The organism is Novosphingobium hassiacum (assembly GCF_014196055.1).
Taxonomy (GTDB): domain Bacteria; phylum Pseudomonadota; class Alphaproteobacteria; order Sphingomonadales; family Sphingomonadaceae; genus Novosphingobium; species Novosphingobium hassiacum.
In genome coordinates this window covers 389,571-436,470 of sequence record NZ_JACICY010000001.1, presented here as the reverse complement: position 1 = coordinate 436,470, position 46,900 = coordinate 389,571, and the positions used below count along the sequence as shown (strand labels likewise).

Annotated in this window: 53 protein-coding genes (1 of these 53 running past the window's edge); 31 read left to right on the top strand and 22 right to left on the bottom strand. The window is 64.9% G+C overall.

The genetic code is table 11. From position 1 onward, the window contains the following. Positions 1 to 144 precede the first annotated feature (144 nt). Positions 145 to 1,182: an arginine N-succinyltransferase gene (locus tag GGQ88_RS02320; protein WP_183611398.1), complete on the bottom strand. Its 1,038-nt coding sequence runs from the start codon at positions 1,180 to 1,182 to the stop codon at positions 145 to 147. Continuing rightward, a complete protein-coding gene (locus tag GGQ88_RS02315) occupies positions 1,182 to 2,387 on the bottom strand; it encodes a hydrolase (protein ID WP_183611397.1) in 1,206 nt (401 codons plus the stop codon). The genes GGQ88_RS02320 and GGQ88_RS02315 overlap by 1 nt, the downstream gene beginning before the upstream one ends. A gap of 190 nt (positions 2,388 to 2,577) precedes the next feature. On the opposite strand from GGQ88_RS02315, the gene GGQ88_RS02310 reads away from it, so the two are divergent. After that, on the top strand, positions 2,578 to 4,707 hold the full coding sequence (locus GGQ88_RS02310) for a malate synthase G (RefSeq protein WP_183611396.1): 2,130 nt from the start codon (positions 2,578 to 2,580) through the stop codon (positions 4,705 to 4,707). Positions 4,708 to 4,855: 148 nt separating this feature from the next. Here GGQ88_RS02310 and rsmA read toward each other — a convergent pair whose 3' ends face one another. The 4 genes from rsmA to GGQ88_RS02290 form a co-directional block, all read right to left on the bottom strand. Then, the gene (rsmA, locus tag GGQ88_RS02305; protein ID WP_183611395.1) at positions 4,856 to 5,677 is read right to left on the bottom strand and encodes a 16S rRNA (adenine(1518)-N(6)/adenine(1519)-N(6))-dimethyltransferase RsmA; all 822 of its coding nucleotides are present in this window, start codon (positions 5,675 to 5,677) and stop codon (positions 4,856 to 4,858) included. Continuing rightward, positions 5,674 to 6,681, bottom strand: a complete 1,008-nt coding sequence (pdxA, locus tag GGQ88_RS02300) for a 4-hydroxythreonine-4-phosphate dehydrogenase PdxA (protein ID WP_183611394.1) — start codon at positions 6,679 to 6,681, stop codon at positions 5,674 to 5,676. Before pdxA ends, rsmA begins: the two co-directional genes overlap by 4 nt. A gap of 179 nt (positions 6,682 to 6,860) precedes the next feature. After that, positions 6,861 to 8,216, bottom strand: coding sequence for a peptidylprolyl isomerase (locus GGQ88_RS02295; protein ID WP_425490406.1), 1,356 nt, complete (start codon positions 8,214 to 8,216; stop codon positions 6,861 to 6,863). Positions 8,217 to 8,339: 123 nt separating this feature from the next. Next, positions 8,340 to 10,628, bottom strand: coding sequence for an LPS-assembly protein LptD (locus GGQ88_RS02290; protein ID WP_183611392.1), 2,289 nt, complete (start codon positions 10,626 to 10,628; stop codon positions 8,340 to 8,342). 101 nt (positions 10,629 to 10,729) lie between these two features. Here GGQ88_RS02290 and GGQ88_RS02285 point away from each other — a divergent pair, with 101 nt between their 5' ends. The 3 genes from GGQ88_RS02285 (at position 10,730) to GGQ88_RS02275 (ending at position 12,907) form a co-directional block, all read left to right on the top strand. Then, positions 10,730 to 12,187, top strand: a complete 1,458-nt coding sequence (locus tag GGQ88_RS02285; RefSeq protein WP_183611391.1) for a leucyl aminopeptidase — start codon at positions 10,730 to 10,732, stop codon at positions 12,185 to 12,187. A gap of 136 nt (positions 12,188 to 12,323) precedes the next feature. Next, complete coding sequence (locus GGQ88_RS02280; RefSeq protein ID WP_183611390.1) at positions 12,324 to 12,476, top strand: DUF2256 domain-containing protein; 153 nt, start codon at positions 12,324 to 12,326, stop codon at positions 12,474 to 12,476. Next, positions 12,476 to 12,907, top strand: coding sequence for a DNA polymerase III subunit chi (locus GGQ88_RS02275; RefSeq protein ID WP_183611389.1), 432 nt, complete (start codon positions 12,476 to 12,478; stop codon positions 12,905 to 12,907). The genes GGQ88_RS02280 and GGQ88_RS02275 overlap by 1 nt, the downstream gene beginning before the upstream one ends. A gap of 105 nt (positions 12,908 to 13,012) precedes the next feature. Here the strand turns inward: GGQ88_RS02275 and GGQ88_RS02270 are convergent, their stop codons facing one another. Beyond that, positions 13,013 to 13,312, bottom strand: coding sequence for a GIY-YIG nuclease family protein (locus GGQ88_RS02270; protein ID WP_183611388.1), 300 nt, complete (start codon positions 13,310 to 13,312; stop codon positions 13,013 to 13,015). A 245-nt stretch (positions 13,313 to 13,557) separates the two neighbouring features. On the opposite strand from GGQ88_RS02270, the gene ndk reads away from it, so the two are divergent. The 3 genes from ndk to GGQ88_RS02255 all read left to right on the top strand — a co-directional run bounded on the left by ndk (position 13,558) and on the right by GGQ88_RS02255 (position 16,886). Then, positions 13,558 to 13,980 carry a nucleoside-diphosphate kinase gene (gene ndk / locus GGQ88_RS02265; RefSeq protein WP_183611387.1) on the top strand — a complete coding sequence of 141 codons (423 nt, stop codon included), beginning with the start codon at positions 13,558 to 13,560 and terminating at the stop codon, positions 13,978 to 13,980. 224 nt (positions 13,981 to 14,204) lie between these two features. Next, entirely contained in the window at positions 14,205 to 16,541 is a 2,337-nt protein-coding gene (locus GGQ88_RS02260) for a TonB-dependent receptor (RefSeq protein WP_183611386.1), read from the top strand. A gap of 99 nt (positions 16,542 to 16,640) precedes the next feature. Then, the gene (locus GGQ88_RS02255) at positions 16,641 to 16,886 is read left to right on the top strand and encodes a hypothetical protein (RefSeq protein ID WP_183611385.1); all 246 of its coding nucleotides are present in this window, start codon (positions 16,641 to 16,643) and stop codon (positions 16,884 to 16,886) included. Between the two features lie 10 nt (positions 16,887 to 16,896). Here the strand turns inward: GGQ88_RS02255 and purN are convergent, their stop codons facing one another. Continuing rightward, positions 16,897 to 17,838: a phosphoribosylglycinamide formyltransferase gene (purN, locus tag GGQ88_RS02250; protein WP_183611384.1), complete on the bottom strand. Its 942-nt coding sequence runs from the start codon at positions 17,836 to 17,838 to the stop codon at positions 16,897 to 16,899. After that, the gene (gene purM / locus GGQ88_RS02245; protein ID WP_183611383.1) at positions 17,831 to 18,937 is read right to left on the bottom strand and encodes a phosphoribosylformylglycinamidine cyclo-ligase; all 1,107 of its coding nucleotides are present in this window, start codon (positions 18,935 to 18,937) and stop codon (positions 17,831 to 17,833) included. The genes purN and purM overlap by 8 nt, the downstream gene beginning before the upstream one ends. A 113-nt stretch (positions 18,938 to 19,050) precedes the next feature. Here purM and GGQ88_RS02240 point away from each other — a divergent pair, with 113 nt between their 5' ends. The 4 genes from GGQ88_RS02240 to GGQ88_RS02225 are packed head-to-tail and all read left to right on the top strand — an operon-like array spanning position 19,051 to position 22,069. Next, entirely contained in the window at positions 19,051 to 20,325 is a 1,275-nt protein-coding gene (locus GGQ88_RS02240) for a heavy-metal-associated domain-containing protein (protein WP_183611382.1), read from the top strand. 33 nt (positions 20,326 to 20,358) lie between these two features. Beyond that, positions 20,359 to 20,970 carry an HdaA/DnaA family protein gene (locus GGQ88_RS02235; protein WP_183611381.1) on the top strand — a complete coding sequence of 204 codons (612 nt, stop codon included), beginning with the start codon at positions 20,359 to 20,361 and terminating at the stop codon, positions 20,968 to 20,970. A gap of 26 nt (positions 20,971 to 20,996) precedes the next feature. Beyond that, positions 20,997 to 21,701: a serine O-acetyltransferase EpsC gene (epsC, locus tag GGQ88_RS02230; RefSeq protein ID WP_183611380.1), complete on the top strand. Its 705-nt coding sequence runs from the start codon at positions 20,997 to 20,999 to the stop codon at positions 21,699 to 21,701. Beyond that, the gene (locus GGQ88_RS02225; protein WP_246385475.1) at positions 21,698 to 22,069 is read left to right on the top strand and encodes a DUF2794 domain-containing protein; all 372 of its coding nucleotides are present in this window, start codon (positions 21,698 to 21,700) and stop codon (positions 22,067 to 22,069) included. Before epsC ends, GGQ88_RS02225 begins: the two co-directional genes overlap by 4 nt. Positions 22,070 to 22,116: 47 nt before the next feature. Here GGQ88_RS02225 and GGQ88_RS02220 read toward each other — a convergent pair whose 3' ends face one another. The 9 genes from GGQ88_RS02220 to pyrE are packed head-to-tail and all read right to left on the bottom strand — an operon-like array spanning position 22,117 to position 28,379. Then, positions 22,117 to 22,509 (bottom strand): PaaI family thioesterase, encoded by a 393-nt coding sequence (locus GGQ88_RS02220; RefSeq protein WP_183611379.1) that lies wholly within the window; start codon positions 22,507 to 22,509, stop codon positions 22,117 to 22,119. Further along, on the bottom strand, positions 22,506 to 23,009 hold the full coding sequence (locus GGQ88_RS02215; RefSeq protein WP_183611378.1) for a PaaI family thioesterase: 504 nt from the start codon (positions 23,007 to 23,009) through the stop codon (positions 22,506 to 22,508). The genes GGQ88_RS02220 and GGQ88_RS02215 overlap by 4 nt, the downstream gene beginning before the upstream one ends. Before the next feature lie 51 nt (positions 23,010 to 23,060). Beyond that, a complete protein-coding gene (ruvX, locus tag GGQ88_RS02210) occupies positions 23,061 to 23,504 on the bottom strand; it encodes a Holliday junction resolvase RuvX (RefSeq protein WP_183611925.1) in 444 nt (147 codons plus the stop codon). Between the two features lie 20 nt (positions 23,505 to 23,524). Beyond that, positions 23,525 to 24,643 (bottom strand): DUF3089 domain-containing protein, encoded by a 1,119-nt coding sequence (locus GGQ88_RS02205; RefSeq protein ID WP_183611377.1) that lies wholly within the window; start codon positions 24,641 to 24,643, stop codon positions 23,525 to 23,527. A gap of 20 nt (positions 24,644 to 24,663) precedes the next feature. Beyond that, positions 24,664 to 25,734: an AI-2E family transporter gene (locus GGQ88_RS02200; RefSeq protein ID WP_183611376.1), complete on the bottom strand. Its 1,071-nt coding sequence runs from the start codon at positions 25,732 to 25,734 to the stop codon at positions 24,664 to 24,666. 5 nt (positions 25,735 to 25,739) lie between these two features. Then, the gene (lepB, locus tag GGQ88_RS02195) at positions 25,740 to 26,642 is read right to left on the bottom strand and encodes a signal peptidase I (protein WP_246385400.1); all 903 of its coding nucleotides are present in this window, start codon (positions 26,640 to 26,642) and stop codon (positions 25,740 to 25,742) included. Beyond that, on the bottom strand, positions 26,639 to 27,058 hold the full coding sequence (acpS, locus tag GGQ88_RS02190) for a holo-ACP synthase (RefSeq protein ID WP_183611375.1): 420 nt from the start codon (positions 27,056 to 27,058) through the stop codon (positions 26,639 to 26,641). Before acpS ends, lepB begins: the two co-directional genes overlap by 4 nt. Next, entirely contained in the window at positions 27,055 to 27,795 is a 741-nt protein-coding gene (locus GGQ88_RS02185) for a pyridoxine 5'-phosphate synthase (protein ID WP_183611374.1), read from the bottom strand. Before GGQ88_RS02185 ends, acpS begins: the two co-directional genes overlap by 4 nt. Further along, on the bottom strand, positions 27,795 to 28,379 hold the full coding sequence (gene pyrE / locus GGQ88_RS02180; RefSeq protein ID WP_183611373.1) for an orotate phosphoribosyltransferase: 585 nt from the start codon (positions 28,377 to 28,379) through the stop codon (positions 27,795 to 27,797). Before pyrE ends, GGQ88_RS02185 begins: the two co-directional genes overlap by 1 nt. Positions 28,380 to 28,644: 265 nt before the next feature. Between pyrE and coxB the strand changes: the two genes are divergently transcribed. The 15 genes from coxB to GGQ88_RS02105 all read left to right on the top strand — a co-directional run bounded on the left by coxB (position 28,645) and on the right by GGQ88_RS02105 (position 40,817). Then, complete coding sequence (gene coxB / locus GGQ88_RS02175) at positions 28,645 to 29,697, top strand: cytochrome c oxidase subunit II (protein WP_183611372.1); 1,053 nt, start codon at positions 28,645 to 28,647, stop codon at positions 29,695 to 29,697. A gap of 31 nt (positions 29,698 to 29,728) precedes the next feature. Next, positions 29,729 to 31,417 (top strand): cytochrome c oxidase subunit I, encoded by a 1,689-nt coding sequence (gene ctaD, locus GGQ88_RS02170; protein ID WP_183611371.1) that lies wholly within the window; start codon positions 29,729 to 29,731, stop codon positions 31,415 to 31,417. 405 nt (positions 31,418 to 31,822) lie between these two features. Next, positions 31,823 to 32,737 carry a heme o synthase gene (locus GGQ88_RS02165; RefSeq protein WP_183611370.1) on the top strand — a complete coding sequence of 305 codons (915 nt, stop codon included), beginning with the start codon at positions 31,823 to 31,825 and terminating at the stop codon, positions 32,735 to 32,737. Beyond that, positions 32,737 to 32,892, top strand: coding sequence for a hypothetical protein (locus tag GGQ88_RS02160; protein ID WP_183611369.1), 156 nt, complete (start codon positions 32,737 to 32,739; stop codon positions 32,890 to 32,892). The genes GGQ88_RS02165 and GGQ88_RS02160 overlap by 1 nt, the downstream gene beginning before the upstream one ends. A gap of 1 nt (position 32,893) precedes the next feature. After that, a complete protein-coding gene (locus GGQ88_RS02155) occupies positions 32,894 to 33,523 on the top strand; it encodes a cytochrome c oxidase assembly protein (protein ID WP_183611368.1) in 630 nt (209 codons plus the stop codon). A gap of 80 nt (positions 33,524 to 33,603) precedes the next feature. Beyond that, the gene (locus GGQ88_RS02150) at positions 33,604 to 34,425 is read left to right on the top strand and encodes a cytochrome c oxidase subunit 3 (RefSeq protein WP_183611367.1); all 822 of its coding nucleotides are present in this window, start codon (positions 33,604 to 33,606) and stop codon (positions 34,423 to 34,425) included. After that, complete coding sequence (locus GGQ88_RS02145; RefSeq protein ID WP_183611366.1) at positions 34,425 to 34,796, top strand: DUF983 domain-containing protein; 372 nt, start codon at positions 34,425 to 34,427, stop codon at positions 34,794 to 34,796. Before GGQ88_RS02150 ends, GGQ88_RS02145 begins: the two co-directional genes overlap by 1 nt. After that, a complete protein-coding gene (locus GGQ88_RS02140) occupies positions 34,796 to 35,359 on the top strand; it encodes an SURF1 family cytochrome oxidase biogenesis protein (RefSeq protein ID WP_183611365.1) in 564 nt (187 codons plus the stop codon). Before GGQ88_RS02145 ends, GGQ88_RS02140 begins: the two co-directional genes overlap by 1 nt. 155 nt (positions 35,360 to 35,514) lie before the next feature. Further along, positions 35,515 to 36,921 carry a threonine synthase gene (gene thrC / locus GGQ88_RS02135; RefSeq protein WP_183611364.1) on the top strand — a complete coding sequence of 469 codons (1,407 nt, stop codon included), beginning with the start codon at positions 35,515 to 35,517 and terminating at the stop codon, positions 36,919 to 36,921. Next, positions 36,914 to 37,873: a class I SAM-dependent rRNA methyltransferase gene (locus tag GGQ88_RS02130; protein WP_183611363.1), complete on the top strand. Its 960-nt coding sequence runs from the start codon at positions 36,914 to 36,916 to the stop codon at positions 37,871 to 37,873. Before thrC ends, GGQ88_RS02130 begins: the two co-directional genes overlap by 8 nt. Before the next feature lie 56 nt (positions 37,874 to 37,929). Next, a complete protein-coding gene (locus tag GGQ88_RS02125; protein ID WP_183611362.1) occupies positions 37,930 to 38,304 on the top strand; it encodes a dihydroneopterin aldolase in 375 nt (124 codons plus the stop codon). Then, complete coding sequence (locus GGQ88_RS02120) at positions 38,304 to 39,068, top strand: SDR family oxidoreductase (protein ID WP_183611361.1); 765 nt, start codon at positions 38,304 to 38,306, stop codon at positions 39,066 to 39,068. Before GGQ88_RS02125 ends, GGQ88_RS02120 begins: the two co-directional genes overlap by 1 nt. Next, entirely contained in the window at positions 39,065 to 40,084 is a 1,020-nt protein-coding gene (gene moaA, locus GGQ88_RS02115) for a GTP 3',8-cyclase MoaA (protein ID WP_183611360.1), read from the top strand. The genes GGQ88_RS02120 and moaA overlap by 4 nt, the downstream gene beginning before the upstream one ends. 1 nt (position 40,085) lies before the next feature. Further along, positions 40,086 to 40,322, top strand: coding sequence for a MoaD/ThiS family protein (locus tag GGQ88_RS02110; protein WP_183611359.1), 237 nt, complete (start codon positions 40,086 to 40,088; stop codon positions 40,320 to 40,322). A 54-nt stretch (positions 40,323 to 40,376) separates the two neighbouring features. Continuing rightward, a complete protein-coding gene (locus GGQ88_RS02105; RefSeq protein ID WP_183611358.1) occupies positions 40,377 to 40,817 on the top strand; it encodes a molybdenum cofactor biosynthesis protein MoaE in 441 nt (146 codons plus the stop codon). An 84-nt stretch (positions 40,818 to 40,901) separates the two neighbouring features. On the opposite strand, the gene GGQ88_RS02100 is transcribed toward GGQ88_RS02105, so the two are convergent. After that, positions 40,902 to 41,510 (bottom strand): hypothetical protein, encoded by a 609-nt coding sequence (locus tag GGQ88_RS02100; protein WP_183611357.1) that lies wholly within the window; start codon positions 41,508 to 41,510, stop codon positions 40,902 to 40,904. A gap of 163 nt (positions 41,511 to 41,673) precedes the next feature. On the opposite strand from GGQ88_RS02100, the gene rplU reads away from it, so the two are divergent. The 3 genes from rplU (at position 41,674) to GGQ88_RS02085 (ending at position 43,003) form a co-directional block, all read left to right on the top strand. Further along, complete coding sequence (rplU, locus tag GGQ88_RS02095; RefSeq protein ID WP_183611356.1) at positions 41,674 to 41,970, top strand: 50S ribosomal protein L21; 297 nt, start codon at positions 41,674 to 41,676, stop codon at positions 41,968 to 41,970. A 24-nt stretch (positions 41,971 to 41,994) separates the two neighbouring features. Next, positions 41,995 to 42,264: a 50S ribosomal protein L27 gene (gene rpmA / locus GGQ88_RS02090; RefSeq protein ID WP_183611355.1), complete on the top strand. Its 270-nt coding sequence runs from the start codon at positions 41,995 to 41,997 to the stop codon at positions 42,262 to 42,264. Between the two features lie 172 nt (positions 42,265 to 42,436). Next, positions 42,437 to 43,003, top strand: coding sequence for a GNAT family N-acetyltransferase (locus GGQ88_RS02085; RefSeq protein WP_183611354.1), 567 nt, complete (start codon positions 42,437 to 42,439; stop codon positions 43,001 to 43,003). A gap of 113 nt (positions 43,004 to 43,116) precedes the next feature. Here GGQ88_RS02085 and GGQ88_RS02080 read toward each other — a convergent pair whose 3' ends face one another. Continuing rightward, positions 43,117 to 44,001, bottom strand: a complete 885-nt coding sequence (locus GGQ88_RS02080; RefSeq protein WP_183611923.1) for a metal-dependent hydrolase — start codon at positions 43,999 to 44,001, stop codon at positions 43,117 to 43,119. 37 nt (positions 44,002 to 44,038) lie between these two features. Between GGQ88_RS02080 and GGQ88_RS02075 the strand changes: the two genes are divergently transcribed. After that, positions 44,039 to 44,626, top strand: coding sequence for a TetR/AcrR family transcriptional regulator (locus tag GGQ88_RS02075; protein WP_183611922.1), 588 nt, complete (start codon positions 44,039 to 44,041; stop codon positions 44,624 to 44,626). Here GGQ88_RS02075 and ygfZ read toward each other — a convergent pair. Next, a complete protein-coding gene (ygfZ, locus tag GGQ88_RS02070; protein WP_183611353.1) occupies positions 44,610 to 45,335 on the bottom strand; it encodes a CAF17-like 4Fe-4S cluster assembly/insertion protein YgfZ in 726 nt (241 codons plus the stop codon). The genes GGQ88_RS02075 and ygfZ overlap by 17 nt on opposite strands. Before the next feature lie 39 nt (positions 45,336 to 45,374). Between ygfZ and pyrC the strand changes: the two genes are divergently transcribed. Continuing rightward, the gene (gene pyrC, locus GGQ88_RS02065) at positions 45,375 to 46,418 is read left to right on the top strand and encodes a dihydroorotase (RefSeq protein ID WP_183611352.1); all 1,044 of its coding nucleotides are present in this window, start codon (positions 45,375 to 45,377) and stop codon (positions 46,416 to 46,418) included. On the opposite strand, the gene rarD is transcribed toward pyrC, so the two are convergent. Further along, positions 46,389 to 46,900, bottom strand: the 3' portion of a protein-coding gene (gene rarD / locus GGQ88_RS02060; protein ID WP_183611351.1) for an EamA family transporter RarD. 406 nt of this gene lie beyond the right edge of the window; only the last 512 of its 918 coding nucleotides appear in the window; its start codon lies off the right edge, out of view; the stop codon is at positions 46,389 to 46,391. The genes pyrC and rarD overlap by 30 nt on opposite strands.

Below are 46,900 nucleotides of genomic sequence, written 5' to 3'. Positions count from 1 at the left end.
GGGCGGGGCGTGGTGGTTTTTGGGTGCTGTTGGGCCTGGGGGGGCCCCCCCCCCCCCCCCCCGCCCGGCGCGCCCGGGGGGGGCGCCCCCCCCCCCCCCCCCCGGCCCCCCCCCCCCCCCCCCACGAACGGGGAAGGGAAGAAGCTACCTACTCACATGCCACACGGTGTCGCCAACGCTGACACCCAGCGCCGCCGCCGCGACCGGATCGAGCACCAGCCCGTCCTGCCCTTGGGCGACCTCGGCAAAGGTGCAGCGGTAGTCGGCCAGCCGCCCAGTCGCGACCAGCGCCTTGGCAACGCCGCCGTTGCCTTCGGGCGCGCGGATATGCGCTACAAGCGCCTCGCGCGCTTCGGCTATCGATCTGACACGATCGGTGCGCGCGGTCATCGTCGGGCCGCCGTCGAAGATATCAATGTAGCCCTCGTAGGCGAACCCTTCTTCCTCGAGCATGCGCATCGCCGCGCGGCCCGAAGGGTGCGGCAAACCGATGGCCGAGCGCGCGCTTTCGGGCAGCATCGCGATATAGACCGGGTGCTTGGGCATCAGGTCGGCGATGAACTGGTTGCCGTTGATTGCGTTGAAGTAGTCCGCCTCCTGGAAGCTCATGCCGAAGAACCGCCCGGCGACCCCGTCCCAGAACGGCGATCCGCCGCGTTCGTCGATCACCCCGCGCAATTCGGCCAGGATCTTGTCTCCGAAGCGCTGGCGGTGCATCGCGACGAACAGGTAGCGGCTGCGCGCGAGCAGCATGCCCAAGCCCCCTGCGCGCTCGGACGGATGCAGGAACAGCCCGCCGACTTCGCTCGACCCTTCGAGGTCGGTCACCAGCCCGAGCATTTCGGCGCGGAAGGTGCGGTTGAGTTCCTTCGAATGCTGGGTCAGCGTCGCCATGCGGTAGGAATAGAACGGCCACTGCCGCCCGACATTGGTGAAGATCTGCGAGGTGCCGCGCACTTCGCCGGTGGCCGAGTTTTCCAGCACGAGCACGAACAGCTCGTCCTTGAGGTCCTTGGCATCGCCGTCCGCCTCGTTGCCGAACGCTTGCGCTGCGCGGTCCAGCTTGGCGGTCAGCGATTTGCGGTCGGGCGGCAGGTTGGTGAAGCCGCCGCCGGTCAGCTTGGCCATTTCATACAGCGGTTGCAGGTCGGTCGCGCGCGCGGCGCGGATGCGGAACGTCATCAATTTCCCCCGGAAAGTCGGTGCAGGACCAGCGCGGACAGCGCCGCGCGCTCGGCCAGCGATGGCACGATCAGGTACTCCTGATCCGAATGGATCGCCCCACCGCGTACGCCCATCGTGTCGACGACGGGCACGCCGCAGGCCGCGATGTTGTTGCCGTCGCAGACCCCGCCCGATGCCTGCCAGCGGATCGGCTTTCCCAGCGCCGCGCCGCAATCGCGCACCAGCCCGAACAGCGCGGTGGCCTCGGGCGTCAAGGGCTTGGGCGGGCGCGACACGCCGCCGTGAAGGTGGATGGAAACGTCGTGTTCGGCCGCCGTTGCCGCGACGAGCGCGCTCAAGTCGAGGGCGAATTGATCGGCCAGTTCGGGCGTGCGCGGCCTCACATTGAAGCGCAGGATCGCGTGATCGGGCACCACGTTGTTCGCACTGCCGCCGTCGATCCGCGCGGGATTGATCGACAGGCCATCGCGCACCATCCCCCTCAATCCCACCGCCACGGCTGCCGCCGCGACGATCGCGTTGCGCCCGTCCTGCGGGTTCCGCCCAGCGTGAGCGGAGCGTCCCGTGATGATCGCACTGTAGTTGCCACTGCCCGGACGTTCGCCCGCCAGCGTGCCATCGGCCAAAGCGGACGGCTCGTAAGTCAGCGCGGCCGCCTTGCCGCGTGCCAGGTCAGCGATCAGCGGCGCGGACGACAGGCTGCCGGTCTCCTCGTCCGAATTGATCATCACGTCGTAGCCGACCGCCGACGCGACAGGGCTCGCCTCGAATGCTTTCAACGCCGCAAGGATCACCGCGATGCCGCCCTTCATGTCGGCAACGCCCGGCCCGTTCAGCGTCTCGGCATCGAGCCATGTCAGCGACTGGAACGCGTGGTCCGGCGGAAACACCGTGTCCATGTGCCCCGTCAGCAGGTAGCGGCGCGGTGCCTGCGGGCGGACCGACAGCACAAGATGCTCTCCGTTCTGCGTGTGCGTTTCCCGACCATCGGCAGCAATTGCGCTGACCGCATCTGCAGCGACTGTGTGTATCTCACCCGGCAGCGCGGCGAAGGCATCGGCGAGCAAATCCCACTGCTGCGCAAGGCCCGCGAGATTGCCCGTGCCGGTGTTTATCGCGCACCATCGCTCGACGTGCCCCAGCATGGCAGGCGCGTCGATCCGATCGATCAGAGCGCGTTCGGTGATGGAAATCTGTTGCATCTGTAACTGTCGTAGCGGTTCCCGGAGCCTGGGTGAACCCCTGTGTGAGTGACGGCGAACTTCCCCATTATTGCAAACCCCTGCGCGTTGATGCATAGGCTGGGCCGTTCCTCCCCAGGTCCAACGGATTCGGCTCACGCGGGCGTTGCTTGGCGTGGGCGATGCCATCTGAGTGAATGGATTGGGTGAAATGAACGGACGTATTGAACGCAGCGGGCTTCAGGTTGATCTGGGCCTTTCAACCTTCATCGACAGCGAAGTTCTGGCCCCGCTGGGCCTTGAAGCGGATGCATTCTGGCAAGGCTTTGCCGCTCTCGTCGCGCGCTTTTCGCCGGTAAATCGCGCGCTGCTGGCCAAGCGCGACGACTTGCAGGTGCAGATCGATGCGTGGCATCGCGACCGCCGGGGCAAGCCGCTGGATGCCGCCGAATACCGCGCGTTCCTGACGCAGATTGGCTATCTCGTGCCCGAACCGACGCCCTTCGCGATCGGCACGCAGAACGTCGATCCCGAGATCGCGACGATGGCAGGGCCGCAACTGGTCGTGCCCGCACTCAACGACCGCTTCGTCCTCAACGCGGCCAATGCGCGCTGGGGCAGCCTATACGATGCATGGTATGGCACCGATGCGCTCGACGCAGCCCCAGCACGGCCCGGTGGCTACGACACCGAACGCGGCGCGGCGGTGATGCGGGCAGGGCGCGCGTTCCTTGACGCTACCTTCCCGCTCAAGGACATGAGCTGGTCCGACTGGGACGGCGACAGCGCGCTGCCCTTGCACGACGTTACGCAATACGTAGGCAACAAAACCGGCGGCATCCTGCTCAAGAACAACGGCCTCCATGTCGAACTCGTGCTCGACCGCGCGCACCCGGTCGGCAAGGACGATAAGGCGGGAATCGCCGACATCGTCATGGAAGCGGCGCTGACGGCGATCGTCGACCTGGAGGATTCGATCGCGGCGGTCGATGCCGAAGACAAGCTGGCGGCCTATCGCAACTGGCTCGGCCTGATGCGCGGCGATCTGGAGGCGAGCTTCCAGAAGGGCGGGCGCACCATGACGCGCGCGCTCGAAGCCGACCGGGAATGGACTGCCTTGGATGGCGGCGCGCTGTCCTTGCCGGGCCGGAGCCTGTTGTTCGTGCGCAACGTGGGCCATCTGATGACCAACCCGGCGATCCTGCTGCCCGACGGCTCGGAGATCCCCGAAGGCGTGATGGACGCGGTGTTAACGTCGGCCATTGGCGCGCATGACGTGCGCGGTCTCGGGCGGCTGGCCAATAGCCGCACCGGCAGCATCTATATCGTCAAACCCAAGATGCACGGCCCCGAAGAGGTCGCTTTCACCAACGGCCTGTTCGATGCGGTCGAAGACCTGCTCGGCCTTGCCCGCCACACAGTAAAGGTCGGCGTGATGGACGAAGAGCGCCGCACTTCGGCAAACCTCGCCGCCTGCATCGGTGCCGTGCGTGACCGCGTGGTGTTCATCAACACCGGCTTCCTCGACCGTACCGGCGACGAAATCCACACTTCGATGCAGGCTGGCGCAATGATCCGCAAAGGCGCGATCAAGGGCTCGGGCTGGATTGCGGCCTATGAAAAGCGCAACGTCTGCACCGGGCTGGCGAGCGGCTTTTCGGGCAAGGCGCAGATCGGCAAGGGCATGTGGGCCGCGCCCGACATGATGCATGACATGATGGAGCAGAAAATCGCGCACCCGCGCACCGGCGCGAACACCGCGTGGGTCCCTTCACCCACCGCGGCAACGCTCCACGCGATGCACTATCATCAGGTCAACGTGTTCGACGTCCGGCGGGATGTCGCGAAGGAAGCAACGCCAAGCCTCGACGCCCTGCTGGCGATCCCGCTGGCCGAGGGCACCAATTGGTCCGAGGCCGAAGTGCGCGAGGAGCTCGACAACAATGCCCAGGGGCTGCTCGGCTACGTCGTGCGCTGGATCGACCAGGGCGTTGGCTGCTCGAAGGTGCCCGACATCAACGATGTCGGCCTGATGGAAGACCGCGCGACGCTGCGCATTTCCAGCCAGCACATCGCCAACTGGTTGCTCCACGGTGTCTGTTCGACAGAGCAGGTCATGGACAGCCTCAAGCGCATGGCTGCCAAGGTCGACGCGCAGAATGCAGGCGACCCGCTCTACGAGCCGATGGCCGGCCGCTGGGAAGAGAGCTTCGCCTTCCGCGCGGCGAGCGATCTGGTGTTCAACGGCATCGAACAACCCAACGGCTACACCGAGCCGTTGCTGCATGCGTGGCGCTTGAAGAAGAAGGCGGCTTCGGCAAGGGTTGACGAACTGGCTTGATGATCGGGAAGCGGGCTTTTGGGCCTGCTTCTTTTTGTTCGCGCAGAGGGCGCAGAGGGCGCAGAGAAAAAGGAGTAGGAGTTCGTCTTCGTGCGAACCGCCCTAATACCTTCTCAGCGCTCTCTGCGATCTCTGCGCGAAGAAACCCCTACTTCGTCAGCACCCGCGCAATCGCGACAAACTCGTCCACACTCAAAGTCTCAGCGCGCCTCTGGGAATCGATTCCCAACGCTTCCAACGCCTCGATCGCGCCGGGCAGGCCTTTCAGCGATTGCCGCAGCATCTTGCGGCGTTGGCCGAAGGCGAACTCGGTGACGCGTTCGAGCATGCGGGCCGAGACACCTTCGGGCATTGCGGCAGGCTCGACATGGACGATCGCCGACATCACCTTGGGCGGCGGCGTGAACGCGCTGCGGTGGACTTTCATCGCGATGCGCGGGGTCGAACGCCACTGCGCCAGCACCGCGAGTCGACCGTAGGCACCTGACCCCGGCACAGCGATGATCCGCTCCGCAACTTCCAGCTGGAACATCAGCGTAAGCGAGCGCCACTGCGGTGGCCAAGCCTGACCCGACAGCCAACCGGTGAACAGCGCGGTGCCGACATTGTAGGGCAGGTTCGCCGCGACATGCCATGGCCCGTCAAACAGCGTCTCGGGGGCGATCTTGGTGGCGTCGCCCTGGATCACCGTCAGCTGATCGGGGAATGCCTCGTTCAGTTCGGCAAGCGCGGGCAGGCAGCGCTTGTCCATCTCGATCGCGGTAACGTTGGCGCCCGCGCGCAGCAGCGCCCGCGTCAATCCGCCGGGGCCGGGGCCGACTTCGAGCACGTTCTGGCCCTGCAACTTGCCCGGCACCGTGGCGATGCGGCTGAGCAGCTGCTCATCGAACAGGAAGTTCTGGCCGAGCGCCTTGGTCGCGATCAACCCATGCCGGTTGACGACCTCGCGTAAAGGGGGAAGCTCGGTCAAACCAGTGTCCTTCGCGCAGCACATTCGCCCGCCATACGCAGCGCGGCAATCGTCGGCCCGACGCGTGCGGTGTCGGTCCCGGCAATACCGAAGGCAGTGCCGTGGTCGGGCGAGGTGCGGATGATCGGCAGGCCCAGCGTGACATTCACGCCCTGATCGAAATCGAGCGCCTTCAACGGGATAAGCGCCTGATCGTGGTACATGCAGATCGCCACGTCATAGCGTTCGCGTGCCTCGGCGTGGAACATCGTATCAGGTGGCAGCGGGCCCGACACAGCGATCCCGGCAGCTTGCAGCAGCACAACGGCAGGCGCGACGATCTCCGCTTCCTCCGAGCCCATGCGGCCGTCCTCGCCCGCGTGCGGGTTCAACCCCGCCACCGCGAGGCGCGGCCGGACGATGCCGAAATCGCGCACCAGCGCGGCAGCCGTGATCGCTGCGCGGTTGCGGATCAGTTCGATGGTCAGCAGTTCGGGCACGTCGCGCAAAGCCACGTGGACGGTGATCGGCACCACCCGCAGGCTCGGTCCGGCAAGCATCATCACCGCGTTTTCAGGCGCAATGCCGCAGGCGTCGGCGACGAATTCGGTCTGGCCCGGAAAGTCGAACCCGACCCGCGCCAGCCGGCTTTTGGCAATCGGCCCGGTCACCAGCGCCGCCGCCGCGCCCGAACGCACAAGGCCCGTGGCAACGCCCAGTGCAGTCAGCGCAAGCGACGCGCCCGCATCGTCGGGTTCGCCGGGCGTGTAGTCCAGATCGGCAAGGTCGAGCACCGGCAGCGCATCGGCAAAGCAGTCCGCGACCTCGTCAGGTGCCTTGACGGCACAGACCGGCACATCAAGCCCGCGCCGCCGCGCCGCTTCCTCGATCACCCGCGCCGATCCGATCACGAAGAACGGCGGCAGACTCTCGGTATGCCGCACAGCCCATGCCGCGGCCGCCATTTCCGGCCCGATACCTGCAGGATCACCGATCGAATATGCAAGGGGCAGGGCGAGAGTCATGCGCTCGCCTTAGGCCGAGCGCGACTTGCTGGAAACCACCATTTCCGTGACGCCATGATGATCCCGCTAGCGGGATAGGCCCCGGCCTCCGCCGGGGTGGCGGTAAATGGTTTATCATCAAACCAAATGTCGCCCCGGCGAAGGCCGGGGTCCATCACGGGAGGCCTCTGGCGCCCCCCTCAGTTGTACTCGATCACCGCGTCGCGACGCAGATCGCGCAGGTAGGTCTGGGCGCGCTTGTTGACGCGGTCGTCCTCGATCTGCGACATCAGCTCGTCGAAGCTCGGGCCGCTTGACACTTGCGGATCGTCTCTGCCGCAGAGCATCAGCACGCGCACGCCTTCGTCGATCGAACCGAACGGGGGGGTCGTCTGGCCGACCGGCAGATTGAGCAGCGTTTCCTGCAGTGCGCCGGGCAGGTCGCGCGCCTTGATCTGGTCGTTGGCGACGACCGTCGCGCCGATCTTTGCGGCTGCACCTTCGGCATCGCCGCAACCCTTGATCGCCTTGGCCATTGCCGCAAATTCCGCAGCTTTCTTGCCTGCTGCGTCAGAGCTGATGCCCTTGGGGAAATCGATCGAGATCTGCTTGAGGCTGAGCAGCGCGTCGCGCGGATCGGCGGTCAGCACCTGGCGCTTGTCGATCAGGTAGAGAATCGAAAAACCGCCCCGGATTTCGACGGGACCAGCCAGTTGCCCCGGCTGCATGTTGGTCGCCGCAGCGCCGAGTTCAGCCGGCAGCTGGGCAAGGCGGATCCACCCTAGATCACCGCCGACCGCTGCGGTCGAGGCTTCCGAATACTGGCGCGCATAGGCAACGAAGCTGCCGCCGCCCTTGAGCTGTTCGACGATCTTTTCGGCATTGGCGAAGACCTGCGGCTTGTTCTGGTCGGTTGCCGCAAGGAAGATTTCGCCGATGCGGTATTCTTCGGTGCCCTTGGACGCTTGCAGGCGCTGCATCATTTCCGTCACTTCGCCTTCAGAGACGTTGACGAAAGGCTGAACGTTGCGGCGCAGCAGGTTCTGCCACGCCAGTTCGCCCCGGATCTGGCGCTTGAGCGATGCAGACGATGAACCGATCCGCGTCAGGTACTTCTCCATGGCCGCACCAGACTGGCCGAAGTTCTGAGTCGCGACACGCTCGTAAGTCGCGTCGACCTGGGCGTCGTCGGCCGGGGTGTCGGCGGCCTTGGCTTCCTGGATCTGCAGCGTCTCGTCGATCAGGTTGCGCAGCACCTGCATGCGCAGCCGCTCGAGTTCCTCGCCGGAAACCTTGTTGCCATTGGCCGAGACGATCAGCGCGAGCCGCTGCTCTACGTCGGTCCCGGTCACGACCTCGCCGTTGACGATGGCCGTGGCGCGGCGGACGTTGGGATCGTTCTTGCCGAACATCACCGGGTTTGCCGGGATGTTGAGCGGGGAATTCGCGCCCTGTGCCAGAACCGGCGTCGTCGCGCAGGCCAGCGCGCCGAACGCGAGCGCTGCGGAACCAAACGAACGGGTAGCCGCCTTGCGGGTCATCTTCAGCTTGGACATCATGATCGGGTAAGTGGTCCTGTCGAACTGGCGCTAATAGTCTCGGGCATTGGCCGCGAGCGGCTTAACGCAAGCTGAGTGGCGGATTGCGCGCAAAAGGGCAAGTCTCGGCGCTTCGAGGCGCTATTTCACCCCGAGGTTCTTGAGTGAGAGTGAAATCTGGAAAGAGTTGCCGCGCTGCGCATCGCCCGTGGTCACGTAATCGCGCCGCCACGTCAACGACAGGTCGAGGCAATCGTCGGTATAGGCAACGCCGATGCGGTGGCGCAGCATCTGGAACCCGTCCGAGGTGAACGTCGGGTCTTCATCCTTGTCGGTCAGGTTGACGATGCCCGAGGCGAAGATCGAAAATGCGCGTGTGATCGGGGTGCGCGCGGCAAAGCGAAGCTCTTCGCGGTCCTGCAGGTCTTCGAAGGTCGTGGCGATATTGCGGTTGAGCCGCAAGTAGCCCGCTTCGATGTAGCGCCGGTGGTCGCCCAGCGTCGCGTCGAATTCGTTGCGGCGCAGCGCGAAACTGTCCTTGTCGAGCCGGAAGCGGTGCGTCACCTTGACGATGTCGCCGAAACGCACGGTGGTCCGCCCGACATAGTCGGAGGCACGGTTGGTCAGGCCCGTGCCGTCTGGCAGGATCGAGTTCTGGCGCGACAGACGGTAGCTCTGCCCGATCGTGGTCGTCACGCGCAGGCCCGGGCGCTGATAGTCCCAGTCGACGCCGTAGGTAAACCGCACCCCGTCCTCGATCCGGTCATGGCCCGGAAAGCGGTTCAGCGCGAATAGGTTGGTGTCTTCCAGATCGACCGAGCGCGAATCCTCGTTGGGAATCTCGAAGTTGCGCACGCCCGGCGTCGCCACGACCTGGAAACGCGGGGTCAGCACTTGCGCGCCGCCGAGGAATTCCCCGACGAACGGCCACTTCACGTCGAGCGCGGCCGTAGCGATGCCGCGTGTCTGCCAGCCGGGCTCGCCACGATAGATCGCGGTCGTGGTCAGCTCGTTCTCGGCGCTGTGATAGACGTCGCCGCGCACCAGTCCGGTCAGCGTTACTTCCTGACCCAGACCGGTGATCGTGCGCAAGTCCCACTGCGCGCGGGCAAAGGCGCGCTGGCTGTCTTGCCCCGCCGTGCGCAGGATCGCGAGGCTGTTGGCCTCGAACTCGAACCTGCCTGGAATGCCGTTGATGATCGCGCGTCGGCGATAGTCGATCGCGGGCAGGGCGAGCGGCACCATGCCCTGCGGATCGCCGACGCGTACGGTCTGCGTCGCCCAGCCGGCAATGCTCAGGTAACTCGAATTGTCGATGCGCTCGAGGTTGAGTGACGAGCGCAGCCGGTCATCGCGGCTGATGTCGTAGCGGCGCAGGAAGGTGCGATCCGACGCAAGCCGACCGTTGCCGGTCAGGCTCCAATGCGGCGAGAACTGCAGCCTGCCGGTGCCCTCGATATAACCGCGCCACGATTGCTGCTGGGTCGAAGCCGCGCCGCCGACCGAAATACGCGAACTGCGTGTGGCGTAGCCGGTGATCTGGAATGCACCGAGGTTGGTCAGATGCCGGTACTTGGCCGTCAGCATCGGCAGCGATTCGGTGTAGAACGTACCGGTCAGCGCCAGATCGCGGTTGTCCGCGATGCGCCAGTACCATGTCTCGCTGATTTCGGCGCCGTTCGACGCGCTCAGGCGAAAATCGGGGATCAGCAGGCCGGTCTCGGCGCGGAAATCCGAAGTGTGGCCAAGTCCCGGGAGCGGCAGGATCGGAATGCCGAACAGGCGCAGCGTCGCGCCGTAGTACTTCACCCGCTTTTCCTTCGCGTCGAAGTAGACGCGCGCGGCGGTCACTTCCCAGCTCGGGTTCTTGGGGCAACCGCTGCTGTCCTCGACCGAACAGCCCGAATAGGCCGCCGTATTCAAGGTCATGTTGCCGTTTTCATCGCGCGTGCCGCTGCGCGCGGCCAGCCGTCCGCCGGTGCGCAGCACGATCAGCAGGTCCTCGATCGCGCCTGCCTTGAACTCGTCGGTCAGCTCGACCTTGTCGGTATAGACGATGTTGCCGTCTTCATCGACGAAGCGGATGTTTCCGGCGGCGTTGATCTTGCCGGTGTTGCGATCCCACACGACGCTATCTGCGCGCACGGTCTGGTCCTCGCGCCGCAGCACGACGCTGCCCTCGGCGGTTACCAGTTCGGAATTGCTGTCATAGCGGACCTTGTCGGCCTCGAACCGCAAGACATCGTCCGGCGATGATTCGGCAGGCGATGCCAGTACGACCGGCGCACCTGCTTCCTGCGCGAACACCGGGAGCGCCGCGAAAGCGCCCAGTACCAGCGCGAGCGCAGTCCCGGCGGTCGTCAAAGTGATACGCGCGCGGCGCAAGCGTCGATCAGGGGCTTGCGGCTGGGGCCGCCGGGCGGATTGCATGCGCTTGCCTATCGCACCAGTGCACCCTAACTGCAATTCCACAATTTTCACCTCGGCCGATCCTTGCCGACGCGTGACGTCTTTCCGACAGGAGTCCCCGAATGAAGGTCGTTTTCCGCACCAGCGATGCCCCGCTTCCCCGCCTCGTCGCGCGGCTCGTGGTGCAAAATGCGCTTCCCGCCGATCTCGACGTGGTCGTACGCGAAGGCGCGGGCGCCGCGCGATTCACCGGCAAGGCGGGCCAGGTGTTCGAGGCGTTCGTGGCGGGCGAGGGCGGCACCAAGCGTCTGGCACTCGTCGGCATCGGCAAGGCAGAAGGGGCCGAACGCCTGCCCGCACTGGAAAAAGCAGGCGCGGCACTGACCGCCAAGTATCTCACTTCTGGTGAAACTTCGCTGGCGATCGACTTCAGCGATGCTGGCCTGAGCGGCACCGAAGCTGCTGCCGTCCTGCTCGGCGCACGGCTGCGCGGCTGGCGGCATGATGTCTACCGCACCAAACTGACCGACGAACAGAAGCGCTCGCTCGCCGAACTGGTCGCCGTCGCCGCGCCCGAGGGCACGTCTGCTGCGTGGGACATTGAAAGCGCGGTCGCCGAAGGCGTCGAGTTCACGCGCGAACTCGTCGCCGAGCCTGCCAACGTGATCTACCCCGAGAGCTTCGTCGAGCGCGCCCGCGCCCGCCTCGAAGGCAGCGGAGTCGAGATCGTCGTGCTTGGCCTTGCAGAAATGACCGCGCTCGGCATGGGCGCGCTACTTGGCGTGGCGCAAGGGTCGGTGCGCGAACCGCGCCTGCTGGCGATGCGCTGGAAGGGTGCGGAGGCGGACAAGCCGACCGCCTTCGTCGGCAAGGGCGTCACGTTCGATACCGGCGGCATCTCGATCAAGCCCGCCGCGGGCATGGAAGACATGAAGTGGGACATGGGCGGCGCGGCTGCCGTGGCAGGCACCATGCTCACGCTCGCCCGGCGCAAGGCCAAGGCCGACGTCATCGGCGTTTGCGGTCTGGTCGAGAACATGCCCGATGGTAACGCCCAGCGTCCGGGTGACGTCGTCACCTCGATGTCGGGCCAAACGGTCGAGGTGATCAACACCGATGCCGAGGGCCGCCTCGTGCTGTGCGACGCGCTGACCTGGGTGCAGAAAGTCTACAGCCCGGCCACGATCGTCGATCTCGCCACGCTGACCGGCGCAATCATCATTTCGCTCGGCCACGAATACGGCGGCATCTTCAGCAACGACGATGCGCTCCATGCCAAGCTCGATGCGGCGGGCAAGGCGAGCGGCGACAAGCTGTGGCGATTCCCGATCGGCGCGGCTTACGACAAGCTGATCGACAGCCCCATCGCGGACATGAAGAACGTCGGCCCGCGCTACGGCGGCTCGATCACCGCCGCGCAGTTCCTCAACCGCTATATCGACAAGGGCGTGGCCTGGGCTCACCTCGACATCGCCGGAATGGTCTGGGCCGACAAGCCCGGCGCGACATGGGACAAGGGCGCGACCGGCTTCGGCGTGCGTCTGCTCGACCGCTACGTCCGCGACGTGCTGGAGGCGTAACCTTGACGCGGCATCTGCCTGCTTCCCCGGCTCGACTACCCTTCGGGTATGCTCTGGGTGGTCGGGCCGGGGGAGCGGGCTGGTGCCGCACGCAATTCGCGGATGCGGATTGCGTACCCCGCAGGGGTCAAAGATAATGCCTAAAATGCGGCGCAAGTCTGATCTGCCGACCAAGACTTGCGCCGCCTGCGGGTTGCCGTTCACATGGCGCAAGAAGTGGGAGCGCGATTGGGACAACGTGAAGTTCTGTTCGGATCGTTGCCGCAGCGGGAAGGGGAAGGTGGTCTGATGCGCGTCGATTTCTACCAGCTGACCAATGATCCCGCCGAACAGGTCCTGCCGCTCATCGCGCGCAACACGCTCGCGGCGGGCGAGCGACTGCTGGTCGTGTCGGACGACCCCGCGCAACTCAAGCGTGCCAGCGATGCGCTGTGGACGCGCCTGCCCGAAACGTTCCTCGCCAACGGTCTCGCCACCGACCCCCACGCCGACCGCCAACCGATCCTGTTGTCGAGCGTCGCCGAACCGATCAACGGCGCGAAGTACCTCGCTCTCACCGATGGCGTCTGGCGCGAAGGCACCTTCGAACGCGTCTTCCTCCTCTTCCCGCCCGCCCGCATCGACGACGCGCGCGGCTGCTGGCGCATGCTCGGCACCCGCGAAGGCGTGGAACGCCGCTACTGGCGGCAGGACGGCGGCAAGTGGAAAGAGGGGCCTTAGAGTAGAAAGCCTCAGCCCGGATCAAGTCCGGGCCGACGAGTCAGAATACGCCATCACCCATTTCACGTCGCCCCGGGCTTGACCCGGGGTGAGGCTTCTTCTTCCTCAAACGAGAAACGCGAAAAGATCAGCCCAATCCGGATTGGCCTTCTCGATCAGGTCGAACTTCCATTCCCTGCGCCACCGCTTCAGCCGCTTTTCGTGCGTGATGCATTGGTCAATCGTGTCGCCACGTTCCGCCCAAACCAACCGGAGCAACTTGTGCTTCGCGCAGTAGTCCGAGCCAGTTCCCTCGCGGTGTTGATAAATTCGCCGCGACAGATCCGACGTCACGCCAACATACATCGACCCGCGATAATGGTCAGCCATCATGTAAACCCAGCCGCCACAAGTTTCCCGGTCCATTTGCCCAGCCAAGGCAAAGCCTCACCCCGGGTCAAGCCCGGGGCGACGAGAACCTAAACGGAAATGGCAAGATATTCAGCCGGGAATGGCAAGATAGTCGTCGGCCCGGACTTGATCCGGGCTGAGGCTGTTTTCTCGTTCTCGGGCGCATGCTCCCAGCCTCGAACCACCCCACCTTGCACGCACCATCAATCCCCGCTAGGGGCGCGCCCAACGGATTTCCCATACTCGCAAGGACGATACCCATGGCGGTCACCCGCACCTTCTCGATCATCAAGCCTGACGCCACGCGTCGCAACCTGACCGGCGCGGTCGTCAAGATGCTTGAAGAAGCCGGCCTGCGCGTCGTCGCTTCGAAGCGCATCCACATGAGCCGCGAACAGGCCGAGGGCTTCTACGCCGTCCACCGCGAGCGTCCGTTCTTCGGTGAACTGGTCGAATTCATGATCTCGGGCCCGGTCGTCGTGCAGGTTCTCGAAGGCGAGAACGCGATGCAGGCCAACCGCGACATCATGGGCGCGACCAACCCCAAGGACGCAGCACCCGGCACCATCCGCAAGGAACTGGCCGAATCGATCGAAGCCAACACCGTGCATGGTTCGGACAGCGACGAGAACGCCGCGATTGAGATCGCTTACTTCTTCAAGCCGGAAGAAATCGTCGGCTGATCGTTCAGTCGATCTGACGCTACGGAAGGGCCGGGGCAGCAATGCTCCGGCCCTTTTTGCGTCCGACCTGTCCCTCGGGACATTGTTGCAAGCGTGCAACGCACTGTTGGTCAAATTGGCTGGGTGTGCGACTTTCTTTTGTATGTCTTGCATACAAGTCTTAGGATGCAATCGTTCCGCTACGAGAACGACCGGGCCCTGAAGGCCCACAGGGAGGTTACCTGATGTTCGCAAACCGCGCTGCTGCGCGCCTCATGGGCTGCGCAAGTCTTTTTGCCGCAACGATCGCCATCGCCCAACCCGCTTTCGCCCAGGACGCGGCCCAAGAGGCGGCTTCGGTCGACACCGGCAACGAAATCATCGTAACCGCGCAAAAGCGTGCCCAGTCGCTGTCCGACGTCTCGCTCTCGGTATCGGCAGTCGGCACCGAACAGCTTGCCGCCAACAACACCGTGACGCTCGAAGGTCTGCAGACGCTGGTCCCCTCGATCAGCTTCGGCAACGACTTCAACTTCGCCAAGCTGTTCATTCGCGGCATCGGCCTGTCGAGCTCGCTGGCAGGCGTCGATCCCTCGGTCGCGCTGCACGTCGATGGGGTCGTCGTTTCGCTGGCTCAGGCTCAGCTCGGCTCGATGTTCGATCTGCAGCGCGTCGAAGTGCTGCGCGGTCCGCAGGGTACGCTCTATGGCCGCAATGCAACCGGCGGCGCGGTCAACCTGATCACCGCGAAGCCGACCGACACGCTCGATGGCTATTTCCGCCAGACGATCGGCGGCGATGCCCTGCTGATCCAGACCGATGCGGCTATCGGCGGCCCGATCACCGAGGGCGTGCGTGCGCGCCTCGCCGTTCAGCGCATCAAGCGTGACGGGTTCGGCGTCAACGAATTCACCGGCAACGAGATCGACAACCTCAATCAGTGGTCGGCCCGTGCGCACCTCGAATTTCTGCCGTCCGACAGCGTTAACATCCTGCTGACCGGCGAATATCACAAGGAAGACGACCGTTCGTTGGCGATCAAGTTCCGCGAGCTGTCGTTCCCCGGCGTCCTGAACGATACCATCCCGCAGAACGACGGGTTGAGCGCGCTTGGCCAGCGCAAGAATGCCGATGGCAGCCAGGCGCGTTTCTCCAGCAATCCGCGCAACCTTGCGACCAACTTCGATCCCATCAACGATCGCGAGCAGTGGGCTGTGACCTCTGCGATCACGGTGGACGCCAGCGATTCGCTGACGTTCAAGTCGTTGACGAGCTATCGCTCGTTCGACGCGATCTTCTTCCACGACTTCGATATGTCGACCTATCTCGGCTATGCCCTGGCCCAGACCAACGCCCTGCAAAGCAGCGCGAACCACTGGCAGCCGACGTTCCAGAACCAGTTCAGCCAGGAACTGCAGGCCAACGTCGACACAGACAAGTTCCATGGCGTCTTCGGGCTGTTCTATCTCGACGAACACATCCGTACCGAAAACCACATCGGTCTCGATGTCCTGACCAACACCGATCCGTTCCGCATCCAGTTCGATGGCAAACTCGATATCCGGGCCTATGCCGCGTTTGCCAACGTAACCTACGATGTGTCCGACAAGCTCTCGGTCAAGGGTGGTGCGCGTTACAGCTGGGAAGAGCGCCGTCTGCGCAACAACACCGGTCTTGGTTCGGCTGGGCTGAACCGGCTGGTGCTTGATCCGCTGCAGTGGGATGCCAAGAAGAGCTGGGACGACTTTTCGCCTTCGCTCGGGCTTGAATATCGTCCGAACAACGACCTGATGGTCTACGGCAACTGGTCACGCGGCTTCAAGAGCGGCACCGCCGAGATCGGTTCGACCCGCCGCTTGTCGCTCACGCAACCCTTGCCCTTCGTAAACCCTGAAAAGGTCGAAGCGTTCGAGGTGGGCGCAAAGTATGCCGCCGGTGGCCTCAGCGCCAATCTCGCGGTGTTCTTCCAGCGCCTCAAGGACGGCCAGTTCTCGCTGACCCGTCCGATCCCGGCACCGCCGTTCTTTACCAGCACTTTGACGAATGCTGCGGTTTCAGAAGCGTATGGCGCTGAATTCGATGTGCTGTGGCGCGCGACTGACGCATTTACGCTGTCGGCCTCGGTGAACTACCTCCATTCGGAGTTCACCAAGTTCACCGCTTCCGACCCGCTCGATCCGCGGCTGTTCGCGCCGGGCGCCAACGAAGCGCTGCTGGTGAAAGACCTTTCAGGCAATGCCACGCGCATGTCGCCCAAGTGGAGCGTAAACGTGGCTCCGACTTACGACATCGACATGAGCAATGGCGGGGTGGTCCGCCTGGGCACCAACTTCTCGTATCGCAGCAAGCAGTACCACACCGAATTCAACGATGAACGCATGGCGCAGGATGGCTATATCCAGCTTGATGCCAACGTGATGTATCGCCATCCCGGTGATCGCTTCTCGGCCAATTTCTGGATGCGCAACATCACCAACGAACTGGTCTATGCCGGCAGCTTCGCGATTTCGACCAGCCGCGCGATCGGTGGCACGCTGATGCCGCCGCGTACATATGGCGTCACGCTCGGCTACGATTTCTGATCCACCCGAGCCCCGTTCGCGGGGGACGGCAACTTCATGGGGCCGCCGGTTCAATCCGGCGGCCCTTTTTGTTACAGGGCCGTCGAGAGGAGATTCGTGATGCAAGGCATGGGTGGGGACGACTGTCCTTTTGCATTCAATTTTGACGCCGCCACATTCAAGCCGGGCGATACCGTAAGCTATCGCGTGACGGGGGACGCGACGTTTGCGGACATGCCGTTTGTGGGCGAATTGCTCGAAGTCCATGATGATCATGTGATCATTGCAGGCGATGCGACCGATCCGACGGTGCGCTATCGCGGTACGCGGGATAGCCGTCCCGAGGTGAGTGCCGACCAGATCTGAGCGCTAGGCGTCAGAATTCCATCATCGCGGCCAGCCGGCGTGGGGCCGCGGTGGTCCAACTCCGGCGGAGCCAGTCGGCGACATGGTCCCAGTCCACGTTGGGCCGGTTGAGAATCAGCCCGGCCCAGCCGCTTGCCCCGTAGTAGGCGGGGCGGAACCACGTTTCCGGGTCCTGCTCGACCAGCGCTGCCAGCTCGTCCGGCCCACTCGTCTTTACCAGCACAGCGATGTGCTCGGTGCAATGATGCTGGTCGTTGAAATAGGCGAAGTACTTGCCACCGACGCGCCAGCCCGGCGCGCCGTGACTTTCGCGCTCCTCGACCTCAGGCAGGGCAGCGGTCAGCGTGCGGCATTTGTCGAGCAGCCACACGGGATCGTTGCCGCGTGCGACGAAGCTGGCCAGCACGCGCGAATACAACTGGTGTTCGGCAATCAGCACGCGTGCGGCCAGCGTATCGGCAGTGTCCCCCGCAACGATCGCAACCGGCGTCTGGCCCAGCACCGGGCCATCATCCAGTTCGGCTGTCACAAGGTGCACGGTACAGCCACCGTGCGAATCGCCCGCTTCGATCGCACGATCGTGGGTGTGCAGACCCTTGTACTTGGGCAGCAGCGAGGGATGGATGTTGAGCATCCGCCCGTCCCAGCGCCCGACGAATTCGGGGCTGAGAATGCGCATGTAGCCTGCCAGAACGATGACCTGTGCGCCCGATGCCAGCACCTCTGCTTCCATCAGCGCGTCGTGCTCCGCCCGCGCGAAACCCTTGTGCGGCAGGCAGAACGTCGCAACGCCTTCGGCCGCCGCAAGCGCAAGGCCTGTGGCATCCGGGTTGTTCGATAGCACCAGCACGATTTCGTACGGGCAATCGCCCGCGCGACTGGCGTAAAGCAGCGCAGCCATATTGGTCCCGCTGCCGGATATGAATACGGCGACGGGCGTGCGCTCAGCCAAGGTGAACGGCTTCCCACGCCTTGCGTGCGGCCCACGTCTCGACGCTGCCGCTGACCGTACAGCCCTTGTCGCCCGCCACGATCTCGCCGATGCGGAATACGGTCTCGCCCACCGAAGTAAGGTCAGCCGCCAGCGCCTCTGCTTCGTCAGGAGCAACCGCCAGCACCATGCCGATGCCGCAGTTGAACGTGCGCGCCATCTCGCCAGGTTCGATATTGCCCTGCGCCTGCAGGAACGCCATCAACCGGCTCTGCTCCCAGCTGTCGGCATCGATCTTCGCGTGGAGGCCCGCAGGCAGCACGCGCGGCACGTTCTCGAGCAGCCCGCCGCCGGTAATGTGTGCCAGCGCGTGAATACGGCCCGCACGGATGAACGGCAGCAGCGTCTTCACATAGATCCGCGTCGGCTCGATCAGATAGTCGATCAGCAGGCGCTCGTTGTCGAACAGGGCAGGGCGGTCGAGCTTCCAGCCGCGATCCGCGGCCAGACGGCGCACCAGCGAATAACCGTTGGAATGAACGCCCGACGAGGCAAGGCCCAGCAGCACGTCGCCGGCAGCCACGCGGTCACCCGTCAGTTGCTCGCCGCGCTCGACCGCGCCGACGCAGAAGCCTGCCAGATCATAGTCACCTGCGGCATACATGCCCGGCATCTCGGCAGTTTCGCCACCGATCAGCGCGCAGCCTGCGATCTTGCAGCCCTCGGCAATGCCCGCGACCACGCGCTCGGCCACGCCGTTGTCGAGCGCGCCGGTTGCGAAGTAATCGAGGAAGAACAGCGGCTCTGCGCCTTGTACGATCAGGTCGTTGACGCACATCGCCACCAGGTCTTCGCCGATCCGGTCATGGCGGTCATGGTCGATCGCCAGCTTGACCTTCGTGCCCACGCCGTCGTTGCCCGCAACCAGCAGAGGGTCCTTGTAACCCGCTGCCTTCAGGTCGAAAAATCCCCCGAAACCGCCAAGCTCCGCGTCCGCTCCGGGGCGGGCCGTGGCCTTGGCCAAGGGGCCGATGGCTTTCACCAGGGCGTTGCCCGCGGCGATGTTCACGCCGGCCTGGGCGTAGCTGTAGCTTTGCGGCTTTTGATCGTGATCGCTCATGGAACGCGGAGCTAGCCGTTTCCTGCTTGGATTTCCACTCGCCTTTGGGCAAAAGCGCACCCGACAGGCCGCCTTGTCCCCAAAAAGCGTGGCCCAATAGTTCCGGAGTTCCCTTGGTCGCCCTGCGCCTGCCTTTTGAAAGTGCCAAGAATCGCAAGGCCGCCATCATCGGCCTCGCCCTGCTGGCGGGGCTCGGCGGCGCTGCGCTCGTTGCGCAGATTGAGGGTGATCGCGGCATCCCGCCGATCGCCAGCAATGGCGATTTCGAGGTGCGCGGGATCGAGGTGAATGTCGGCGGCGACAATCCCGAAGATGCGCGCAACAACGGCTGGAACGAGGCGGCGCGGCTTGGTTGGGCCAAGCTGTGGGCATCGAACGGCGGCGGCGGGGCGGCTCCCAAGCTTGATGACGCCACGCTCGAATCGATGATTTCGGCCATCGCGGTCGAACACGAACAGATCGGTCCGCGTCGCTACATCGCGCGTGTGGGCGTGATTTTCGACCGCGCGCGCACCAGCGAACGCCTCGGTATGGTCGGGGCAAAGGCGCGCTCGGCCCCGGTGCTGGTCATCCCGGTGCTCTATCAGGGCGGCGTGGCGACCGTGTTCGAAACGCGCACGCCGTGGCAGAAGGCATGGGCCGAATACCGCACCGGCAACAGCGCGGTCGACTACATCCGCCCCCCCGGCGCAGGCTCCGATTCGCTGCTGCTTACCGCTGGCCAGCTCGAACGCCGCAGCCGTAACTGGTGGCGACTGATTCTCGACGAATTCGGCGCGGCCGACGTAATCATGCCGATCGCGCGGCTTGACCGCGATTATCCCGGTGGTCCGGTACGCGGCACCTTCACCGCGCGCTACGGCCCGGACAACCGCTTCCTCGGCAGCTTCACGCTCGCCGTGCGGTCCGAGGCTGAATTGCCCGGGATGCTCGAACAGGCGATCACGCGGCTCGACCGGATCTATACCGACGCGCTGGCAAATGGCCTGCTGCGCCCCGACCCGACGCTTAACATCGCGCCCGAAATCGATCCCGGGCTGATCGATCAGATCATCGCCAGAGAAGCGCCGCGCCCTGCGGCCGGTGCGCCGGCCGTGAGCCCCGTCGCAGCACCCAGCGCCGCTGCCTCGAGCGCTGTCGCCGCCACCACGACCAGCACCGCGACCGTACAATTCGCCACCGCCGATGGCGCGGCGGTCGATGCCGGCCTTGCCGCTCTGCGCAGCACGCCGGGCGTCAGCAGCGCGGTGTCGACTTCGATCGCGATTGGCGGGACTTCGGTCATGCGAGTTACCTACACCGGCCAGCTCGACGCGATTGCTGCCGCCCTGCGTGCGCAGGGTTGGCGCGTCACGGTGGGTGCGGGCGCACTGTCGATACGCAAGTAACCTTTTGCAAGGTTCGGGCGTATAACGCACACCATGTCGCAGATCGCCCTTCCGCTTGTGACCGCGCGCGGTGCCGAGACGGTCGTGCTGGGGCCATCGCTCCAGCCGGTCATCGACGCTTTGTCCTCGCCGAACAGCTGGCCGTTCCGCACCGCGATCCTGGCTGGCCCGCCGCGTTCGGGCAAGAGCCTGCTCGCGCGCTGGTTTGCTGAAAGCGGTGAGGGCGACGCGATCGACGGGGCCGACTCGCTGCCCGAGGACGACCTGTTCCATCGGTGGAACCGTGCGCAGGCCGATGGCCGTCCGCTATTGCTGGTTACCGACCGCGCGCCCGGCGCATGGCAGGTTGCGCTCCCCGACCTTGCTTCGCGGCTGGGCTCGGCACTGCTGATCGAGATCGGCGCGCCTGACGATCTGCTGATCGCAGGCCTGATCGCTGAACATGCGTCGCGACGCGGCCTCGTTCTGGGCGAGGCGGTGATCGCCTACCTGTTGCCCCGGATCGAGCGCAGTCACGTCGGAATAGAGTTGCTGATTGAAACTCTTGACCGTTTGTCTCTTGAGCGTAAATCACCCGTCACCATATCGCTGGTACGCGACGCACTTGCCGAGCGGTCCGGGGAGTTCCAGCCGCGCTTGCTATAGCGCTGCTAAACAGAGAGAATTGGGGCATGTTGAACGGCCTTGTCGCCTATCTGGATTCGATCCGCGCACGCGATCCCGCACCGCGTACGCGTTGGGAAATCCTGCTCTATCCGGGTCTGTGGGCCGTCGGCATGCACCGAGTCGCGCATTGGCTGTTCGAAGCCGACCTCTTTTTCCTCGCGCGCGTGGTCAATCACCTGTCGCGCTTCTTCACCGCGATCGACATCCACCCCGGCGCAAAGATCGGTCGGCACCTGTTCATCGACCATGGCTTCACCGTGATCGGCGAGACCGCAGATATCGGTGACAACGTCACGATCTATCAGTGTGTCACGCTCGGCGGCACCAATCCTGCCAACGGCGTCCCCGGCAAGCGCCATCCCACGCTGTGCGATAACGTGATCATCGGCTCGGGCGCGCAGATCCTCGGCCCGATCATCGTCGGGCCGCGTGCGCGCGTGGGTGCAAATGCGGTCGTCACCGACGATGTGCCCGAAGGCGCGACGATGATCGGCCTCAAGGCGCGCTCGACGCTGGTGCCTGCGGAAACCTGGCTCAAGGAATTCATCCCATACGGCACCCCGTGCCAGGAGCCGTGTGAACCGGCGGGCGGTGGCCGCATCGAGGATCTCGAATCGCAGGTCGCCACGCTCCAGGCGCAAGTCGCCGCGCTCCTTGAAGCGCAAGCCAGCGACGTAACGCCCGCTGTCGGCGCGAGGACCCGCAACTGAGCGCGGGCGGTCCCGAAGCCGGCAATTCCGGCACGGTCCTGCCCTTTCCGCATGCCCGCGCGGTAACCCAGGTCGCATTCGACCGCCCCGAACTGCTGCGCATCCTCGATCTCTATGGCCGCATGGTCGCAGCAGGCTTCTGGCGGGACTACGCGATGGATTTCGGCAAGGACGCTGCCAGCTTCGCCGCCTTCAAGCGCACCGCCGAACGCCCGTCGGCGCGGATCGAGAAACGTCCCTCACTGCGCGGCAAGCAAGGCATGTATTCACTGTTCGGCGAGGCAGGGCAGGTGCTCAAGCGCGGCCATGATCTGGCCGGTGTGCTGTCGCCACTGGAGCGGCGGTTGCTGAAAGTGGTCGAAGACTAGCGACCAATCCGCACCCACGGGAGTAGGGAGCGCTCATCTGACCGCAGCTAAACCTTCGCTTTCAGCAAAAAGTTCATCCAGCAGCTCGCCAGCGGCTTGTCGCGGCTGTCCTGCCACACCTCGGCACGCACATTCGCGATTCTGCGCCCCGCGCGGATGACATGGCCTTGAGCGTAGGTTGGCACCATGGCCCCGCCGCGCAAGTATTCGACCGAGATGTTGACCGGCTTGATCCGCACGCTGGCGTAGGTCTCACCCAGATCGGCACGCAAAGCCGAGATCGCGGCTATCTCGAGCAGACCGGCAATCGCGCCGCCGTGCAGATAGCCGGGACGTCCGGCGGCGCGGTCGGATGTGTCCATCACGATGACGGGCGCGCCATCCTCTACGTGGTCGATACGCATGCCCATTGCCAGGGCGTACGGCGGCAACACGCTCATGCCGGCTCCTCCAAACCGCGCGCCCAGCCATCGGACTCGACCTGAATAAATATCCCCGCCGCGTGCGCGACCGGATCGGCGATGTCGCCTTCGTGCGCGATGCCGCGTACGAAAGCCATCGACTGCTTGAGCTGATAGCATTCGGCCCAGGCGATCACGGTCTTTCCCGGGATTGCCGCGCGCACGTAATCCACCCGCAGGTCGAGCGTCACTTGCGGTCGGAAGGCGCCGCGCAAGGCCCAAACAGACATCGAGGCCGCGTTGTCGAGCAGGCTGATGATCGGGCCCGATGCCAGCACGCCGGTCTCCGGATCGCCGACCAGATCCTCGTGCCAAGGCATCGCCAGTTCGACCCAGTTGTGGCCCTGGTCACGATACTGCATCCCGATGAAGCCGGTGTGGCCATAGTTCGACATGAACTGCACGAACTGGGATGCGTCGAAGGTGCTGTCGGGTTTGATCGGCGAGCGCGCGCTATTGCCCTGTGTCGGTTTGTCCATCCTCGAGCAGTGCCGGGACGCAAGCGCAAATTCAAGCGGCGAGTGGGCGCCTCAGAATGCCGCGCCTCGCAGCGCGTCGATCGCGCCTTGCAGGATGAGCGCGGCAGCGTGCGAATCGATGCGTTCGGCGCGCTTGGCGCGGCTGAAATCCTGCTCGATCATCGTGCGCTCGGCTGCCTGCGTACTCCAGCGCTCATCCCACAGCAGGATCGGCAGGCCTAAGTCTTCCAGATTGCGCGCCATCGCCCGCGCGCCTTGCGAGCGTGGACTCTCCGATCCGTCCATATTCAACGGCAATCCGACGACCAGCCCCTTGACCCCGCGCTCGGCGATCATCGCTGCCAGCTGCGCCTTGTCGGCCGTGAACTTGGCGCGGCGGATCGTCTTTCCGGCGGTGGCGAACCGCCACGCCGGATCGGATGTGGCAAGCCCGATGGTCTTGGTCCCGGTATCGAGCCCCAGCAGGATGCCGCCGCCGCCGAGCGCCGCGCGCATCTCGATCACCGACTGCGTGATCACCGCCCCCGAGTCCGTTCCCACGCGTTGGTCCGTCGAGCCACATCGGCGCGCAGGTTCGCCCAGAACAACGGGATGTCATAGACGTGGTAGTTGTTGCCGGGGAGCACGAACGGGCCGAGGTCGGGCGAATCGCCGATCATCAGCAGGCCGGTCGTCGCATCGCAGCGCGCAGGGACCGCCTGCTTGATCAGCTCACCGTTTTCCAGGCCGTCGCTCGGACGCAGCGTCCCCAGATTCGCCGATGCAGGAGCGCTGCCACCGGTCCGTCCGGTCAGCGGATTGAAGCACAGCACCGGCTTGCCGTCCTTTGCCTGTCCGTCCAGCCCCGGCAGTGCCTTATAAGCCGCCAGCACGAGTTCAGGGTCGGCAGGCTCGGCAAAGCTCGACCATGTCGCCACGCACCCGCTCTGATCGGGCGCGTTGCAGGCGGGAAGGCCCATCGCAGGCAGATCATGCGCGACCGAGATCGGCCAGCCGACCGGGTATGCGGCCACGATCCGCGACGCAAGCGGCGTTCCGGCCACCCGGTCCTTGAGCAGGTGCATCAGGTGCAGCGCCCCCTGGCTGTGTCCGGCCAGCACGATCGGCACGTTCCTCGGCGTAGCAGCCACAAACGCATCGAACGCCAGCCGCACGTCCATATAGGCTGCATCGAGCGCCTGCTGGCCTTCGGGCTTGTCGGTCAGGAATGCGCCGATCGCGGCCTGCCGGTACTTCGGTACCCAGACTTGTGCCTGACCGTTGAACGCAGAGGCCAGGCCGCGCACGAAATAGGTCGCACGGGCGGCGCTGTCGGGTTCATTGATCGGCGCGTTCCAGTGTGCGCGGGCGAGGTATGAGGTCGGGTGGATGAAGAACACCGCCGCCTTGCCCTGTCCTTTGGCAATGCCCGCAGGCGCCCACTGTGCCGGGTCGCTCGCGCCGATATCCGGCCGCGAGATCCACATCGACCGGCCTGAGTAAACACCAGCGGGCAGGGGGTCGAGCCGCTCGAGTGCGACTTGCGGCACGAACGCATACCGCGTCAGCTCGTTCGACCAGAACCGCAGTGCGAGCAGCGCCGCGATCACCAGGAACACCAGGACCGCCATGAAATACAGGAACTTGCGAGCCACTGTTGAGGTCCTTGTTGCGGTCAGGCCGTTGTGCGGGCTTCGTCGTTGCGTTCGGCCCGGCGCTCCAGCGCGATCTTGATCATCGCCACGATCGGATCGGCCAGCATCAGCCCGAGGATGCCGAACAGCAGCCCGAGCATCAACTGCGCGCCCAGCACCAGGGCGGGCGCGAGGTCGGCGGTGCGCTTGGCTACCATGGGAACGATGATGTTGCCGTCCACGGTCTGCACGATCACGTAAACCGCGATGCAGAACAGGCCCATCTCGGTCCCGCCCGAAAAGCCGACGAGTACCATTAGCAGGCCCGAAATCGGTGCGCCGATATTGGGCAGGAACGCCAGCAACCCGGTCAGCAGGCCCAGCAACGCCGCCATCGGCACGCCCCACCATGCGAGCAAAGCCCAAGTCGCGATGCCCTCGACGCTCATCCCGACCAGCCGCCCGAACAGCAGCATCCGCAGCGTCTTGCCCATACGCTGCGCGGTGCCCTCGAAATGCTCGCGCGAATGTTCGGGCAGCATCCACGAAAGGCCGCGCCGGTAAAGGTCGGGCTCGATCACGAAATAGATCGCCAGGATGAAGATCAGGAACGCGGTGGTGAAGCCGCCGAAGATTCCGCCCAGCGCCCGCGTCACCTGTCCGACGCTGCCGAGCACTTGGGCAGCGATCTGTTGCAGGTTGAAATCCTGCAGGGTGATGCCGTGGCTCTGTGCCAGTATCGTCAAGCGCGCGATCTGGGTGTTCAGCACATCGGGGAATTGCGCGGCCTGCGCGGCGATTTGCCCCCCGGCAAACGTCACCAGCCACACCAGAAAGCCGAGCGCGCTCAGCAGCACGATCGTGATCCGCGACCAGCGCGGCAGGAACGGCGCGACTCGCGCGATCAGGCGCTGACCGCCGTCGATCATCGCCGCGAAAACGATGCCGCCGATGATCACCATGATCGGTTGGGCCAGAAGCACCACGAGCGCAAATAGCGCGGCCATGCCGAGCCACACAGCCGCCTTCTTGGCCTCGCGCTTGACCAGATTGTCGGAGATGTCGGTCGGCCCGGTCATTTCGGCGATGACAGTCTGGTCCGGTTTATCCATGCGGATCAACGCTCCTGAGGACTGGTAGCAGCAGGCTGGCGGCGGATTTCAGGCCGCAGTCTGGTCCAGGCGCGGCCCTTGCGCAAGGACGACCACCAAGTCGCCGGGTTCAGCGTTTCGCTGCCGTCGAGCGAGAACGTGAGGAATTCGGCGCGCCCGCCGACATTGGCCAGCGGCACCGGACCACCCAGACCCTTTTCCTCGATCGGCGCGCGGCTGTCGGCCGAATGGTCGCGGTTGTCGCCCATCAGGAACACGTGCCCCTCGGGCACCAGCGTCTCGGGATAGTTGTCGAGCGGCTGATCGGTGTGATCGACAATCACATAGCTCGCGCCGTTCGGCAGTGTCTCGCGGAACGCGGGCAATTCATAGACCTCGCGTCCATCGGTCAGCCGCGTGCGATAGCGCTCGAACGCATCATAGCATGGCGCGCCGTCGCAGCTCAGTTGCGGGTCCACGGGGATCTGCACCGGCGGTTCGGCCTCTTGCGGCACAAGCTTGCCATTGAGGATGATCTGCCCGTGGATCACCGCAATCCGGTCACCGGGCAGGGCGATCACACGCTTGATGTAGTCCTCGTCGCGGTCTGGCGGCACCGCGATCACGATATCGCCATACTGCGGCACGCCCGGCAGCACGCGGCGTTCCCCGCGCGGCAACACGTGGAACGAGGCCGATACCCACGACCAGCCGTAAGGGTACTTCGATACCACCAGCCGGTCGCCCACCAGCAGGTTGGGCATCATGCTGATCGAAGGGATGTAGAATGGCTTGGCGATGAAGCTGTGGAATATGACGACGGCCAGTAGCATCGCGGCCAGGCCACGGAGCTCGGCCCACCAATCGACGCCGCTCTCGGGTGGTGGCGGTGGCGGGCTTTCAGGCGGTGCTGCAGCTTCGTCGGTCAAGTGCCTGAATTTCCGGCTAGAGGGCGCGCCTCGATCACCACGAAGGCCTGTGCCCAGGGATGATCGTCGGTCAGCGTCAGATGCACCACGGCCTCATGTCCCTCCGGCGTGATCGCGGCCAGCCGCGCTGCAGCACCGCCGGTCAGCGCGAGCGTCGGCGCACCCGACTTCGCATTGACAACGCCGATGTCCTTCATGAACACGCCTGCCTTGAACCCGGTTCCGACCGCTTTGGAATAGGCTTCCTTGGCCGCGAACCGCTTGGCCAGCGTGCCAGCCTTGGTAAACGGCCGCCGCTCGGCCTTGGCCTTTTCGACGTCGGTAAACACCCGATCCACGAACCTCTGGCCGAACCGTGCAAGCGACTTCTCGATCCGCTCGATGTTGCACAGGTCGGAGCCCATCCCGATGATCACCGCGCCTCATCCATCAGGTCGCGCATCCGCCGCACCGCGCTCTCCAGCCCGACGAAGATCGCCTCGCCGATCAGGTAGTGCCCAATGTTCAGTTCAGCCAGTTGCGGAATTGCCGCGATTGGCTGGACGTTTTCATAGGTCAGCCCATGTCCCGCATGCGGTTCGATGCCGTTGACCGCCGCGAGCGCCGCCATGTCGGCAATGCGCCGCAGTTCGATCTCGACCTGCTCGCCTTGCGCATGCGCATATTCCCCGGTGTGGAGTTCCACCACCGGCGCGCCCAGCTTCATCGCCGCCTCGATCTGCCGCGCTTCGGGGGCGATGAACAGGCTGACGCGGATGCCCGCATCGGTCAGGCGCGATACGATCGGTGCCAGCCGGTTGTGCTGCCCTGCCGCGTCCAGCCCGCCCTCGGTCGTGCGCTCCTCGCGCCGCTCGGGCACGATGCAAGCGGCATGCGGCAGGTGGCGCAGCGCGATCTCGAGCATTTCGTCGGTCGCCGCCATTTCAAGGTTCAGCGGCAGGTTCGTCGCCGCCTGAATGCGCGCCAGATCCTCGTCACGAATATGACGACGGTCCTCGCGCAAGTGCGCCGTGATGCCGTCTCCGCCGACGCTGGCGACTATTTCTGCCGCGCGCACCGGATCGGGATGATCACCACCGCGCGCGTTGCGGATCGTGGCGACATGATCGATGTTGACGCCCAGCCGCAGGCGTCCAGGGAGCAGCACGCTCATCAGGCCACCGCCCGGCTGCCCGGCTTGACCGCCGGCGTCGCGGCCAGTTCAGGCGGCAATTCGTCCTCGGCGTAAGTCGGGAAATTGAGCGCAACCAGCGGGAAGAACGGCACGCCCAGATCAACCGCGCCTGCCGACCGGTCGATCAGCGCCGCCGCTGCGATCACTTCGCCGCCCGCTTCCTCGATCGCCTTGATCGCCTCGCGGCTCGAAAGCCCGGTCGTCACCACGTCCTCGACCATCAGCACCTTGTCGCCGGGGGTAAGCGCGAAACCGCGGCGCAGTTCGAACGTGCCGGTCGGCCGCTCGACGAACATCGCCTCGACGTTCAAAGCGCGGCCCACTTCATGGCCGATGATCACTCCGCCCATCGCGGGCGAAACCACCTTCTGGATCTGCGAGCGCACCTCGCGCGGGATTTTCTGTGCGATCGCCACCGCCAGCCGCGACGCGCGCATCGGGTCCATCAGCACGCGCGCGCACTGCAGGTAATGCGCGCTGTGCCGTCCGGACGAGAGCAGGAAGTGCCCTTCGAGCAAGGCCTGGCTGGCGCGGAATTCAGAGAGGATCTCGTCTTCGAGCATGCGTCACCTGGAACCTGATGGGAGCCTGCGCAAATGGCGCTTGCGCGGGCGCGGGGCAACCCTTTTATCTGGCTGCGCTGCCAGCCGCTCTGGGCCTTGCCCTAAGGGGCGTGCGCAAGGGGCGAAAAATATGCGTTCAGCCGCTTGAGGCTTGGCACGACCGCGCGTATAGGCCGGTCCAATCTAGGGTCTCGGACGGGCGCAAAAGTGCCTTTTCGATGCATCGCAAATTGCGTGCAAACAGGGAAAAGCGGAACCTTTGACGATGAGTCTTGCCGACACCGCCCGTTCGATGGGCAAAGCAATCCGAACGCTTGGCGTCGTTGCCGCCCTGACATTCGGGACTTCGGCGATTGCCGCCGCGCCTGTAGCGCCAGCAGCGGCAACCCCGGCAGCGGCAACCGTCGAATCGGCGGCGCCAGCCGCAGCCGCTTCGGCTGCAGCGCCGGTCGACAAGGGCTCCTACGTCCCGATGAAGCCCACCCCCGGCAAGGGTCAGCCCGTCGATGGCGGCTGGACCTTCCAGGACCAGTACTCGGACACGGGCAAGGAAGCCCTGTGGATGCACGATTACCTGCTGATGCCGGTGATCGTGGCGATCTCGCTCCTCGTCCTCGTGCTGCTGCTGGTCGTGATGGCCAAGTTTAACGCGCGCCGTAACCCGGTCGCGTCCAAGACCAGCCACAACACCGCGATCGAAGTCGCCTGGACGCTGATCCCGGTTCTGATCCTCGTGGTCATCGCAGTTCCCTCGATCCGTCTGCTCGCGCACCAGTACGATCCCGCACCCAAGGGCGCGCTGACCGTCAAGGTCACCGGCTACCAGTGGTACTGGGGTTACACCTATCCCGACAATGGCGGGTTCGAGGTCATCTCGAACATGCTGTCCGAAGAAGACGCGCTCAAGGCAGGTGAACCCAGCCATCTCGCCGTCGACAACCGGATGGTCGTCCCCGTCGGTGAGCCGATCCGCATTCAGACCATCGGTTCGGACGTGATCCACGCCTTCGCCGTGCCGTCGCTGTGGTTCAAGCTCGACGCCGTGCCCGGCCGCATCAACGAAAAGGTGCTCAAGATCAACGAGCCCGGCCTGTATTATGGTCAGTGTTCGGAACTCTGCGGCGCCCGTCACGGCTATATGCCGATCGCGGTCGAAGCCCTGCCGCGCCCGCAATTCGAAGCCTGGGTTCGTACCCAGCCCGGCGGTACCGTCGGCCCGGTAGCGCAAGCTATACCGGCTGCCGCGCCTGCTGCTGCAACCCCGGCTCCAGCCGCTGCCGCTCCGGAAGCCGATGCTTCCGCCGCGCCTGCTGCCTGACGCGAAGTTCCAAGGACAAGGTTCGACCGAAATGGCCACCATTCCCGCAAACGAAGGCTTCGATGCGCACGATCACGCGCACGACCACGATCATGATCACAAGCCGGCGTTCTTCGCCCGCTGGTTCATGTCCACCAACCACAAGGACATCGGTACGCTGTACCTGATCTTCGCGATTTTCGCAGGGATCGTCGGCGGTGCGGTGTCCGGCATGATGCGCGCCGAACTGGCAGCGCCCGGCATTCAGTATCTCGGCTACTTCGCCGAACTGCTGGGCACGGCCAACCCAAGCTTCGACCAGCAGCTGCACTTGTGGAACGTGCTGATCACGGCGCACGGGTTGATCATGGTGTTCTTCATGGTCATGCCGGCGATCATCGGTGGCTTCGGCAACTGGTTCGTCCCGCTCATGATCGGCGCGCCCGACATGGCGTTCCCGCGCATGAACAATGTCTCGTTCTGGCTGACCGTGGCGGGCTTCTGTTCGCTGATGTTTTCGGCATTCATGCCGGGCGGCACAGGGCAGGGCGCTGGCACCGGCTGGACCGTCTACGCTCCGCTGTCGACGTCCGGCTCGGTCGGTCCTGCGGTCGACTTCGCGATCTTCTCGCTCCACCTTGCAGGCGCGGGTTCGATCCTCGGCGCGGTCAACTTCATCACCACCATCTTCAACATGCGCGCGCCGGGCATGACCCTGCACAAGATGCCGCTGTTCGTGTGGTCGGTGCTGGTCACCGCGTTCCTGCTGCTGCTCGCACTGCCAGTGCTTGCTGCCGCGATCACCATGCTGCTGACCGATCGCAACTTCGGCACGACCTTCTTCGATGCCAGCGGCGGCGGCGATCCGGTGCTCTACCAGCATCTGTTCTGGTTCTTCGGTCACCCCGAAGTCTACATCATGATCCTGCCGGGCTTCGGCATCATCAGCCAGATCGTCTCGACCTTCTCGAAGAAGCCGGTGTTCGGCTACCTCGGCATGGCTTACGCGATGGTCGCCATCGGCGTGGTCGGGTTCATCGTGTGGGCACACCATATGTACACCACCGGCCTCGACGTTAACACGAAGATGTACTTCACCGCCGCAACCATGGTCATCGCGGTGCCGACCGGCATCAAGATCTTCTCGTGGATCGCAACGATGTGGGGCGGCAGCCTCGAGTTCAAGTCGCCGATGGTCTGGGCACTCGGCTTCATCTTCCTGTTCACCGTCGGCGGCGTGACCGGCGTCGTGCTCGCCAATGGCGGCGTCGACGACAACCTGCACGACACCTACTACGTTGTGGCGCACTTCCACTACGTGCTGTCGCTGGGCGCGGTGACCTCGCTCTTTGCCGGGTTCTTCTACTGGTTCCCCAAGATGAGCGGCCGGATGCACTCCGAGTTCCTCAGCCACCTGCAGTTCTGGGTGTTCTTCGTCGGCGTGAACCTGATCTTCTTCCCGATGCACTTCCTCGGCGTCCAGGGCATGCCACGCCGCTACCCCGACTATGCTGCGGCCTTCGCGCACTGGAACTGGGTCGCCTCGATCGGCTACGTCATCATGGCCGCCTCGATCGTGATCTTCTTCATCAACATGCTCTACGCGTTCCTCGCGGGCAAGAAGGCGGAAGCCAACTACTGGGGCGAAGGCGCAACGACGCTGGAGTGGACCCTGTCCTCGCCCCCGCCGTTCCACCAGTTCGAAACCCTGCCCGTGATCGACGACAAGGCCGGTCACTGAGATAGAGGTTCGAGTTAGAGAACAGGCCTCCGGGGAAACCCGGGGGCCTTTCTCGTTGGGCCGCGTAGTGCCCACCCCGCTGCGACTAGGGACACTTCGTGACCCAAGTCTCGCGGCCCTCCCGTTTGCGGGAAGGCCAGTCTGACGTCACTTCTTCCCCCTCCCGCGCGCGGGAGGGGCCGGGGGTGGGCCTGCAACGCCACCCTCCTCAAGATTGCCCACCCCTCGTGCTCGTCATCAACACATCCTCGTCATCCACCCATCCTCGTCATCCCCGCGAAGGCGGGGATCCAGCCCCAAGCGCCGACTGGATCCCCGCCTTCGCGGGGATGACGAGGTCCTATCCACCGCTCATCCCGTTTCGCTTCCCTCGCGCCGCACTCGCGCGTATAGGCGCGGCCAACCATGGACTCAGGCCAAACCCTTCCGCTCCCCGCCGAATGGCGCGATTTCTTTGCGCTGACCAAGCCTCGCGTGATGACGCTGGTGATCTTCACCGGCCTGTGCGGGTTGCTGGCGGCTCCCGGCAGCATTCACCCGGTCATCGCCTTCACCGCGATCCTGTGCATCGCCGTGGGCGCAGGCGGCGCCGCAGCGCTGAACCAGTGGTGGGAAGCCGATATTGACGCGGGGATGAAGCGCACCGCCGCCCGACCGCTTCCCGCCGGCAGGATGGAGCGCACCTCGGCGCGCGATTTCGGCATCGCGCTGTCGGCAGGTTCGGTTATGGTCATGGGCCTCGGCGTCGGCGTGCTTGCTGCGGCGATCCTGGCGTTCTCGATCTTCTACTATGCCTGGATCTACACCGTGTGGCTCAAGCCGCGCACCCCGCAGAACATCGTGATCGGTGGCGGGGCAGGGGCGTTCCCGCCGATGATCGGCTGGATCGCGGTGACCGGCGACATCACCTTGATGCCGGTGCTGCTGTTCGCGATCATCTTCATGTGGACCCCGCCGCACTTCTGGGCACTCGCGCTGTTCGTGCAGACCGATTACGCCAAAGTCGGCATTCCGATGATGCCGGTCGTCGCGGGCGAGACATCGACCCGTCGCCAGATCCTTGCCTACGCCATCGCGCTCCTGCCACTGACGCTGGTGCCGTGGTGGATCGGCGGGACTGGCGCGATCTATGGCTGGTCGGCGCTGCTGCTCGGGCTGGTGTTCGTCGCGCTCTCGGCCAAAGTCGGCTTGCGGAAATCGGTGCCGGGTGACGGGATGGTCCCTGAAAAGCGGCTGTTCGGTTACTCGATTCTCTATCTATTCGTCCTTTTCGGCATGCTGGTGATCGACCGGCTTGCCACGGTGCAAGGCTGGCAGTGATGAACGAACCGCTTACCCCCGAACAGACCGAGCTGTACCGCGCGCGCCAGCGCGGCCGCAACCGCGTGCTTGGCGCGATCCTGTGCGCGCTGGCGGTGCTGTTCTTCGCGATCACCATCGTCAAGATCGCAGGCCAGTCGGCAGGTACGCATTGAGATGAACGCACGCGTCATCCCAGATCCACGCAAGAACCGCCGCGTCGGTCTGATGGCGGCGGGCGGCGCTCTGGCGATGCTCGGTGCGGGCTACGCCTCGGTCCCGCTCTACCGCCTGTTCTGCCAGGTCACCGGCTACGGCGGCACTACCCAGCGCGCCGATGCGGCCAAGGTTGCCGGTATCAAGGTCGCGGGCAAGATGATCCGCGTGCGCTTCGATGCCAATGTTGCGCCGGGCCTGCCGTGGCAGTTCCGCCCCGAACAGGTGACGCAGGACATGAAGGTCGGCGAGCGCAAGCTGGCCACGTACTACGCGCACAACCTCTCGGGCCGCCCGGTCACCGGCACCGCCATCTTCAACGTCTCGCCCGAACAGGCGGGCCGGTACTTCAACAAGATCCAGTGCTTCTGCTTTACCGAACAGAAGCTGATGCCGGGTCAGGAAGTGCGCATGCCGGTGATCTACTATGTCGATCCCGCGATTCTCGACGACCCGAATGCAAAGAACATCGAGGAGATCACGTTGAGCTATACGTTCAACGAGACCCCGCAGAGCGCTGCTGCCGCCACGGCCAAGCCTGTTCAACAACCGATGGAAAAGCCTCTGGACCGCACGCCAGCACGGCGATAAAGGCCAGATGAACCATTCGTCCCGGATACTCGTCCGGGACATCCAACACGACCTGACCTGACACGGGGACTTCGACGATCATGGCCGGCACCAAGAACCACGATTATCACATTCTGCCGCCTGACATCTGGCCGATCATCGGCGCATTTTCCGCGCTGACCATGGCCACCGGCGGCGTGTTCTGGATGCACAAGATGGCTGGCGGCAGCGCAGTGTTCCTGCTCGGCCTGCTTGGCGTCATCGTCACGTTCTTCTCGTGGTGGGGCAAGGTCATCAAGGAAGCGCATGCGGGCGATCACACGCCTGTCGTGCAGCTCCACCAGCGCTACGGCATGATCCTGTTCATCGCTTCGGAAGTGATGTTCTTTGTCGGCTGGTTCTGGGCGTTCTTCGACTTTTCGCTGTTTCCGTCGACCATTGCCGAAACAGTCGGTGGCCAGTGGCCGCCCAAGGCGATCGAAGCGGTCATGGACCCGTTCGACCTGCCGCTGCTCAACACGCTGATCCTGCTCTGCTCCGGCACCACGCTGACCTGGGCGCACCACGCGCTGATCCATGGCGATCGGGACGGGATGAAGAAGGGCCTGTGGGCCACGATCATCCTGGGCGCCGTATTTTCTGCGATCCAGGCCTACGAATACGCGCACGCACCCTTCGCGTTCGGCACCAACACCTATGGTTCGTCGTTCTACATGGCGACCGGGTTCCACGGCTTCCACGTGATCGTCGGCACGATCTTCCTGATCGTCTGCCTGATTCGCGCCTACAAGGGCCACTTCACCCCGCGCCAGCACTTCGGTTTCGAAGCGGCCGCGTGGTACTGGCACTTCGTTGACGTGGTGTGGCTGTTCCTGTTCGTCGCCATCTACGTCTGGGGCGGTTGGGGCTACAAGATCCACTGATGCCAGACGGCGAAAGCCAGAAAACGAAGGGGCAGCCGGGGATTACCCAGGCTGCCCTTTTCGGTTTGTGCCCCCGCTGCGGCGCGCGCGGGGCGTGGGACGGCCCGGCCACACTGGCGGCGCGGTGCACAGCCTGCGGGCTTGATCTGGCACGTCATGAGCCGAAGGGCAGGGCGCTCTACCTCGTCGTCCTGCCGGTCACGGTCCTGCTGATTCTCGCGGCACTGAAGCTCGACGATGTGGTGCGCCTGCCTGTGTGGGTGCTGGTGCCGCTGTGGGGCGTTGTCGTACCGCTCGCGATCATCGCTGCGCTCCGCCTTGCCAAGTCCACGGTCCTGCGCGCGCGACTCGAAAAACAAGGATTCTTGTAATGCGCCGCCTTCCGATCCTGCCGACGATCATCGTGGCGATTGCCGTCGCGATCATGATCGGTCTCGGCTTCTGGCAGATCGCGCGGCTGCACCAGAAGGAAGCCATGCTCGCGCGCTACACCGCGGCGCAAGGCTCGTCGGCGCAGATGCGGTTCCCATTCACTCCGGCTGAGACCGAAGCCGCGCTCTATCATCGCTCATCGCTCGATTGCGTCTCGGCCAGCGACCCTACCTCACGCTCGGGCCGCACAGCGAAGGGTGACGCAGGAATTGCCCAGATCGTCACCTGCCATCAGGCCGACGGCACGACCGCCGAACTCGTCCTCGGCGTCGCACAAACGCCCGCGACCGTCGAATGGAGCGGCGGCAAGGTCACCGGCTGGATCGCCCCCGGACCCCGCCTGGTCGCCGACCCGCCCCAGGCAGGCCTCGCTGCCAACGCGCGCCCCGATCCCAACGACATCGCCAACAACCACCTCGCCTATGCCGCGCAGTGGTGGTTCTTTGCGCTCGTGGCGATGGTGATCTACGTGCTCGCGGTCAGGAAGCGCGAGCGCGGGTAAATCGCGTCTCCCCCAAAGCTCCGTTCGTGTCGAGCGAAGTCGAGACACTGGTGCGCGGTGTCTCGACTTCGCTCGACACGAACGGAACAGATGACCGGGAGGCGTGAGCCAGAATCCTTGCCACATTCGCCCATGCTCGCTAACCGGCCATTCCCATGAAGTACGTCAGCACCCGGGGGCAGGCCCCTTCGCTCGATTTCCAGGGCGTCACGCTCGCAGGCCTTGCGTCCGACGGCGGCCTTTATGTGCCCGAGGTGTGGCCGCAATTCACGGCAGACGAAATCGCCGCGATGGCCGGGCTGCCTTACGCCAAGCTCGCGCAGACAATCATGCAGCCCTTCGTCGGTGATTGCCTGACGCCTGAGCGCCTGCTGGAACTGTGCGAGCAAGCCTACGGTCGCTTCGCCCACGCCGCCGTGGTGCCGCTCAAGCAGCTCGACGAGACCCAATGGGTGCTCGAACTGTTCCACGGCCCCACGCTGGCGTTCAAGGACGTCGCGCTGCAGCTGCTCGGCCTGTTGTTCGAGGAATTCCTCGCCAAGGGTGACGATCACCTGACCATCGTCGGCGCGACCTCGGGCGATACCGGCTCTGCCGCCATCGACGCGGTCGCAGGCCGCGCCAAGGTCGATATCTTCATGCTCCACCCGCATGGCCGCGTGTCCGACGTGCAGCGCCGCCAGATGACCACGGTCATCGCGCCCAACGTCCACAACATTGCCATCGACGGCAGTTTCGACGACGCGCAGGCCACGGTAAAGCGCATGTTCAACGATCCGGCGATGACCGGAACCTTCCACATCGCTGCGGTCAACTCGATCAACTGGGCGCGGCTGATGGCCCAGGTCGTCTACTACTTCTACGCCGCGCTCCAATTGGGCGCGCCGCAGCGCAAGGTCGCGTTCTCGGTGCCGACCGGCAACTTCGGCGACGTCTTTGCGGGCTACGTCGCGGCCAAGATGGGTCTGCCGATCGAGCGCCTGATCGTCGCGACCAACGTCAACGACATCCTCCACCGCGCGCTTTCGACCGGCGATTATTCGGCCAGCACAGTCACCCCGACCGCGGCGCCGTCGATGGACATCCAGGTCTCGTCCAACTTCGAACGCCTGCTGTTCGATGGCTGCGGACGCGACGGCGCTGCTCTTGCCGAACAGATGCGCAGCTTCGATGCCAACAAGGCGATCCAGCTGACCAACGCGCAGCGCGAATCGTCTGCCGCGCTGTTCTCCTCCGAACGCGCCGATGCAGGCAACATGGCCAACGCCATGCGCTGGGCCTATGAAGCGACCGGCGAAGTCCTCGACCCGCACACCGCCATCGCGCTCCACGCCGCGCGCGTTACCAAGGGCATCCCGGCAGGCGTACCCATCGTCACGCTCGCGACCGCGCACCCGGCCAAGTTCGTCGATGCGGTAGAACGCGCCACCGGCCTACGTCCGGGTCTGCCTGCCCGCGTGGGTGACCTGTTCGAGCGCGAGGAGCGCTGCGACCACCTGACCGGCAGCTACGAAGAGATCGCCGCCTACGTGGCTGCGCGCGCGACGCCGCAACATGGCTGAACTCGACATCCAGCCAAAGCTGATGATCGGCGAAGGCTGGGCTGACTTCGCGCTGCTCGACTCCGGCGATGGGCGAAAGCTGGAGCGCTATGGCAAGCACCGCTTCATCCGCCCCGACGCGCAGGCACTGTGGAGCCCGTGCATGCCCGACTGGCAAGCCGATGCCGAATTCGTCCCCGGCTCGGACGAGGACGGCGGCGGGCGCTGGCAGTACAACGGCCCGGTCCCGCGCGAAGGCTGGGAGCTGGCGCGCGGCGACGTGCGCTTCACCGCCTCATGCACTCCCTTCCGCCACCTCGGCTTCTTTCCCGACATGGCCCCGGTGTGGGACTGGATGGGTGAGCGTCTTACCTCAGATTCAGCGCGTCCCCGCGCAGGCGGGGACCTCAGGCCGAATGGCGCCAACCAGGACGAGGGAGGTCCCCGCCTGCGCGGCGACGCCAGCACCCTCAACCTCTTCGGCTACACCGGTGTCGGCACGCTCGCACTCAGCGACTACGGCCCGGTCACCCATGTCGACGCCTCGAAGAAGTCCGTCGCGCAGGCCCGCGTCAATGCCGAGTTGTCCGGCATGACTGACCGCCCGGTACGCTGGATCGTCGACGACGCCGCCAAGTTCGCTGCCCGCGAAGTCCGCCGCAACAAGCGCTACGACGGTATCATCCTCGACCCGCCCAAGTTCGGTCGCGGCCCCGATGGTGAGGTCTGGCGGCTTGAGGAACACCTGCCCAACCTGATCGCCGATTGCGCGCAACTGCTCGATGCCGGCAGCCGTTTCCTGTTCCTCACCGTCTACGCCGTGCGCATGTCCTCGCTCGCCATCGCCGGGCTGCTCGCCGAGGCGTTGAAGCACTTGCCCGGCACCATCGAGCACGGCGACCTCTCGATCCGCGAGGAAGGCGAGAACGGCCGCCTCCTTCCCACCGCCATTTTCGCGCGATGGAAAAACTGAATCTTCGGCGTGGGTCCCGATGGACTCGCCCGCATAGCAATGCGAAGGCATGACCCGTGTCCGACACCCTGATCCTCGAAGTCGCCAATCTGGAAACTGACGTTCTCACCGGGATCTACTCGGAAGAGACCGGGCGGCCGCAACCCTTACGCATTTCGATGCGCGTGGGGTACAAGGTGCGCGATCGCTACACGCCCGATTGCCCGCTGTCGGCCAGCAAGAACTACATGGACCTCAAGTTCGCGGCGAGCGAAGGCCTGCCCGAGGGGGTGCATTTCAAGCTGATCGAAGCTGTGGCAGACCATATCTGTGAAACGCTGTTCCTGCAGGATGACCGGGTGATCTGGGCCGAAGTAAAGATCGTCAAGCTCGCCATCAGCGAGAACGGTGAGGAAATCGGCATCACGCTCAAGCGCGAGCGGCGCGCCTGATGGCGGGTGCGCGCCCGCTGGCGCTGATCACCGGCGGGTGGCGGCGGATCGGCGGCGCGATCGCGCGCAAACTTGGCAGTGAGGGCTGGGACCTCGCTCTCCACGCCCATCACGAAGGTTCGTTCGACACCGAATTCAAGGCGCAGCTCGAATGGCTGGGTGCGGTGGTCCACCCCGTCGCAGGCGATCTCGACGATCCTGCTTTTGCCACGCGCCTGCTCGCTGAAGTCGGCGAGGCGGCGGGTCGCCCGCCCGAACTGCTGGTCAATTCCGCCTCGTTGTTTCACGACGACCGTGCCGAGACGATCACCGCCGAAGAGCTCGAGCAGCATTTCCGCGTCAACCTGTTCGCGCCGATGCTGCTGACCCGTGCCTTTGCCGAGGCGCTGGGCGAGCGCACCGGCAGCGTGGTCAACATCCTCGATCAGCGGGTGATGAACCCGGTGCCCGACCAGATCAGCTACACCCTGTCCAAGCAGGCGCTGCACGCATCTGTGCGCACGCTCGCCCGCGCGATGGCCCCGCGCGTGCGGATCAATGGCGTTGCGCCCGGGCTGATCCTGCCGACATCGGATTACGACGCGGCGCAGTGGCACCGCCTCGAACAGATCATGCCGCTCAATCGCCTTCCCGGTGCCGACGAAATCGCCGACGCAGTGCATTACCTGGCAACCGCCCGATCTGTCACGGGCCAGACTATTTTCGTCGATGCGGGCGCAAACCTTGAATCTTACCCCCGCGACTTCGTATACATGGAGAAGTGACCAGCGCTTTTCCGAAGGCCAATGCGCCCCTGATCGACCGTTTTGCGCGGCGAATCACCTATCTGCGCTTGTCCGTCACCGACCGCTGCGACTTGCGCTGCGCCTATTGCATGCCCGAGCGTATGGAATTCCTGCCACGCGCCGAAGTCCTGACGCTCGAGGAAATGCAGCGCCTCGCGCTCGCCTTTATCGAACGCGGCGTGCGCAAGATCCGGCTGACCGGCGGCGAACCGCTGGTGCGGCGCGACATGATCCAGCTGGTACAGGCACTGGGCCGCAAACTGGGGGATGGCCTTGAAGAGCTGACGCTGACCACCAACGGCACGCGCCTTGCCGAATTCGCCGACGATCTGGCCGCAGCAGGCGTCCGCCGCATCAACGTCTCGCTCGACACGCTCGACCGCGCCACCTTTGCCAAACTCTCGCGCCGCGACATGCTGCCGCAGGTGCTCGAAGGCATCGCCGCTGCCAAGGCTGCAGGGCTCAAGGTCAAGATCAACGCCGTCGCGCTCAAGGATATCAACGAGGCCACGCTGCCATCGCTGATCGAATGGGCGCACGGGCAGGGCCATGATGTGACCCTGATCGAGGTCATGCCGCTCGGCGAAGTCGAGGGGGACCGCTTCGATCACTACCTCCCGCTCGACGCGGTCCGCCGCGATCTCGAACAACGCTGGACACTGACCCGCAGCGATGCGAACTCGGGCGGCCCGGCGCGCTACGTCGATATCGCTGAAACCGGCGGTCGCCTCGGCTTCATCACGCCGCTGACCGGCAACTTCTGCGAAGGCTGCAACCGCATCCGCGTCACCGCCACCGGCCAGCTCTACATGTGCCTGGGCGGTGAGGGCCGGGTGGACCTGCGCGCCGCGCTTCGCTCCGATAACCCGGACGAACAACTGGCCACCGCGTTCGCCCGCGCGATGGGCGAAAAGCAGGAACGCCATTCTTTCGTGATCGACAGCCCCGGCGGCGCGCCCGCTGTTTCGCGTCACATGTCCACCACAGGCGGCTGACGTGCCCAGACTGGTATTTCTGGGCAAGCTCGAAGACATCGCGGGCACCGCCGAATTGACAGTCGCGCCCGGCCCGGTCGAACAGATCCTCGCCACGCTCGACCGCGCACTCGCCATCGAACTGCTCGGCGAAAAGGTCCGCATGGCGCTTAATGGCAGCCTGATCACCGACATGGGCGGCGTCACGCTGCGCGAGGGCGACGAACTGGCATTCCTGCCGCCCGTCAGCGGAGGCTGACAGATGACAGATTCAGCGGAGGCTGACAGATGACAGATTCAGCGGGGGTAAGCGATGGCCGACGTCCGGCTTGAAACGGCGCTCGATCCGGTCGCCGAGATCGCCGCGTTCAACGCGCGCTATGCCACATCGGGCGGCATCGTGACCTTTCTCGGCCAGGTCCGCGAAGGCGGCGGGGTCGAGGCGCTGGAACTCAAGCACTACGGCCCGATGACCTTGCCGGGCATGACTGATCTTGCGCGCATCACCCAATTGCGCTGGCCGCTCGACGGACTGCTGATCGTCCACCGCCACGGCGTGATGCACCCCGGCGATCCGATCGTGCTAGTCGCCGCCGCCGCGCGCCACCGCCGCGACGCCTTTGCCGCCGCCGATTTCGCGATGGACCACCTCAAGAGCGAAAGCTGGTTCTGGAAGCGCGAAAAGACCGCCACAGGCTGGCGCTGGATCGAGCCGCGCCCCGAAGATCACGAGGATCTCGAACGGTGGCGGTGAACCTCATGTAAATCCCTCTGCCCGGTTCGTGTCGAGCGTAGGTGGGTGGCTTGGGAGTGGGTAGTTGGGGGCGAGGGGCGGCAGTTACCGCAGCCGCCCAAGCAGCGAATCGATCACGTCGCTTTCACTGGTCGTCAGTGCTTCAACTTGCGCGCGGGTCTCGCGCACCGCTTTGAAGTCGGCGTCGGCCCCGTCGGCCACGCGATTGCTCGCTTCCACTTCCAGCCGGTCGAGATCCGCCAGCGGCAACCCCACCTCGGACCGCGCCGATTCGAGCCCTGCGACCGCCACAGACGCCACCGACCACGCCTCGGTGCCCTTGGCCGCTCCCGATGCCGCACTCACCGCACGCGTCGCTGCAGGCTGGCGTGCGACGAAGCTCTCATGCGCCTTGCGCGCAGTCGCGAGCAGGGCGGCCAACTTGCTGGTCAATCCCGCGCTCACCCCCGGCGGCTGGGCAGCGGGAGTTTGCGCAGCGCGGGCGTTCGCATAGACGTCTTCGGCCGGACGCCGCGCCAGCGAGGGATAGTCCCCACGATCCGAACACCCGCCCAGCATCAGGGCGCAGCTTGCCGTCGCTATCAGGGCGAGACGGGAATTGCATTTTACCATGCTCGCGCCATAGCATGGCTGTGCGGTCGTGCCAGTGCCGGGTTCGTGCGAGAGTCTGGGCACCGGTGCCGCATCTTGCACGTTGACAGAACGCAGGTCGTGGATTATCCGCGCCGTTCTTTCCGGGACCCTGCATTCGTGCGGGGAAACGGTGCGTTACCCGTTGTCAGCGATTCGCAGGCTTAGGGTGCCTCAAGTGGATCGCCTCGGGTAACCTGGGCATTTGGAACGGATAGTAGAAACCATGTTCGCAATCGTGCGCACGGGCGGCAAGCAGTATCGGGTTGCCGCCGGAGACAAGATCGCGGTCGAGAAGCTGGCGGGTGAAGCCGGCGACAAGATCACGCTGGGTGACATTCTTCTTGCTGGTGAAGGCGATTCGCTCGCTGACATCGGTTCGATCACGGTTTCGGCCGAGATCATCGCGCAGGCGAAGTCTGAGAAGGTGATCGTTTTCAAGAAGCGTCGCCGTCACAACTACCGTCGCAAGAACGGTCACCGCCAGCAGCTTACCCTGCTGCGCATCCTGTCGGTCGCCTAAGCGAACAATTCGGAGTAATTCGATATGGCACATAAGAAAGCAGGCGGCTCTTCGCGCAACGGTCGCGACTCAGCAGGCCGCCGCCTCGGCGTAAAGAAGTTCGGCGGTCAGGAAGTGATCGGCGGCAACATCATCATCCGCCAGCGCGGCACGCGCGTCTATCCGGGCGCCAACGTCGGCATCGGCAAGGATCACACCCTGTTTGCGCTGGCCGAAGGTCGCGTGCGCTTCCACGGTGGCAAGCTTGATCGCAAGTACGTGTCGGTCGACGTTATGGCGCAAGCCGCAGAATAACGATGGTCTGCATAGGGCCATCCTGATGGGTGGCCCCGCCGGTTTCAGGACCGGCCGATAGAGGGAGAGGGCCCCGCCCGTCTCCCTCTTTTCATGTCTCCCTCGCGCAATACTGTTGTCACTTCAGAGGCCTAGGGCCGCGCTGGAGGGCACCGCCGAGACGGAGACATATATGTTCATTCGCAGCGAAAGGCTGTTCCTGCGGCCTGGTTGGCCCGAGGACTGGGCCGAGCTTCACGCCCTGATCGATGACGAGTCGATCGTCTGCAACTTGCTGCGCGAGCCGTGGCCCTATCGCCCCAGCGACGCGCAGGCGTTCGCCGCAAGCCCGCAGGGCATCCGCCACCCGAGTTTCCTCGTCACGCTCCCCGGCGCGCACGGGGCGCGCTTGGTGGGCTGCGTCGGCCTTGCGCAGGAAGAGGGTGAAAGCGTGCTCGGCTACTGGGTCGCCCGCCAGCACTGGGGCAGGGGCTTTGCCACCGAAGCGGTCCGCGCCTTGCTCACGCTGGCACCGACACTTGGCCACAAGCGGATCGTCGCACGCCATTTTGTCGATAACATCGCGTCCGCACGCGTGCTGGCCAAGACCGGCTTCCGTCCGACCGGCGAAATCCGCCTCGGGCGCAGCGCCGCCCGCCGCGAAGCCGCGCTGACAGTGATCCACGCGCTCGAGCTGCAGAATTCGGACGGCCCGCAGGACGATGGCATCGCCGCCATGCGAACCTTGCGCGCGGCCTGAATAAGAAGGTCTACCCCCGACCCCTCCCGCAAGCGTGAGGGGTGCAGACAACAGGCTTCGTCTTCCCCCCTCCCGCTTGCGGGAGGGGTTGGGGGTGGGCCTGCGACGTTAAATCAACGCGCCATCACCGCATCGGAAAATTCGCTGTCCATCTTCGCGATCAGCGCGCGATCGTCATGCTGCCAGGGATGGAACCCGGGCAGGAAGTAGCTGACCCAGGCCGGAAATACGCGGCGCACAACGCCCGGCTTCCACAGCAGGTAAGCGGCCAGCTTCCACTTCCACTTCGCCCCGGTCAGTCCGTCCTGCGCGAGCAGGTCCAGCGTGTCCTCGACGCGGTGCGTGAAGAAGTTCTTGGTCACGATCACCATCATCAGCGACTTGACCTTCCACCGCTTGAACCGGCTCCAGCCCTTCGTCGCATGCAGCCAGGTGTCGTAGGCGACGCCCTTGTGCTCGATTTCCTCGATCGCATGCCAGCGCCACATGTTGGCGGTTTCCGGTTCTGCCCCGGCAAAGTGCGCGGGGTTGGCGAGGAATTCGTGCGCCATCATCGCGGTATAATGCTCCAGCGCCATCGTCGCCGCCAGATTGACGATCACCGGGCGGTCCTTGGTCAGCGCCAGCATTTCCTCGACGCGCTTGTCGATCTTGGCGATGTCATAGCCCGCTGCTTCGGCCATGCGATTGAACGCCACATGTTCGCGCGTGTGGTTGATTTCCTGCTTCACGAAGGCGCGAATTTCGGCCTCCAGCTTCGGCGGCGCGCCATCGCGGTGGGCCTTTACCGATTCGATGAAGAATGCCTCGCCCCGTGGAAAGGTGGCGGACAGCGCGTTGTGCCAGGCGGTCGCAACCGGATCGTTGTTCAACCACCAGCGGCCCGGAGGCGCGTTGCGGCCGAAGCGGCGGTCGCGAATGGTGATCGTCAGATCGGCGGGCGTTGGCACCGGCTTGCTCGAAGCGGCGCTGCGTTCTAGGGCTATCGTAGGGGTCATGGCTGTCATGAGCGACAATTTAGGCGTGCTTACACCAATGTCAATAAGGAAGCGGCTCTCGCCCGAGGAAAGCCGCATGGCTGCGCTCGAGGCTGCGCGCAGCCTGCTGGTTGAAACCGGTCCGCAGGCGGTCACGCTCAAGGCCGTCGCTGGGCGAATCGGTCGCACGCACGCCAACCTGCTGCATCACTTCGGCTCGGCTTCCGGCCTCCAGAAGGCACTTGCCAAGCACCTCGCCGAAACGATCTGTTCTACGATCCGCGACGCGGTGATCGCCAGCCGCTCCGGCATTGGCAAGCCGCGCGACGTGGTGGACCTGACGTTTGATGCGTTCGACCGCGAAGGCGCAGGCGCCCTTGCTTCGTGGATGCTGCTCTCGGGCAACGAAGATGCGCTAGACCCGATCGTCGATACGATTCACGATCTCGTCGTCGATCTCGACGAATACGGCTCGGACACGCAGCGCAGCGCCACGCTCGCGCTCGTACTGATGGCGCTGGGCGATGCGCTGATGGGCGGTCCGCTTGCCGTCGCGCTCGACCTGCCGCGCGATGCCGCCCGCGACCGCGCTGAAAAGATGCTGGTCGAAGGCCTGCAGACCGCGCCTGTCACTCCTGAGGGCTGAGATCCATCCACGCGGGCGCAAGCTCGGCAGGAATATCCTCGACGCGCCGGTGATCCACCGCCAACCCGAGCTCGGGATAGGCCACACGCCGCCGCGCCTCGTTCGATTGCTCCAACGGCACCACCAGCAAGCGCCGGTTGACCTTCTGCCGCCAGTTCATCCGCGCGGTGTTCTCCTGGCCCACATAGCAGCCCTTGGTGAAGCTCACCCCGTTCAGGTCCACCGCATTGCATTCGAGCCAGAGCACATCGCCCAGCTCGGCCTGACCTTCGGTGACGCCCAGCTTGAGCCGGTGCGCCAGCCAGGCCGAATCTCCCGCCGCGTCCGCATCGCCCGCCGCCGCCACCCAGCGCTGGCCCAGTGCAGAGAGACGCGGATCGCGCGCGCCGCCGTCGCCGGGATGATCCTCCCAGAACACGCCGAGTTCGTCCGCCCGCGCGATGCCGATCTTACGCCGCAGCCGGTACAAGGTCAGCCGCTTGGCCAGCGCGTCCGCTGCCGCCGCCTCGCAATCGAGCAGCAAGCCGTCCCCATCGGGCCAGACGATGAAGTCGAACAGCACTTTGCCCTGTGGCGAAAGCAGCGCTGTCCACACCGGCAGCACGCCCTTTACATCGTTGGTGACCAGCCCCTGCAGGAACGCGGGCACGTCCTCGGTGGAGTCCTGGGGTGAAAGGCGGATCAGCGCACGGTCGAAAAGTCTGGTCATGGCTGGAACATAGGGGGCGCCGTCGCTAAGGGAAGGGCCATGACCCAGACTTTGACGATCCGCCGCCCCGACGACTGGCACGTGCACTTGCGCGATGGCGATGTGCTGAAAGGCGTCGTTCCCTACACCGCACGCCAGTTTGCCCGCGCGATCGTCATGCCCAACCTCAATCCGCCGATGACCGATGTCGCAGGTGTCGCCGCCTATCGCGACCGCATCCTCGCCGCGCTCCCCGCGGGCAGCGACTTCACTCCGCTGATGACGCTTTACCTGACCGACGGCACCGATCCTGCCGAAGTCGAACGCGGCTATGCCAGCGGTACGTTCGTTGCGGCCAAGCTCTATCCCGCCCATGCCACCACCGGTTCGGCCCATGGCGTGACCGATATCGCCAACATCTACCCGGTGCTCGAGACCATGCAGCGCATCGGCATGCCGCTGCTGATCCACGGCGAGGTGACCGACGCCCACGTCGATATCTTCGATCGCGAGGCGGTGTTCATCGAACGCACGCTGCTGCCGCTTGTCTCCGCGATGCCCGCGCTCAAGATCGTATTCGAACACATCACGACAGAAGAGGCCGCGCAGTTCGTGGCAGGCGCTAGCGAAACCGTCGCCGCCACGATCACCCCGCAGCACCTCCACATCAACCGCAACGCGATGCTTGTCGGCGGCATTCGCCCGCACGCGTTCTGCCTGCCCGTGGCCAAGCGCGAGAAACACCGCCTCGCGCTGCGCAAGCTGGCAACCTCGGGTTTTCCGCGCGTGTTCCTCGGCACCGATACAGCGCCCCACGCCAAGCACCTCAAGGAAGCCGCCTGCGGTTGCGCGGGCATCTTCAATGCTCCGTTCGCGCTAGAAAGCTACATCACCGTATTTGACGATGAAGGCGCACTCGACCAGTTCGAAGCCTTCGCCTCGCTCAACGGTCCGGCGTTCTATGGCCTGCCGGTCAACGCCGACACGATTTCGCTCGAAAAGGTGCCGGTCACCGTACCCGAATCCGTCGATGCCAACGGCACCACCATCGTGCCGTTCCACGCGGGCGAATCGCTAGGCTGGCGCCTGTCCGACGGTGCGTGATTGGCGCCACATGTCCCAACTGTAGAGCGCGATCGCCAGCCAGATCAGCACGAAGCAGACCAGGCGCGGCGTATCGAGCGTTTCGCCAAACACCGTCAGCCCCAGCACGAAGCTGATCGTCGGCGCGAGAAACTGGCAAAACCCCAGCGTTGACAGCGGCAGTGCGCGCGCGGCCACGGCGAACAGCAAGAGCGGTAGGCCCGTCGCCAGACCCGCCATTGCGAGCAGCGGCGTGACTTTTCCGCCCATCGCCATGCTTGACCCCTGCGGTGAAAAGGCGGCCAGGAACACCACGATCACGGCGGGGATAAACAGCAGCAAAGTCTCGACAGTCAGCCCCGGCACGGCACCCACCGGCACCTGTTTCCGCACGAACCCGTAGCCCGCAAAGGTCACCGCCAGCGATAGCGCGATGGCCAGGGTATCGACCGCGCCTCCCAGCAGCAGCGCGATACCCGCGCCCGCCAGCGCCACCGCGCACC

What these genes read in the sequence shown, in the direction of transcription:
- GGQ88_RS02310 (WP_183611396.1), top strand. Translation starts at nt 2,578, where the DNA reads ATGAACGGACGTATTGAACGCAGCGGGCTTCAGGTTGATCTGGGCCTT.
- GGQ88_RS02285 (WP_183611391.1), top strand. Translation starts at nt 10,730, where the DNA reads ATGAAGGTCGTTTTCCGCACCAGCGATGCCCCGCTTCCCCGCCTCGTC.
- epsC (WP_183611380.1), top strand. Translation starts at nt 20,997, where the DNA reads ATGTTGAACGGCCTTGTCGCCTATCTGGATTCGATCCGCGCACGCGAT.
- coxB (WP_183611372.1), top strand. Translation starts at nt 28,645, where the DNA reads ATGAGTCTTGCCGACACCGCCCGTTCGATGGGCAAAGCAATCCGAACG.
- GGQ88_RS02215 (WP_183611378.1), bottom strand. Translation starts at nt 23,009, where the DNA reads ATGGACAAACCGACACAGGGCAATAGCGCGCGCTCGCCGATCAAACCC.
- ctaD (WP_183611371.1), top strand. Translation starts at nt 29,729, where the DNA reads ATGGCCACCATTCCCGCAAACGAAGGCTTCGATGCGCACGATCACGCG.
- GGQ88_RS02275 (WP_183611389.1), top strand. Translation starts at nt 12,476, where the DNA reads ATGCGCGTCGATTTCTACCAGCTGACCAATGATCCCGCCGAACAGGTC.
- GGQ88_RS02140 (WP_183611365.1), top strand. Translation starts at nt 34,796, where the DNA reads ATGCGCCGCCTTCCGATCCTGCCGACGATCATCGTGGCGATTGCCGTC.
- GGQ88_RS02270 (WP_183611388.1), bottom strand. Translation starts at nt 13,312, where the DNA reads ATGGACCGGGAAACTTGTGGCGGCTGGGTTTACATGATGGCTGACCAT.
- rpmA (WP_183611355.1), top strand. Translation starts at nt 41,995, where the DNA reads ATGGCACATAAGAAAGCAGGCGGCTCTTCGCGCAACGGTCGCGACTCA.
- ruvX (WP_183611925.1), bottom strand. Translation starts at nt 23,504, where the DNA reads ATGCGCGCGGCGCTCGGCGGCGGCGGCATCCTGCTGGGGCTCGATACC.
- GGQ88_RS02120 (WP_183611361.1), top strand. Translation starts at nt 38,304, where the DNA reads ATGGCGGGTGCGCGCCCGCTGGCGCTGATCACCGGCGGGTGGCGGCGG.
- GGQ88_RS02150 (WP_183611367.1), top strand. Translation starts at nt 33,604, where the DNA reads ATGGCCGGCACCAAGAACCACGATTATCACATTCTGCCGCCTGACATC.
- GGQ88_RS02130 (WP_183611363.1), top strand. Translation starts at nt 36,914, where the DNA reads ATGGCTGAACTCGACATCCAGCCAAAGCTGATGATCGGCGAAGGCTGG.
- ygfZ (WP_183611353.1), bottom strand. Translation starts at nt 45,335, where the DNA reads ATGACCAGACTTTTCGACCGTGCGCTGATCCGCCTTTCACCCCAGGAC.
- GGQ88_RS02280 (WP_183611390.1), top strand. Translation starts at nt 12,324, where the DNA reads ATGCCTAAAATGCGGCGCAAGTCTGATCTGCCGACCAAGACTTGCGCC.
- GGQ88_RS02080 (WP_183611923.1), bottom strand. Translation starts at nt 44,001, where the DNA reads ATGACCCCTACGATAGCCCTAGAACGCAGCGCCGCTTCGAGCAAGCCG.
- GGQ88_RS02075 (WP_183611922.1), top strand. Translation starts at nt 44,039, where the DNA reads ATGTCAATAAGGAAGCGGCTCTCGCCCGAGGAAAGCCGCATGGCTGCG.
- GGQ88_RS02220 (WP_183611379.1), bottom strand. Translation starts at nt 22,509, where the DNA reads ATGAGCGTGTTGCCGCCGTACGCCCTGGCAATGGGCATGCGTATCGAC.
- GGQ88_RS02185 (WP_183611374.1), bottom strand. Translation starts at nt 27,795, where the DNA reads ATGAGCGTGCTGCTCCCTGGACGCCTGCGGCTGGGCGTCAACATCGAT.
- thrC (WP_183611364.1), top strand. Translation starts at nt 35,515, where the DNA reads ATGAAGTACGTCAGCACCCGGGGGCAGGCCCCTTCGCTCGATTTCCAG.
- pdxA (WP_183611394.1), bottom strand. Translation starts at nt 6,681, where the DNA reads ATGACTCTCGCCCTGCCCCTTGCATATTCGATCGGTGATCCTGCAGGT.
- GGQ88_RS02260 (WP_183611386.1), top strand. Translation starts at nt 14,205, where the DNA reads ATGTTCGCAAACCGCGCTGCTGCGCGCCTCATGGGCTGCGCAAGTCTT.
- GGQ88_RS02105 (WP_183611358.1), top strand. Translation starts at nt 40,377, where the DNA reads ATGGCCGACGTCCGGCTTGAAACGGCGCTCGATCCGGTCGCCGAGATC.
- pyrE (WP_183611373.1), bottom strand. Translation starts at nt 28,379, where the DNA reads ATGCTCGAAGACGAGATCCTCTCTGAATTCCGCGCCAGCCAGGCCTTG.
- ndk (WP_183611387.1), top strand. Translation starts at nt 13,558, where the DNA reads ATGGCGGTCACCCGCACCTTCTCGATCATCAAGCCTGACGCCACGCGT.
- pyrC (WP_183611352.1), top strand. Translation starts at nt 45,375, where the DNA reads ATGACCCAGACTTTGACGATCCGCCGCCCCGACGACTGGCACGTGCAC.
- GGQ88_RS02165 (WP_183611370.1), top strand. Translation starts at nt 31,823, where the DNA reads ATGGACTCAGGCCAAACCCTTCCGCTCCCCGCCGAATGGCGCGATTTC.
- GGQ88_RS02200 (WP_183611376.1), bottom strand. Translation starts at nt 25,734, where the DNA reads ATGGATAAACCGGACCAGACTGTCATCGCCGAAATGACCGGGCCGACC.
- GGQ88_RS02290 (WP_183611392.1), bottom strand. Translation starts at nt 10,628, where the DNA reads ATGCAATCCGCCCGGCGGCCCCAGCCGCAAGCCCCTGATCGACGCTTG.
- GGQ88_RS02160 (WP_183611369.1), top strand. Translation starts at nt 32,737, where the DNA reads ATGAACGAACCGCTTACCCCCGAACAGACCGAGCTGTACCGCGCGCGC.
- GGQ88_RS02155 (WP_183611368.1), top strand. Translation starts at nt 32,894, where the DNA reads ATGAACGCACGCGTCATCCCAGATCCACGCAAGAACCGCCGCGTCGGT.
- GGQ88_RS02320 (WP_183611398.1), bottom strand. Translation starts at nt 1,182, where the DNA reads ATGACGTTCCGCATCCGCGCCGCGCGCGCGACCGACCTGCAACCGCTG.
- GGQ88_RS02315 (WP_183611397.1), bottom strand. Translation starts at nt 2,387, where the DNA reads ATGCAACAGATTTCCATCACCGAACGCGCTCTGATCGATCGGATCGAC.
- GGQ88_RS02145 (WP_183611366.1), top strand. Translation starts at nt 34,425, where the DNA reads ATGCCAGACGGCGAAAGCCAGAAAACGAAGGGGCAGCCGGGGATTACC.
- rplU (WP_183611356.1), top strand. Translation starts at nt 41,674, where the DNA reads ATGTTCGCAATCGTGCGCACGGGCGGCAAGCAGTATCGGGTTGCCGCC.
- GGQ88_RS02295 (WP_425490406.1), bottom strand. Translation starts at nt 8,216, where the DNA reads ATGTCCAAGCTGAAGATGACCCGCAAGGCGGCTACCCGTTCGTTTGGT.
- GGQ88_RS02255 (WP_183611385.1), top strand. Translation starts at nt 16,641, where the DNA reads ATGCAAGGCATGGGTGGGGACGACTGTCCTTTTGCATTCAATTTTGAC.
- GGQ88_RS02235 (WP_183611381.1), top strand. Translation starts at nt 20,359, where the DNA reads ATGTCGCAGATCGCCCTTCCGCTTGTGACCGCGCGCGGTGCCGAGACG.
- GGQ88_RS02085 (WP_183611354.1), top strand. Translation starts at nt 42,437, where the DNA reads ATGTTCATTCGCAGCGAAAGGCTGTTCCTGCGGCCTGGTTGGCCCGAG.
- purM (WP_183611383.1), bottom strand. Translation starts at nt 18,937, where the DNA reads ATGAGCGATCACGATCAAAAGCCGCAAAGCTACAGCTACGCCCAGGCC.